56 protein-coding genes and 2 pseudogenes (1 of these 58 cut by a window edge) are annotated in these 56,709 nt (G+C 69.9%); 39 read left to right on the forward strand and 19 right to left on the reverse strand.

All coding sequences use genetic code 11. The features are described from left to right. Window positions 1-16, forward strand: partial view of a cell division protein PerM gene (locus FHR32_RS19815; RefSeq protein WP_184755652.1) — the 3' portion only. Its footprint begins 1,643 nt before the window's first position; only the last 16 of its 1,659 coding nucleotides appear in the window; the start codon falls outside the window, past its left edge; the stop codon is at window positions 14-16. Between the two features lie 22 nt (window positions 17-38). On the opposite strand, the gene FHR32_RS19820 is transcribed toward FHR32_RS19815, so the two are convergent. Continuing rightward, on the reverse strand, window positions 39-449 hold the full coding sequence (locus FHR32_RS19820; protein WP_184755653.1) for a hypothetical protein: 411 nt from the start codon (window positions 447-449) through the stop codon (window positions 39-41). Between the two features lie 79 nt (window positions 450-528). On the opposite strand from FHR32_RS19820, the gene purN reads away from it, so the two are divergent. The 4 genes from purN to FHR32_RS19840 all read left to right on the forward strand — a co-directional run bounded on the left by purN (window position 529) and on the right by FHR32_RS19840 (window position 3,935). Further along, the gene (gene purN, locus FHR32_RS19825; RefSeq protein WP_184755654.1) at window positions 529-1,149 is read left to right on the forward strand and encodes a phosphoribosylglycinamide formyltransferase; all 621 of its coding nucleotides are present in this window, start codon (window positions 529-531) and stop codon (window positions 1,147-1,149) included. 46 nt (window positions 1,150-1,195) lie between these two features. Beyond that, window positions 1,196-2,740: a bifunctional phosphoribosylaminoimidazolecarboxamide formyltransferase/IMP cyclohydrolase gene (purH, locus tag FHR32_RS19830; RefSeq protein WP_184755655.1), complete on the forward strand. Its 1,545-nt coding sequence runs from the start codon at window positions 1,196-1,198 to the stop codon at window positions 2,738-2,740. Between the two features lie 151 nt (window positions 2,741-2,891). After that, window positions 2,892-3,065 carry a hypothetical protein gene (locus FHR32_RS19835; RefSeq protein ID WP_184755656.1) on the forward strand — a complete coding sequence of 58 codons (174 nt, stop codon included), beginning with the start codon at window positions 2,892-2,894 and terminating at the stop codon, window positions 3,063-3,065. A gap of 21 nt (window positions 3,066-3,086) precedes the next feature. Continuing rightward, window positions 3,087-3,935: a bifunctional methylenetetrahydrofolate dehydrogenase/methenyltetrahydrofolate cyclohydrolase gene (locus tag FHR32_RS19840; RefSeq protein ID WP_184755657.1), complete on the forward strand. Its 849-nt coding sequence runs from the start codon at window positions 3,087-3,089 to the stop codon at window positions 3,933-3,935. A gap of 3 nt (window positions 3,936-3,938) precedes the next feature. Here the strand turns inward: FHR32_RS19840 and FHR32_RS19845 are convergent, their stop codons facing one another. Next, window positions 3,939-4,592 (reverse strand): FHA domain-containing protein, encoded by a 654-nt coding sequence (locus tag FHR32_RS19845; RefSeq protein WP_184755658.1) that lies wholly within the window; start codon window positions 4,590-4,592, stop codon window positions 3,939-3,941. Window positions 4,593-4,773: 181 nt separating this feature from the next. Between FHR32_RS19845 and FHR32_RS19850 the strand changes: the two genes are divergently transcribed. The 3 genes from FHR32_RS19850 to FHR32_RS19860 all read left to right on the forward strand — a co-directional run bounded on the left by FHR32_RS19850 (window position 4,774) and on the right by FHR32_RS19860 (window position 7,541). After that, window positions 4,774-5,898 (forward strand): citrate/2-methylcitrate synthase, encoded by a 1,125-nt coding sequence (locus FHR32_RS19850; protein ID WP_184755659.1) that lies wholly within the window; start codon window positions 4,774-4,776, stop codon window positions 5,896-5,898. A 51-nt stretch (window positions 5,899-5,949) separates the two neighbouring features. Further along, window positions 5,950-6,213, forward strand: a complete 264-nt coding sequence (locus FHR32_RS19855; RefSeq protein ID WP_246467137.1) for a DUF3017 domain-containing protein — start codon at window positions 5,950-5,952, stop codon at window positions 6,211-6,213. A 113-nt stretch (window positions 6,214-6,326) separates the two neighbouring features. Further along, window positions 6,327-7,541, forward strand: a complete 1,215-nt coding sequence (locus tag FHR32_RS19860) for an NADP-dependent isocitrate dehydrogenase (RefSeq protein ID WP_184755661.1) — start codon at window positions 6,327-6,329, stop codon at window positions 7,539-7,541. A gap of 84 nt (window positions 7,542-7,625) precedes the next feature. Here FHR32_RS19860 and FHR32_RS19865 read toward each other — a convergent pair whose 3' ends face one another. Beyond that, window positions 7,626-9,170 (reverse strand): hypothetical protein, encoded by a 1,545-nt coding sequence (locus tag FHR32_RS19865; protein WP_184755662.1) that lies wholly within the window; start codon window positions 9,168-9,170, stop codon window positions 7,626-7,628. A 229-nt stretch (window positions 9,171-9,399) separates the two neighbouring features. Between FHR32_RS19865 and FHR32_RS19870 the strand changes: the two genes are divergently transcribed. After that, a complete protein-coding gene (locus FHR32_RS19870; protein ID WP_184755663.1) occupies window positions 9,400-11,400 on the forward strand; it encodes a bifunctional serine/threonine-protein kinase/glutamate ABC transporter substrate-binding protein in 2,001 nt (666 codons plus the stop codon). Here the strand turns inward: FHR32_RS19870 and FHR32_RS19875 are convergent. Continuing rightward, complete coding sequence (locus FHR32_RS19875; protein ID WP_184755664.1) at window positions 11,387-11,935, reverse strand: PadR family transcriptional regulator; 549 nt, start codon at window positions 11,933-11,935, stop codon at window positions 11,387-11,389. The two genes, FHR32_RS19870 and FHR32_RS19875, sit on opposite strands and share 14 nt — an antisense overlap. 55 nt (window positions 11,936-11,990) lie before the next feature. Between FHR32_RS19875 and FHR32_RS19880 the strand changes: the two genes are divergently transcribed. The 3 genes from FHR32_RS19880 (at window position 11,991) to FHR32_RS19890 (ending at window position 15,543) form a co-directional block, all read left to right on the forward strand. Continuing rightward, window positions 11,991-13,448, forward strand: a complete 1,458-nt coding sequence (locus FHR32_RS19880) for an MDR family MFS transporter (RefSeq protein ID WP_184755665.1) — start codon at window positions 11,991-11,993, stop codon at window positions 13,446-13,448. A gap of 41 nt (window positions 13,449-13,489) precedes the next feature. Then, complete coding sequence (locus tag FHR32_RS19885) at window positions 13,490-14,467, forward strand: malate dehydrogenase (protein WP_184755666.1); 978 nt, start codon at window positions 13,490-13,492, stop codon at window positions 14,465-14,467. A 200-nt stretch (window positions 14,468-14,667) separates the two neighbouring features. Next, window positions 14,668-15,543 (forward strand): DUF11 domain-containing protein, encoded by an 876-nt coding sequence (locus tag FHR32_RS19890; protein WP_184755667.1) that lies wholly within the window; start codon window positions 14,668-14,670, stop codon window positions 15,541-15,543. Here FHR32_RS19890 and galE read toward each other — a convergent pair. Further along, window positions 15,530-16,495, reverse strand: coding sequence for a UDP-glucose 4-epimerase GalE (gene galE, locus FHR32_RS19895; RefSeq protein ID WP_184755668.1), 966 nt, complete (start codon window positions 16,493-16,495; stop codon window positions 15,530-15,532). The genes FHR32_RS19890 and galE overlap by 14 nt on opposite strands. Window positions 16,496-16,617: 122 nt before the next feature. Between galE and FHR32_RS19900 the strand changes: the two genes are divergently transcribed. From FHR32_RS19900 to FHR32_RS19910, 3 genes are all read left to right on the forward strand, one after another. After that, on the forward strand, window positions 16,618-18,051 hold the full coding sequence (locus tag FHR32_RS19900) for a hemolysin family protein (RefSeq protein WP_312882486.1): 1,434 nt from the start codon (window positions 16,618-16,620) through the stop codon (window positions 18,049-18,051). A gap of 14 nt (window positions 18,052-18,065) precedes the next feature. Beyond that, window positions 18,066-19,070, forward strand: coding sequence for a tryptophan--tRNA ligase (trpS, locus tag FHR32_RS19905; RefSeq protein ID WP_184755669.1), 1,005 nt, complete (start codon window positions 18,066-18,068; stop codon window positions 19,068-19,070). Between the two features lie 85 nt (window positions 19,071-19,155). After that, entirely contained in the window at window positions 19,156-20,088 is a 933-nt protein-coding gene (locus FHR32_RS19910; RefSeq protein WP_184755670.1) for a YihY/virulence factor BrkB family protein, read from the forward strand. A 115-nt stretch (window positions 20,089-20,203) separates the two neighbouring features. Here FHR32_RS19910 and FHR32_RS19915 read toward each other — a convergent pair whose 3' ends face one another. Then, window positions 20,204-21,298, reverse strand: a complete 1,095-nt coding sequence (locus tag FHR32_RS19915) for a D-alanyl-D-alanine carboxypeptidase family protein (protein ID WP_246466219.1) — start codon at window positions 21,296-21,298, stop codon at window positions 20,204-20,206. Between the two features lie 43 nt (window positions 21,299-21,341). Between FHR32_RS19915 and FHR32_RS19920 the strand changes: the two genes are divergently transcribed. After that, complete coding sequence (locus FHR32_RS19920) at window positions 21,342-21,629, forward strand: SCO4848 family membrane protein (protein WP_312882488.1); 288 nt, start codon at window positions 21,342-21,344, stop codon at window positions 21,627-21,629. Here FHR32_RS19920 and FHR32_RS19925 read toward each other — a convergent pair. Further along, complete coding sequence (locus tag FHR32_RS19925) at window positions 21,588-22,931, reverse strand: peptide ligase PGM1-related protein (RefSeq protein WP_312882489.1); 1,344 nt, start codon at window positions 22,929-22,931, stop codon at window positions 21,588-21,590. The genes FHR32_RS19920 and FHR32_RS19925 overlap by 42 nt on opposite strands. Window positions 22,932-23,638: 707 nt before the next feature. On the opposite strand from FHR32_RS19925, the gene FHR32_RS19930 reads away from it, so the two are divergent. The 7 genes from FHR32_RS19930 (at window position 23,639) to FHR32_RS19960 (ending at window position 32,079) form a co-directional block, all read left to right on the forward strand. Beyond that, on the forward strand, window positions 23,639-24,877 hold the full coding sequence (locus tag FHR32_RS19930) for an amidohydrolase (protein WP_184755673.1): 1,239 nt from the start codon (window positions 23,639-23,641) through the stop codon (window positions 24,875-24,877). Window positions 24,878-25,133: 256 nt separating this feature from the next. Then, complete coding sequence (locus tag FHR32_RS19935) at window positions 25,134-26,210, forward strand: BMP family lipoprotein (protein ID WP_221465477.1); 1,077 nt, start codon at window positions 25,134-25,136, stop codon at window positions 26,208-26,210. Between the two features lie 102 nt (window positions 26,211-26,312). Further along, complete coding sequence (locus FHR32_RS19940; RefSeq protein ID WP_184756604.1) at window positions 26,313-27,836, forward strand: ABC transporter ATP-binding protein; 1,524 nt, start codon at window positions 26,313-26,315, stop codon at window positions 27,834-27,836. 76 nt (window positions 27,837-27,912) lie between these two features. Then, window positions 27,913-29,064: an ABC transporter permease gene (locus tag FHR32_RS19945; RefSeq protein WP_184755674.1), complete on the forward strand. Its 1,152-nt coding sequence runs from the start codon at window positions 27,913-27,915 to the stop codon at window positions 29,062-29,064. After that, on the forward strand, window positions 29,061-30,338 hold the full coding sequence (locus FHR32_RS19950; protein ID WP_184755675.1) for an ABC transporter permease: 1,278 nt from the start codon (window positions 29,061-29,063) through the stop codon (window positions 30,336-30,338). The genes FHR32_RS19945 and FHR32_RS19950 overlap by 4 nt, the downstream gene beginning before the upstream one ends. A 61-nt stretch (window positions 30,339-30,399) precedes the next feature. Next, window positions 30,400-30,795: a cytidine deaminase gene (locus FHR32_RS19955; RefSeq protein WP_184755676.1), complete on the forward strand. Its 396-nt coding sequence runs from the start codon at window positions 30,400-30,402 to the stop codon at window positions 30,793-30,795. A 3-nt stretch (window positions 30,796-30,798) separates the two neighbouring features. After that, window positions 30,799-32,079 (forward strand): thymidine phosphorylase, encoded by a 1,281-nt coding sequence (locus FHR32_RS19960; protein ID WP_184755677.1) that lies wholly within the window; start codon window positions 30,799-30,801, stop codon window positions 32,077-32,079. A 12-nt stretch (window positions 32,080-32,091) separates the two neighbouring features. Here FHR32_RS19960 and FHR32_RS19965 read toward each other — a convergent pair whose 3' ends face one another. Beyond that, complete coding sequence (locus tag FHR32_RS19965) at window positions 32,092-32,349, reverse strand: hypothetical protein (RefSeq protein ID WP_184755678.1); 258 nt, start codon at window positions 32,347-32,349, stop codon at window positions 32,092-32,094. A 200-nt stretch (window positions 32,350-32,549) separates the two neighbouring features. Next, a complete protein-coding gene (locus FHR32_RS19970) occupies window positions 32,550-32,960 on the reverse strand; it encodes a MarR family winged helix-turn-helix transcriptional regulator (RefSeq protein WP_184755679.1) in 411 nt (136 codons plus the stop codon). 87 nt (window positions 32,961-33,047) lie between these two features. Between FHR32_RS19970 and FHR32_RS19975 the strand changes: the two genes are divergently transcribed. From FHR32_RS19975 to FHR32_RS19995, 5 genes are all read left to right on the forward strand, one after another. Then, entirely contained in the window at window positions 33,048-34,469 is a 1,422-nt protein-coding gene (locus tag FHR32_RS19975) for an MFS transporter (protein WP_246466221.1), read from the forward strand. Between the two features lie 229 nt (window positions 34,470-34,698). Beyond that, a complete protein-coding gene (locus FHR32_RS19980) occupies window positions 34,699-35,301 on the forward strand; it encodes an AMIN-like domain-containing (lipo)protein (RefSeq protein ID WP_184755681.1) in 603 nt (200 codons plus the stop codon). A 21-nt stretch (window positions 35,302-35,322) separates the two neighbouring features. Further along, window positions 35,323-35,676, forward strand: coding sequence for a cupin domain-containing protein (locus FHR32_RS19985; RefSeq protein ID WP_184755682.1), 354 nt, complete (start codon window positions 35,323-35,325; stop codon window positions 35,674-35,676). 126 nt (window positions 35,677-35,802) lie between these two features. Beyond that, a complete protein-coding gene (locus FHR32_RS19990; protein WP_184755683.1) occupies window positions 35,803-36,882 on the forward strand; it encodes an adenosine deaminase in 1,080 nt (359 codons plus the stop codon). 28 nt (window positions 36,883-36,910) lie between these two features. Next, window positions 36,911-37,588, forward strand: a complete 678-nt coding sequence (locus FHR32_RS19995; protein WP_184755684.1) for a PH domain-containing protein — start codon at window positions 36,911-36,913, stop codon at window positions 37,586-37,588. Between the two features lie 124 nt (window positions 37,589-37,712). Here the strand turns inward: FHR32_RS19995 and FHR32_RS20000 are convergent, their stop codons facing one another. From FHR32_RS20000 to FHR32_RS20010, 3 genes are all read right to left on the reverse strand, one after another. Beyond that, window positions 37,713-39,356, reverse strand: a complete 1,644-nt coding sequence (locus FHR32_RS20000; protein WP_184755685.1) for a phospho-sugar mutase — start codon at window positions 39,354-39,356, stop codon at window positions 37,713-37,715. A 40-nt stretch (window positions 39,357-39,396) separates the two neighbouring features. Continuing rightward, entirely contained in the window at window positions 39,397-40,200 is an 804-nt protein-coding gene (locus FHR32_RS20005) for a purine-nucleoside phosphorylase (RefSeq protein WP_184755686.1), read from the reverse strand. A 95-nt stretch (window positions 40,201-40,295) separates the two neighbouring features. Beyond that, entirely contained in the window at window positions 40,296-40,748 is a 453-nt protein-coding gene (locus FHR32_RS20010) for a gamma-glutamylcyclotransferase family protein (RefSeq protein WP_184755687.1), read from the reverse strand. 143 nt (window positions 40,749-40,891) lie between these two features. Between FHR32_RS20010 and FHR32_RS20015 the strand changes: the two genes are divergently transcribed. From FHR32_RS20015 to FHR32_RS44570, 4 genes are all read left to right on the forward strand, one after another. Further along, window positions 40,892-42,286 (forward strand): NAD(P)H-quinone dehydrogenase, encoded by a 1,395-nt coding sequence (locus FHR32_RS20015; protein WP_184755688.1) that lies wholly within the window; start codon window positions 40,892-40,894, stop codon window positions 42,284-42,286. A gap of 580 nt (window positions 42,287-42,866) precedes the next feature. After that, window positions 42,867-43,535, forward strand: a complete 669-nt coding sequence (locus FHR32_RS20020) for a fibronectin type III-like domain-contianing protein (RefSeq protein ID WP_312882492.1) — start codon at window positions 42,867-42,869, stop codon at window positions 43,533-43,535. Between the two features lie 121 nt (window positions 43,536-43,656). Further along, window positions 43,657-43,959 (forward strand): hypothetical protein, encoded by a 303-nt coding sequence (locus FHR32_RS20025; protein ID WP_184755689.1) that lies wholly within the window; start codon window positions 43,657-43,659, stop codon window positions 43,957-43,959. Next, a complete protein-coding gene (locus FHR32_RS44570) occupies window positions 43,956-44,252 on the forward strand; it encodes a type II toxin-antitoxin system RelE family toxin (protein ID WP_184755690.1) in 297 nt (98 codons plus the stop codon). Before FHR32_RS20025 ends, FHR32_RS44570 begins: the two co-directional genes overlap by 4 nt. 132 nt (window positions 44,253-44,384) lie before the next feature. Here the strand turns inward: FHR32_RS44570 and FHR32_RS20035 are convergent, their stop codons facing one another. From FHR32_RS20035 to FHR32_RS44575, 5 genes and pseudogenes are all read right to left on the reverse strand, one after another. After that, complete coding sequence (locus tag FHR32_RS20035; protein ID WP_184755691.1) at window positions 44,385-45,296, reverse strand: hypothetical protein; 912 nt, start codon at window positions 45,294-45,296, stop codon at window positions 44,385-44,387. After that, window positions 45,293-45,844 carry an RNA polymerase sigma factor gene (locus FHR32_RS20040; protein ID WP_312882493.1) on the reverse strand — a complete coding sequence of 184 codons (552 nt, stop codon included), beginning with the start codon at window positions 45,842-45,844 and terminating at the stop codon, window positions 45,293-45,295. Before FHR32_RS20040 ends, FHR32_RS20035 begins: the two co-directional genes overlap by 4 nt. Before the next feature lie 179 nt (window positions 45,845-46,023). Beyond that, a complete protein-coding gene (locus FHR32_RS20045) occupies window positions 46,024-46,581 on the reverse strand; it encodes a carbohydrate ABC transporter permease (RefSeq protein WP_246467150.1) in 558 nt (185 codons plus the stop codon). A 177-nt stretch (window positions 46,582-46,758) separates the two neighbouring features. Next, a pseudogene (locus FHR32_RS20050) lies at window positions 46,759-47,472 on the reverse strand (ABC transporter permease subunit); the annotation flags it as partial. Window positions 47,473-47,503: 31 nt separating this feature from the next. Further along, entirely contained in the window at window positions 47,504-47,980 is a 477-nt protein-coding gene (locus FHR32_RS44575) for a hypothetical protein (RefSeq protein ID WP_246466223.1), read from the reverse strand. 371 nt (window positions 47,981-48,351) lie between these two features. Here FHR32_RS44575 and FHR32_RS46050 point away from each other — a divergent pair, with 371 nt between their 5' ends. The 7 genes and pseudogenes from FHR32_RS46050 (at window position 48,352) to FHR32_RS20080 (ending at window position 54,483) form a co-directional block, all read left to right on the forward strand. After that, window positions 48,352-48,474, forward strand: coding sequence for a hypothetical protein (locus FHR32_RS46050; RefSeq protein WP_281390878.1), 123 nt, complete (start codon window positions 48,352-48,354; stop codon window positions 48,472-48,474). A 403-nt stretch (window positions 48,475-48,877) separates the two neighbouring features. Further along, a complete protein-coding gene (locus tag FHR32_RS20060) occupies window positions 48,878-50,101 on the forward strand; it encodes an ROK family transcriptional regulator (RefSeq protein ID WP_312882495.1) in 1,224 nt (407 codons plus the stop codon). A gap of 161 nt (window positions 50,102-50,262) precedes the next feature. Beyond that, a pseudogene (locus FHR32_RS20065) lies at window positions 50,263-52,512 on the forward strand (glycoside hydrolase family 3 C-terminal domain-containing protein); the annotation flags it as partial. A 76-nt stretch (window positions 52,513-52,588) separates the two neighbouring features. Continuing rightward, window positions 52,589-53,050, forward strand: coding sequence for a carbohydrate-binding protein (locus tag FHR32_RS46740; RefSeq protein WP_312882666.1), 462 nt, complete (start codon window positions 52,589-52,591; stop codon window positions 53,048-53,050). Beyond that, on the forward strand, window positions 53,047-54,051 hold the full coding sequence (locus tag FHR32_RS20070) for a LacI family DNA-binding transcriptional regulator (RefSeq protein ID WP_184755693.1): 1,005 nt from the start codon (window positions 53,047-53,049) through the stop codon (window positions 54,049-54,051). Before FHR32_RS46740 ends, FHR32_RS20070 begins: the two co-directional genes overlap by 4 nt. A 63-nt stretch (window positions 54,052-54,114) precedes the next feature. Next, window positions 54,115-54,267: a hypothetical protein gene (locus FHR32_RS20075; protein ID WP_184755694.1), complete on the forward strand. Its 153-nt coding sequence runs from the start codon at window positions 54,115-54,117 to the stop codon at window positions 54,265-54,267. Between the two features lie 33 nt (window positions 54,268-54,300). Next, entirely contained in the window at window positions 54,301-54,483 is a 183-nt protein-coding gene (locus tag FHR32_RS20080; protein ID WP_184755695.1) for a hypothetical protein, read from the forward strand. On the opposite strand, the gene FHR32_RS20085 is transcribed toward FHR32_RS20080, so the two are convergent. Both FHR32_RS20085 and FHR32_RS20090 read right to left on the reverse strand, forming a co-directional pair. Further along, entirely contained in the window at window positions 54,468-54,884 is a 417-nt protein-coding gene (locus FHR32_RS20085; protein WP_184755696.1) for a hypothetical protein, read from the reverse strand. The genes FHR32_RS20080 and FHR32_RS20085 overlap by 16 nt on opposite strands. A 211-nt stretch (window positions 54,885-55,095) precedes the next feature. Next, window positions 55,096-56,457: a hypothetical protein gene (locus FHR32_RS20090; protein ID WP_184755697.1), complete on the reverse strand. Its 1,362-nt coding sequence runs from the start codon at window positions 56,455-56,457 to the stop codon at window positions 55,096-55,098. Window positions 56,458-56,709: the final 252 nt, after the last annotated feature.

The raw sequence follows: 56,709 nt of genomic DNA on the forward strand, positions 1-56,709 counted from the left end.
CTGGGACCGCGACTAGCGGACCCAGGCGGCCGGCGGACTCAGGGAGCGAACGGGAACTGCAGCTCACCGGGCCGGATGAAGGGCATCTTCTTCTCCATCGCCCGTTCGAGATGCTCCGTGCACTCGTTCTGGGCGGTGACGGTGCCCGCCCCCTTGCCGCACTCGGCGTAGGCGTTCAGCTCGTCACTGAAGTAGAACTGCGTGGCGGTCACCCCCAGGGAGATCAGCAGCACCAGCGACGACATGACGATGCCGACGACCGCCGGGGCCGTCGACCTGACCGCCGACCGCAGGGCCCGGACCGCGCGGATCGAGGCGACGAGGGCGACGAGCGACATCATGATCCCCGCAAGGGGGAGCATGAGCGTCAGCGCCATCGAGGCGAACGCGAGCCACAATGCCCGCCGTCCCGCACCCTCCGTCGGCCGTGCCTGGACGGGAGTCGTCACCTGACCTCCTTGCATCGCGTGAGTGGACAGGCAGATACCCTTGCAGCGGCGTGAGTCCCCGTCCGAATGGAGTGCGTCGGTGTCATCCCAGGCCGCTCGGCTTGTGGTCCTCGTGTCCGGTTCTGGAACCAACCTACAGGCCCTTTTGGACGCTGTGGCAGATGAGTCTTACGGTGCCCGCATCGTGGCTGTGGGCGCCGACCGCGACGGCATCGAGGGGCTGGCCCGCGCGGAAGGCGCCGGCGTCCCCACCTTCGTCGAGAGGCTGGCCGACCATCCGGAACGGGCCGCCTGGGACCGGGCCGTCGCCGCGCGGATCGCCGAACACCGTCCGGACCTGGTCGTCTGCGCGGGATTCATGAAGATCCTCGGTGAGCCGACGCTGGCCACCTTCCCCGTCCTCAACACCCATCCCGCGCTGTTGCCCTCCTTCCCGGGCGCGCACGGGGTCCGTGACGCGCTCGCGCACGGCGTGCGGATCACCGGCTGCACCGTGATGCTCGCCGACGCGGGAGTCGACACCGGCCCGATCATCGCCCAGGAGGCCGTGCCCGTGCTGGACGGCGACGACGAGGCGGCCCTGCACGAGCGCATCAAGACCGTCGAGCGGAGCCTGCTCGTCGAGACCGTCGGCAGGATGGCCCGTGAGGGCTGGACCGTGACCGGCAGGACCTTTCGTTTCGGACGACCCGGCAGATGAGCCGGGCGTCCCGGATGACACCGGAACCAAATAGAAGGAGCACGAAGTGACCCGCATCGCCATCCGGCGCGCGTTGATCGCGGTGTATGACAAGAGCGGGCTGGAGGAGCTGGCCCGCGGGCTCGACGCCGCGGGCGTGGAGATCGTCTCCACCGGCGGCACCGCCGCGAAGATCGCTTCGTTCGGTGTCCCCGTCACTCCCGTCGAGGCGCTGACCGGGTTCCCCGAGTGTCTCGACGGCCGCGTCAAGACCCTGCACCCGCGCGTGCACGCCGGCCTGCTGGCCGACAGCGGCAATCCCACCCACGTCAAGCAGCTCGAAGAGCTGGAGATCGACCCCTTCGAGCTGGTGGTGGTCAACCTCTACCCGTTCCAGGAGACCGTGGCCTCGGGCGCCTCCGACCGCGACTGCGTGGAGCAGATCGACATCGGCGGCCCCGCGATGATCCGGGCCGCGGCCAAGAACCACGGCACGGCCGCGATCGTGGTCGACCCCGGCGCCTACGGGGACGTGCTCGCGGCGGTGGCCGAGGGCGGCTTCACCGTCGCCGAGCGGCGACGGCTCGCCGCGGCCGCGTACGCCCACACCGCCGCCTACGACACGGCGGTGGCCTCCTGGTTCGCGAGCGGCTACGCCGCCGAGGAAGGGGCCTGGCCGCACTACATGGGTGCCGCGTGGACGCTCAGGTCGCCGCTGCGCTACGGCGAGAACCCGCACCAGGGGGCGGCGCTCTACTCCGGCCAGCGGGACGGGCTGGCCAATGCCGAGCAGTTGCACGGCAAGGAGATGTCCTACAACAACTACCTCGACGCCGACGCCGCCTGGCGGGCCGCCTGGGACTTCGCCGAGCCCGCCGTGGCGATCATCAAGCACCAGAACCCGTGCGGCATCGCGGTCGGCGCCGACGTCGCCGAGGCGCACCGCAAGGCCAACGCCTGTGACCCGGTCTCCGCCTACGGCGGTGTGATCGCGGTCAACGGCGAGGTCACCGAGGCGATGGCCCGGCAGGTCGCCGAGGTGTTCACCGAGGTCGTGGTGGCTCCGGCCTTCAGCGCCGAGGCCCTGGCCGTGCTCACCCGGAAGAAGAACATCCGGCTGCTGGCCTGTCCGAAGGGGCCGGACAACCCGGCGGAGTTCCGCCGGATCGACGGCGGCCTGCTGGTGCAGACCACCGACCGGGTCAACGCCCCCGGCGACGACCCGTCCGCCTGGGAGCTCAAGGCCGGCCCCGCGGTCTCCGCCGAGGTCCTCGCCGACCTGGCCTTCGCCTGGAAGGCCTGCCGCTCGGTGAAGTCCAACGCGATCCTGCTCGCCGCGGACGGCGCGAGCGTCGGCGTCGGCATGGGCCAGGTCAACCGGGTCGACTCGGCGCAGCTCGCGGTCTCCCGTGCCGGTGACCGCGCCCGGGGCTCCGTGGCGGCCTCCGACGCGTTCTTCCCGTTCGCAGACGGTCCCACGGTGCTCATCGACGCGGGTGTGAAGGCCATCGTGGAGCCCGGCGGCTCCATCAGGGACGAGGAGGTGATCGCCGCGGCCGAAGCCGCCGGGGTCACCCTCTACTTCACCGGCGCCCGCCACTTCTTCCACTGATCTCCACGCTGGTGTACGGCTGCCGCACCGGTGTGGCAGCCGTACACCAGAGGTAGAAAAGTGGCGGACCGGACAGAATCTTCTGGTCGGAAAAGGTTTAAACCCCGGTTAACCTGAAGCATCCCCTCCGTCACCTCCGTGGAGATCCCTCATGCCTTTGATGGACGTCGCCCTGAACGCCTTTGTGATCATGAGCGGATTCTGGGAGAGTCCCTGGTTGCTCCTCATCTTCGCCGCCGGCGCCGCCTACCTCGGAGCCAAGGCCGTGGAGGTCATTCCCTTCACGCGCAGGATCATCGAGCGGAGGGAAGCGGAGCGCGGATGATCTCTTGGAAGGACTGAACCTGTGAGCGCCCAGACTCTGGACGGCAAGGCCACCGCGGCGAAGATCAAGGCAGACCTCGCGGCACGGGTCGCCGTGCTGAAAGGGCGGGGCATCACCCCCGGGCTCGGCACCGTCCTGGTCGGTGACGACCCGGGCAGCCAGATCTACGTGGCGGGCAAACACCGCGACTGCGCCGAGGTCGGCATCGCCTCCATCCGCAGGGATCTGCCGGCGACCGCCACCCAGGCCGAGGTCGAGGCGGTCATCGACGAGCTCAACGCGGCCGAGGAGTGCACCGGCTACATCGTCCAGCTCCCGCTGCCCCGCCACCTCGACACCATGGCGCTGATCGAGCGGATGGACCCGGCGAAGGACGCCGACGGCCTGCACCCGGTCAACCTGGGCCGTCTGGTCCACATGGTCGACGCGCCGCTGCCCTGCACCCCGCACGGCATCGTCCTGCTCCTGCAGGAGTACGGCGTGCCGATCAAGGGGGCCGAGGTCGTCGTGGTCGGCCGGGGCATCACCGTGGGCCGCTCACTCGGCCTGCTGCTGACCCGCCGCTCGGAGAACGCCACCGTCACCCTCTGCCACACCGGGACCGAGGACCTGGCGGCCCACACCCGTCGCGCCGACGTCATCGTCGCCGCGGCGGGCGTGCCTCACCTGATCACGGCCGACATGGTCAAGCCCGGAGCCGCCGTGCTCGACGTCGGGGTCTCCCGGGTCGAGGGCAAGATCGCCGGTGATGTCGCCCCCGGCGTCAAGGACGTCGCGGGGTTCCTCACCCCCAACCCCGGTGGCGTGGGCCCGATGACCAGGGCCCTGCTGCTGACCAACGTGGTCGAGGCCGCCGAGAAGGTCGCCTAGGCGTCAGGACGCCCGGCGGCCGGCGGTGGTCGCCGGCGCCGAGGGCTCCGGGGTGCCGGCCGCTCGCTGCGGCGGCACCACCGGGGTGGGCCTGACCAGACCCAGGGCGACGACCTCGTTGGCCAGCCGGGTGCGCCGGTTGGTCCCCTCTGGAATCCTGAACTTCTGGTAGAGGCGGAGCAGGTGCTGCTTGACAGCGGCCTCCGTCACCACCAGATCGTCGGCGATCTCCCGCGCGGTGGCGGGTGCGACGAACGCCTCGTCCGACAGTGCCGGGCGGCACAGCGACGTGAGCACGTCCACCTCCCGCCGGGTCAGCTCCGGAGCCGCCGCCCGCCGGAGCTCGACCTCGGGGGCGAAGTCCTCGCGCGGGACTCCGCCGATCCTGCCTCGCGCGGCGCCGAAGGAGACGACGTCGCCGTCGTCGAGCACCCTCCGGGCGATCGGCCTGCCGTTCACCCGTGTGCCGTTGCGGGACAGGCCCAGATCAACGACATACAGGTAGGGCCCGCGCCGGACGAATTCCGCGTGCAGCCGGGAAACACTTGGATCGGTGAGCCGGATGTCAACTCCCCGGCCACGCCCGATCGTCGTGATCTCGGGGCGCAACGGGACCACCTCGCCAGTGTCCTCGATGCGTATGAACGGCCCCTCCACGGCAGTTCCTCCCCAGGTAGCCCGCCGTAACTATTCCTACAGCTCCGGCTTACCCAAACGAGGTGATGGGGAATCGCCTTTGCCAGAAGGAGAATCATTCGTGAAATTGGTCTGGACCTCTCGGGGGGGTTTCCCCTGCTCACGGGTAGACTTCGGGCGAAGATAAGCGGAGGAAACACTCATGGCGGACAAGCCCACCAAAGGCCTCGCCGATGTCGTAGCCGCGTCCACAGCGCTCAGTGACATCGACGGTCAGGCCGGTCTCCTTTTCTATCGTGGCTACGACATCCACGATCTGGCCGGCCGCACCACTTTCGAAGAGACCGCCCATCTGCTGCAGCGCGGCAACCTTCCCACCGGGGAACAGTTGGCCGCCTACGGAGCGCAGCTCGCCGGAGGACGTGAGCTCGGCGCTCTCGCCGAGGCGGACATTCCGGAGATCGCGGGGAAGCAGGCGCCCATGGAGGCGCTGCGCACGCTGGTCTCGCTGGCCAGCGCCGACGACGCGGACAAGGACTCCAACAGCCCTGAGGCCAACCTGCGCAAGGCCGCCCGGCTGACCGCGCAGCAGCCGCTCCTCGTCGCCCGCTACCACGCCGCCAGGACGGGCGCCACGATCCCGGAGCCGGACCCGGAGCTGAGCATCGCGGCCAACTTCCTGCTCCAGATCACCGGCCGTACCCCCGACCGGCACGAGGTGGAGATCTTCGACACCTGCCTGGTGCTCCACGCCGACCACACGATGAACGCCTCGACGTTCGCCGCCCGCGTGTGCGCCGCGACCCTGTCGGACATGCACTCGGCCATCGTGGCGGCCATCGGCACGCTCAAGGGGCCGCTCCACGGCGGCGCCAACGAGCAGGTCATGCGCACCCTGGAGTCGCTCGACCCGTCCACCGTCGGGCAGGCCGTACGCGACAAACTCGCCGCCGGCGAGAAGATCATGGGCTTCGGGCACCGGGTCTACAAGACCGAGGACCCGCGAGCCACCCACCTGCGCAAAATGTCGCAGGACCTCGCGGACGCCTCCGGCGACGACACGTACTACCGGATGTCCAAGGAGATGGAGGAGGTCGTCTTCGAGACGAAGGGCCTCTATCCCAACGTGGACTTCTACGCCGCGACCGTCTATCACTACCTCGGCATCCCGACAGACCTGTTCACTCCGGTCTTCTCGGTCAGTCGCATGGCAGGATGGACCGCACATGTCATCGAGCAGCACGCCGACAACCGCCTGATCCGCCCGGACAGCGAGTACGTCGGTGAGCGCGACCAGAAGTGGAAGCCGCTCGCGGAGCGCGGGTGATGAGCCGATGAGTGCCCGAACGGACGGCGGTCACAGGTGGGAACGGTGAGCATGACTCGAGAGCGCTGGGGACCGTATCCGCTGGTTCTGGTGGGCGCGGTCCTCGCGGTGACCTTCGGTGTCCTGCTCGACCCCGAGTGGGGAGGATTCTCCCTCGGCGCGGTCATGGCGCTGGGCGCCGTGTTCCGGCTGGCCGGAGGCGGGCTGCTCGCCGTACGCGCCAAGGCGACCGACACCCTCACACTGGGCGCCTTCGGCGTCGCGCTGATGGCCGGATCGCTGGTGCTGGAGTATCCGGAGCTCATGCCGCTGTAAGCCGGATGACCGGGTGGGCCGTGAAGCGCTCATACCGGTCCGATAACCTCAACGGCCAGTGAGCCTCAAAAGGACTGTCTGGCCAGTGTTAGTTCAGAAGGGGAACCACACGCATGCCCAAGATCAAGGTAGCGGGTCCGGTCGTCGAGCTTGACGGCGACGAGATGACCCGGATCATCTGGCAGTTCATCAAGGACCAGCTGATCCTTCCCTACCTCGACGTCGACCTGAAGTACTACGACCTCGGGATCGAGTACCGCGACGCCACCGACGACCAGGTCACGATCGACGCCGCCAACGCGATCAAGCAGTACGGCGTCGGCGTCAAGTGCGCCACGATCACCCCGGACGAGGCGCGGGTCGAGGAGTTCGGCCTGAAGAAGATGTGGAAGTCCCCGAACGGGACGATCCGTAACATCCTCGGCGGTGTCATCTTCCGCGAGCCGATCATCATGTCCAACGTGCCGAGGCTCGTCCCCGGCTGGACCAAGCCGATCGTCGTCGGCCGTCACGCGTTCGGCGACCAGTACCGCGCCACCGACCTGAGGATTCCGGGCGAGGGCAAGCTGACCCTCACCTACACGCCGAAGGACGGCTCGGAGCCGATCGAGCTCGACGTCTACGACTTCCCGAGCAGCGGCGTCGCGATGGCGATGTACAACCTGGACGACTCGATCCGTGACTTCGCCCGCGCCTCCATGCGCTACGGCCTGTCCCGGGGGTACCCCGTCTACCTCTCCACGAAGAACACGATCCTGAAGGCCTACGACGGCCGCTTCAAGGACATCTTCGCCGAGGTCTTCGAGGACGAGTTCAAGGCCGACTTCCAGGCCGCCGGGATCACCTACGAGCACCGTCTGATCGACGACATGGTCGCCGCGGCGATGAAGTGGGAGGGTGGCTACGTCTGGGCCGCCAAGAACTACGACGGCGACGTCCAGTCCGACACCGTCGCGCAGGGCTTCGGCTCGCTCGGCCTGATGACCTCGGTCCTGATGACCCCCGACGGCCGGACCGTCGAGGCCGAGGCCGCCCACGGCACCGTGACCCGTCACTACCGTGAGTACCAGAAGGGCAACCCCACCTCCACCAACCCGATCGCCTCGATCTTCGCGTGGACCCGTGGCCTCCAGCACCGCGGCAAGCTCGACAACACCCCCGCGGTGACCGACTTCGCCCAGAAGCTTGAGCAGGTCTGCATCGAGACCGTCGAGGGCGGTCAGATGACCAAGGACCTCGCCATGCTCGTCGGCGGCGACGCCCAGTGGCTGACCACCCAGGACTTCCTGGCCGCCCTGGACGAGAACCTGAAGAAGAAGATGGCCTAGTCACCTCCGCCGTCTCCGCGTGAAGGGCCGCCCACCGGGCGGCCCTTTCCGTTCCGCGGCCCGTCCCGCCCCGGGAGCGTGCCGTCAGGACGCCGTCACGGCGCCGAGCACGATCAGGTTGTCGTCGGCGAGGCCGGTGACGCGATGCGTCTGGCCGGTTACGGTGTCCACCCGGAAGAACGTGGTGGGGTGATCGCCCGCCCCGCCGGTCATCTTCACGACGACCTCGCGGGCGTTCAGCCAGCCGACGACCTCCGCCTTGGTGGCACCCTTCATGGAGGGGAGGGGCAGGCGCCTGGACACCTGCCGTGACCGGGCGTCGACGATGTGAAGGCCGTCGGCCTCGGCGCCCTTGGCCCCGACCGCCGCCACATGCCTGCCGCTGGGGGAGTCCCGCCAGGCGCGGTAGGTCTCGCGCAGCCATCCGGCCGCCTTCTCCGCCGCCGTGGCGCGCCCGGCGGGCAGGGGCGTCATGGTCCCGGTGGCGAAATCGGTCCGGAACCGGCGCGTACCGAGCTGGACGGTGAAGTGGCGGCCGTTGGGGGAGACGCTCACCCGGGTGCCGCTCTCGGTGTCGGAGGGGACCAGCACGGGCGACAGATACCGCTTCATGCCGCTGTGCAGGTCGTGGGCGACGTATCTTCCCTCCGCCGCACTCAGATAGGCGATGCGGTGTCCGTCGGAGCTGACGGCCGGACTCAGCGGCCAGGAGCTCCGTCCGTCGCCGTGCGCCAGCCGCTCCGCCGCGTCGGGAACGCTCACCGTGGACGGGCAGGGGGCAGGGCCCTCACAGTCCGCGGAACCGCGCTCGGAGCCGCCTCCGGCCAGCGTCAGCGTCCAGCCGGCGCAGACGACCTTCCCCGCCTGCGTGGATCCGCCACCTGCCGGGGCGGCGTCGCCGGAACATCCCTCGGGGACCGCGTAGCGGATGGCGAGGGAGGTGCGCGGAGCCCGCCACGGCTGGATGCCGGGGGCCGGCTCCGGGCTGGAGAGCACCCGCGCGGCCTCCGGTGAGCTCGTCGGAGGGGACGGGTTCCGCTCGCCCAGTGCCGAGTTCCACACATGTCCCTGCGGGAGCAGGGCGAAGGCGGCGATGATCCCGATCGGGACGAGGGCCGCGATCGTGGTCAGGAAGGCTCCGCGGTTGCGGCGGCGCCGTAGCGTGCCCATGGCCCGCGCGGTGAGGTCGGGGACCGAGGCCTCGCCCGCCGCCGTGGCCATCCTCGTCTTCAGACGGTCCACGTTGCCCTTGGTGAGGGTGGCCACCGCCTCGGTGATCTCCGATTCCACGGTCTCCACGGGGATGCCGAGGACGGTCGCCATCTCGCCGTGGCTCCTGCCGTCGTGGAGGCAGGCGACGACGAGGAGGCGTGGCCGGGGCGGAATCCGTACCAGCGCGGTGGCTCCGGCGGCGGTCGGTTTGCGGAGGAAACGGCGGTAAAGAGCGATGTGGGCGTGCGTGGTGGAGTCTTCCCAGGGAGGCGGGGGCCAGCTGAGACCGACCGTGCGCAAGGACCACAGGGTCAGGCGGATGGCCTGCTCGTGGCTGCCGGTGAGGAGGAGGGCCGTGCCGACGAGGGAACGCTGATCGCGCTGGATGAATTCGCGATAACCGATATATCGGCGCATGAGGGATTTGCTCCGGCTTGCGTGAGGGACGGTCAACGGTAGCGATCTAAGCGGCTGGAGCGCCAGCTTGGGGCGAATGTCGGTAATTAAGGGGGATCGGTGTGTCCGTCGTATCCCCTGCCGACACGGCGGGTGACCGGGTGACACGGGCTACTTCGGGGTAACGCGGCGGGCGGGCGAGTCATGGCATCGTAAAGTTTGGCTGGGAATTTACTCGACCATAAGGACGATGATGCCGGAGATCGCGCCACTGGAAGCGGGGGAACCGCGCCAACTGGGGCCGTTCCGCGTCGTCGGCCGGATCGGTGAGGGCGGGCAGGGCATCGTCTACCTGGGCGTGGACGAGTCGGGGGAGCGGGCGGCGATCAAGTTGCTGCACGTAAAATTCTCCGGCGACGCGATCGCCAGATCCCGGTTCGCCCGGGAGGCGCGGGCCGCCCAGCGAGTCGCCTCGTTCTGTACGGCGGGCGTGGTGGGCGTCGACCTCGAAGGCGACACCCCCTACATCGCCAGCGAATACATCGAGGGCAGGTCGCTGCAGGAGGCCGTGCAGGCCGACGGACCGCTCCGGGGCACAGCCCTGCAACGGCTGGCGATCGGCACGGCCACCGCCCTCACCGCGATCCACCACGCCGCGATCGTGCACCGTGACTTCAAGCCGGACAACGTGCTCATCGCCGCGGACGGCCCCCGCGTGGTGGACTTCGGCATCGCCCGCATCATCGACTCCACCGGCACGATAACCAGCCGGGCCATCGGCACCCCGGCCTACATGGCGCCCGAGCAGATCTCCGGCGCCGACGTCGGACCGCACACCGACGTGTTCGCCTGGGGGGCGACGATCGCGTTCGCCGCGACCGGCGAGATCGCCTTCGCCGGAAACTCGATAGCGGTGGTGCTGAACCGCATCCTCAACCACGAGGTGGACGTCGACGCCATGCCGGAGCCGCTGCGCGGCGTGGTCCGCTCAGCCCTGTCCAAGTCGGCCGCCGCACGGCCCTCGGCCGACCAGATCCTGCTCCGGCTGCTCGGCCATCCCGAGTCCGTGGACGCCTCGCCCGCCGTCCTCAACGAGGGAGCGCAGGTCGCCGGCCCGGATCCGGACGAGGCCACCAGCCTCATACGCATGCCCGCACGACCGCCGGCCCGGCCCGGTCCGAGCGGTCATCCCCCTCCGTCCACGGGTTTCCGCATCCAGCCTCCCGGCCACGGCGAGCCCCCGACGCCTCCGGGGTACGGCGAGGGCGGTCCCCTCCCCGGCCACGGCGGGCGTCCGGCGGCCGTCCCGCCGCCGATCTGGCAGACCACGGTCCCGGACCGGATCTCGGATCCCGCTCCGCCCAGGCGCTCGCGCAGAGGGCGCTGGATCGCCGCCGCCGTGGCCGTCGCCCTGCTGGCCGCCGGCACGGCCGCCGTGGCCGTCACCGGCTGGCCGCCGCACTTCGGCGCCGCAGGCCTGCCCACCGAGCCCGCTCCGGCGACATACGCCTCGGTGGCGGACAAGGCGGCGAAGACCGGCAGGCTGACCATCGGCATGCGCGACTTCCTGCCGGGCATCGCGCTGAACAACGGCGGCAGATGGAGCGGCTTCGAGGTGGAGCTCGCCACCGAGATCGCCCACGCACTGGGGGTGCCCGCGAGCGGCATCACCTTCAGATCGACCAGCAAGGAGGAGCGCCCGAAGTTGCTGGCCACCGGCGACCTCGACCTGGTCGTCTCGACCTACTCGATCAACGAGGGCGACGACGTCACGTTCGCCGGGCCGTACTATCTCGCCCACGTCGACGTGCTCGTCAAGGACGGCTCCCCGATCCTGTCCGCCGCCGACCTGGAGGGCAGGCCGGTCTGCCAGCCCGCGGGGAGCGGCTCCGTCCGCGTCCTGCAGGGCCGGGTGAACCAGTTGAAGCTGGTCCCGGCCACCACCTATACCGACTGCATGAACAAGCTGCTGTCCGGCGAGGTCGACGCGGTCCCCGGCGACGACCTGGTGCTGGCCGGGTTCGGCAACCGGGAGAGCGTCGGCTACAAGGTGCTCGGCCTGAAACTGACCGACGAGCGCTACGCGGTGGCCATGAAGAAGGGCGACGGGCGCACCTGCAAGGCCGTGCAGGGCGCGATCGCCGACCTCTACCGGAGCGGCGTGATGAGGAAGCTGCTCGACCGGCACTTCTCCAAGGTCGACTTCGCCACCCGCGAGGATGATCCCCCGGCCATGGCTAGCTGCGGATAGAGCTCTCGATCTCGGCGGCGGTCTCCTCGGCCCACTCGCTCATCACCCGTGCCTGGCGGATGCCCAGGTCCAGCGCGTACTTCCCGAATCGCGCGCTCACGTCCGCCGGGTCTTGTGCGCCATGGTGTGCGGTCTTGCGCTCGCGGAGCGCCTCCAGCTTGGCGAGCCTGGCACCGTAGACCTCGGCCTCCGTGCGGAGCAGCGCCACGGCCTCGTGCGGTTCCAGGGTGGGCAGCAGGAACGCGCGCAGCGCCCCCTCGCTGCGGACCAGCCGGGACGGCGTCTTCCCGATCAGCCACTCGCGCAGCTCCCGCGCGCCCTCGCCGGTGATCGTGTAGGTCTTCCGGCCGCGGGGCCCCTCCTCCTCGACGGTGACCAGGCCGTCGGCGGCCATCTTGTTCAGCTCCGGATAGATCTGGCTGTGCTTGGCCTGCCAGGCGTGGTTGATCGAGCTCTCGAAGAGTTTCGTGAGGTCGTAACCGCTGGCGGGACCGGAGGAGGTCAGCAGGCCGAGGAGCGCCATCCGAAGGGACATGCCCTCATCATACTCACGGATTGACATGTAAGAAGTGACATGTAAACATCGACATGTGTCTACTGACGTATCGATCCCCCCCGTGGAGGCCCGGCCCAAGCACGGGCTGCTCCTGCTCGCCGTCCTCGGCGGGATGTTCCTCGCGATGCTCGACCAGACGATCGTGGGCACCGCGCTGCCCCGGATCGTCCAGGAGTTCGGCGGCTCCGGCCTCTACACCTGGGTCGTGACGGCCTACCTGCTGACCTCCACGATCACCGTCCCGCTGTACGGCAGGCTGTCGGACACCTACGGGCGCAAGCCGCTGCTGCTGACCGGCGTCGTGGTGTTCCTGCTCGGCTCGGTCCTGTGCGGCCTCGCCCAGGACATGGGCCAGCTCATCGCCTTCCGCGCGCTGCAGGGCCTGGGGGCGGGCGCGCTGCTGCCGCTCTCCCTGGCGCTGGTCGCCGACCTGTTCCCGCCGGGCAGGAGCGGCCGGGTCCAGGGGGCGCTGGGCGGGGTGATGGCGCTGAGCTACATCGCCGGGCCGTTCCTCGGCGGCGTCTTCACCGACCAGGCGAGCTGGCGCTGGGCCTTCATGGTCAACCTCCCCATCGGCCTGGTCCTCGTCGCGATCATCATGACGCGGCTGCCGCACGTGGCCGGTCAAGGGCGCGGCGTCCGCCCCGACCACCTCGGCATCGCCGTTTTCAGCGCGGCGATCGGCCTGCTGCTCCTCGGCCTGACCGAGAAGGGGCTGGACGGCCACACCTGGACCAGCGGGCCCGTGCTGTGGCCCGTCGTGGCATCCGCCCTGCTCCTGGCGCTGTTCGTCCTGATCGAGCGCGGGGCGGCGCACCCGATCATCCCCCTGGAGCTGTTCCGCAACCGGACCTACACGCTGGCCAACGTCGCCTCGTTCTTCTCCGCGTTCTGCCTCTACGCCGGGGTGGTGTTCCTGCCGCGTTACTTCCAGGAGGCCATGGGGCTCAGCGCCACCGACTCGGGGCTGCACATCTATCCGCTCATGCTCGGGATGGTGACCGGCAGCATGATCACCGGCGCCCTCATCTCCCGGACCCAGCGCTACCGGCCGTGGCTGATCGCCGGGCCGTTCCTCATCGCGCTCGGTGCCCTGCTCTGCGCCGGGCTCACCACCGAGACCTCCGGGCTCGCCCTCGCCGGTTGGATGGCACTGCTCGGCCTCGGCGTGGGCCCGATGCTGTCCGGCCTGACCGTGGCGGTCCAGTCCGCGGTCCCGCCGCGGTTCATCGGCACCGCCAGCGCCAACCTGACCTTCTTCCGGCAGATCGGCGGCTCGGTCGCGCTGGCTCTCGCCGGCACCCTCTACGCCTCCGTGGTCAGGGACGAGGCGCCCGCCCACGGGCTGAACGCGGCCCACGCCGCCGCCACCGCGACCGTCGTCCCCTGGCTCGCCGCCGGCGGGGCGGTCGTCGCGCTCGCCGCGCTGGTCGCACTGCCCGGAGGGCGGATCAAGGCACTCGCCGCAGGACCGGCGGCGCTGGACGGGTAACATCCGAGCGTCAGAATTCATCCTTCGAGTGGGGGAAGGTCATGGCCCAGACTCCCGTAAAGGTCACCGTCACCGGCGCCGCCGGTCAGATCGGCTACGCGCTGCTGTTCCGCATCGCGTCGGGCCAGTTGCTGGGCGCCGACGTCCCGGTCAAGCTGAGCCTGCTGGAGATCCCGCAGGCGGTCAAGGCAGCCGAGGGCACCGCGATGGAGCTCGACGACTGCGCGTTCCCGCTGCTGAGCGGCATCGAGATCACCGACGATGCCGACAAGGCTTTCGACGGCGCCAACGTCGCGCTGCTGGTCGGCGCAATGCCCCGCAAGGCGGGCATGGAGCGCGGCGACCTGCTCCAGGCCAACGGCGGCATCTTCGGCCCGCAGGGCAAGGCCATCAACGACAACGCGGCCGGCGACATCCGCGTCCTGGTCGTGGGCAACCCGGCGAACACCAACGCGCTGATCGCCCAGCAGCACGCCCCGGACGTCCCGGCGGAGCGTTTCACCGCGATGACCCGTCTGGACCACAACCGCGCGCTGTCGCAGCTCGCCGCCAAGCTCCAGGTCCCGGTCACCGAGGTCAAGAAGATGACCATCTGGGGCAACCACTCCGCCACGCAGTACCCCGACCTGTTCCACGCCGAGGTCGGCGGCAAGGTCGCCGCCGAGCAGGTGGACGAGACCTGGCTGCGCGACACCTTCATCCCGACCGTCGCCAAGCGCGGTGCCGCGATCATCGAGGCCAGGGGCGCGTCCTCGGCCGCCTCCGCGGCCAACGCCGCGATCGACCACGTCTTCGACTGGGTCAACGGCACCGAGTGGACCTCCGCCGCGATCCCCTCCGACGGTTCGTACGGCGTGCCCGAGGGGCTCATCTCCTCCTTCCCCGTCGCCTCGCGCAACGGCAAATGGGAGATCATCCAGGGGCTGGAGATCGACGCCTTCTCCCGCGAGCGCATCGACGCCTCGGTCCGCGAGCTCGAGGAGGAGCGCGCCGCCGTCCGCGAGCTCGGCCTCATCTGATCTCTTCGATCAGCCCGTGAAAAGGGGTCCCGGTCCGCCGGGGCCCCTTTCCGCGTCCCGGTGCCCCGGCCGCTCCGACTCCGGCCGGGGGCGCCCTGCTCCCCAGAAGATCCCTCTATGGCGGATCGGCGGCGTGTCGATCGTGTGGCGAAACGGCGCTCGGCGTTAAATGATCATTGAGGGTCGGGGGATCGGTGTTCATGGCGCATGGTGCGGCGCGGGTCGTCGCGGGAATCATCAGTCTTGCTCTCGTCGGAGCACCGGGGACGGTGCCGGCGGAGCCCGGGGACGACAGTCCGATGGGCGCGGACCTGTCGGTGCGGATGGACACCTTGCCGAAGGTCGCGCAGCCCGGGCAGCCGCTGCTCTACCGCGCCGAGGTGCGGAACACCGGACCCGAGGACGCCGTGCTGCCCCTGCTCACCATCCGGCTGCCCGAGGGAGTGGAGATCCTCCGCGTCAACGTCGCGGAATGTCGTCCGGGCAGCACGGCCAACGAGGTGGTCTGTCCCTCCGAGCATGACGTGGTGGCCGGTGGCATCGGGGGAGTGACGATCAGCGGTCTGGTCCGTCCGGGCGCGCGCGGCCCGCTGGAGGCGACCGCGACGCTCTCCTCGGAGATCGTGGACGAGAACGAGGCGAACAACTCCTCCCGGACACTGACCGATGTGGACCAGGGCGCGGACCTGGCGGTCCGGCTGTCGCGCAGGGCGCGCGCAGGCCGGCTGATCACGATGGGTGCGGTGGTCCGCAACCGGGGGCCGCAGGCCGTCCGCGACGCCGCGCTGTTCTTCCACACCCGCAGGGCGCGCTTCCTGTCGGCGATGGGGGCGCGGTGTCGTTCGTATCCCGGCCTCGTCGGCTGCAGGCTGCACGCGATCCGCTCCGGCAACCGGGTCCGCCTGCGGCTCGCCTTCCGCGCCCACCGGCGCGCGCTGCGGGCCAAGGCGACGGTCTACTCCATTCATGTGGGAGACCGCCACCCCGCGAACAACATGGCCCGCCTGACCTCCATACGGCCGAAGTCAGATGAATCCGGGGGTCTTCGCCCAAAGGTTCCGATCAACCTGCGTTAGGCAGGACCGTCCAGGCGTCGGAGACGATGTCCCGGACGGACGGGTGCTCCGGCTTCCATCCGAGCTCTCGCTGGATCTTCTCGGAAGAGGCGACCAGCACCGCCGGGTCTCCGGCGCGGCGCTCGCACACCACCTCGGGGATCTCGTGCCCGGTCACCTCACGGCAGACCGACAGGACCTCCCGTACCGAGAAGCCCGTGCCGCTGCCCAGGTTGTAGATCTTGTGCTCCCCCGCCGAGCAGGCCTCCAGCGCCAGCAGGTGAGCCCTGGCCAGATCGGCCACATGGATGTAGTCGCGGACGCATGTCCCGTCCGGAGTGGGGTAGTCCGTGCCGAACACGCTGACCGACTCGCGCCCGCCGAGTGCGACGGCGAGGACGTTAGGGATCAGGTGGGTCTCCACGGTGTGGCGTTCGCGGTAGACCCGTCCGTCTCCGCCGGTGTGGGAACCGCCGACGTTGAAGTAGCGCAGGCTGACCGCGGCCAGGCCGTACAGCCCGGCGAACGTGGTCAGCGCGGTGTCGACCGCCAGCTTGGACGCGCCGTAGGGGTTGGTCGGGCGGGTGGGGTCGCCCTCCTGGACCGGGGAGCGCTCCGGCTCGCCGTACGTGGCGGCGGTGGAGGAGAACACGATCCGGCCGACCCCGGCGGTGCGCATGGCGTCGAGCAGGGCGAGGGTGCCGCCGAGGTTGTGCGTCCAGTAGAGAGCCGGCCTCTCCACCGATTCGCCGACCAGGGACTTCGCCGCGAAGTGAAGCACGCCGTCCATTCCCGGCAGCACGTCCGCGGCCTCGGTGATCGACCCCTCGACGAAGCGCGCGCCCGCCGGCACCGCGTCCGCGTGGCCGGTGGAGAGGTCGTCCAGCACGGTGACCTGATGACCCGCCTCGACGAGCTGCGCCGCGACGACGCTACCGATGTATCCAGCGCCTCCGGTGACCAGCAGCTTCACGGAGCCTCCTGTTTGATGTTGTTGGAATCTGTTTATTTTTGTAAGGCTACTGCCAGCATATGCTGGCACATCGAATATCGGCCACTGTCGGAACGGGCGACGGCCATGACGGAGACAGTCTCGTGAACAGCGTCCTGGCGAACGCCGCCCTGGTCATGCTTTTCGTGGTGATCGGGGGGTTCTTCGCCGCCGCGGAAATGGCCATGGTCTCCCTCCGGGAGAGCCAGGTGCGCAGGCTCGACACCCGGGGCCGCAGAGGAGCACGGGCGGCCAAGCTCGCCCGCGACCCCAACCGCTTCCTGTCCGCGGTGCAGATCGGCGTCACCGTGGCGACCATGCTGTCGGCGGCGTTCGGCGCCGACACCCTGGCCCGGGACCTCCTCCCGATCGTGGGCGGGTGGGGCGTGCCACCGGCCGTCGCGGCCCCGCTCTCCCTCGTGCTGGTGACTCTGGCGATCTCCTATGCCTCTCTGGTGCTGGGTGAGCTCGCGCCCAAGCGGATCGCCAGGCAGCGCGCCGAGGGGATCTCGCTGCTGGTCGCGCCGTTCCTGGACCGGATGGCCGCGCTGTCACGGCCGATCATCTGGGCGCTCTCCAAATCCACCGACGGTGTGGTCAAGCTCCTCGGCGGCGACCCCGAGGCGGACCGGGAGGAGATCTCCACCGAGGAGCTCCGTGACATGGTGGTGGGTCACCATGAGCTCGCCCCGGACGAGCGGCACCTGATCGCGGAGGTCTTCGCGGCGGGTAAGCGGCAGCTCCGCGAGGTGATGCTGCCCCGCACGGAGGTGGAGTTCATGGCCGTCGACACCCCGCTGGCCGAGGCCGCCGTGCTGGCCGCGGCCATGCCGCACTCCCGTTTCCCCATCTACCGTGACTCCTACGACGACATCATCGGCTTCATCCACATCAGGGACCTGCTCGATCCGGTGCTGACCGGGTCCATCGAGCCGATCAGCGAGCTGGTGCCGATCCGCCCGGTCAAGCTGGTCCCCACGACCAAGCGGGTGCTGGCCACCCTGTCGGAGATGCGCGACGAGGGACACCACCTGGCGATCGTGGTGGACGAGTACGGTGGCACCGCCGGCATCGTCACCATGGAGGACCTGGTGGAGGAGCTCGTCGGCGACATCCGCGACGAGCACGACATCGAGGACAAGCAGGTGGTGCTGCCCGCCGGGGAGGTCGAGCTGGACGGGCTGGCCAACCTCGACGAGGTGGCGACCGAGACCGGGATCCGGCTGGCCGAGGGCCCCTACGAGACCCTGGGCGGGTTCGTCATGGCGGCTCTGGGGCATCTGCCGACGCTCGGGGAGCGGGTGGAGATCCCCGGGTTCGAGATGTCGGTCACCGACATGGACGGCCGCAGGGTCTCGCGGGTCCGCATCAAACACCGCGTCTCCCCGCCGGACACGTCGGCCTCCCCGGGGCCGGACGAGCCCGGCTCCGCCGGGCCGGACACGCCGGCGGCCCCCCCGCCGGAGACTCCCGGCTCCAGCGGGAAGGGAAAACCGGCCTCGGCCGAGCCGGGGGCGCCGACCACTCCCGACACCTGACACAATTACCTGCTATGGCCAGTCCTCGTGTCCTGTCCGGCATCCAGCCCACCGCCGACTCCTTCCACCTGGGCAACTACCTCGGTGCCGTGCGGCAGTACGTCGCCATGCAGGAGGGGTATGACGCGTTCTACTGCGTCGTCGACCTGCACGCGATCACGGTGGACTACCAGCCGGAGACGTTGCGCAGACGCTCCAGAATCGCCGCGGCCCAGCTCTTCGCCGCCGGACTCGACCCGGAGCGCTCCACGGTCTTCGTGCAGAGTCACGTGCGCGAGCACACCGAGCTGGCCTGGGTGCTGATCTGTCTCACCGGCATGGGCGAGGCCGGCCGGATGACCCAGTTCAAGGACAAGTCGGCGAAGTCCGGTGAGAGCTCGGCCAGCGTCGGCCTGTTCACCTACCCGATCCTGCAGGCCGCCGACATCCTGCTCTACCAGGCCGACAAGGTCCCGGTCGGAGCCGACCAGAAGCAGCACCTGGAGCTCACCCGCGACCTCGCGCAGCGCTTCAACCATCGCTTCGGCGAGACCTTCACGCTGCCCAAGCCGCACATCGTCGAGGGCGTCGAGAAGATCACCGATCTGCAGGACCCCACGGCCAAGATGTCCAAGTCGTCATCCTCGCCGGGCGGCATCCTGGACCTGCTGGAGCAGCCGGGGCCGCTCCGCAAGAAGGTCATGCGCGCGGTCACCGACACGGGCTCCGAGGTCCTCGCCGACGATGAGAACAAGCCCGGCATCACCAACCTGCTGCGCATCCAGTCCGCGCTGACCGGAACGCCGATCCCCGAGCTTGAGGCCCGCTACGCCGGACAGGGGTACGGCACCTTCAAGAAGGACGTGGCCGAGGCCGTCACGGAGACCTTCACGCCGATCCGGGAGCGCACCGAGAAGCTGCTGGCCGACGAGGCCGAGCTCGACAGGATGCTCGCCGCCGGCGCCACGCGGGCCCGTGCCGTGGCCGCCGAGACCATGGCCAAGGTCCGCGACCGGGTGGGCTTCCTGCCGGCCCCCTGATCCGCGGCAGGTGGGATCCGGAGATCGTCCGCGGGACATGGCCGTCTTTACGCACGACGGGGCCGTGACGGGGTAGGTGACCCGGGTGGCAGGCGTGCAGGAACGCATCGTGGCGGTCCGTGAGTGGGGCCGGTCGAAACTCGGCTCCGCCAGGGTCCGGTGGCCCTGGTTCGACCATCTGGTCAGGACCGTGCAGCGCTACCAGATCCAGTCCGGTGACCGGCTGGCCGGAGCGGTGACCTACTTCGCGTTCCTGTCGTTCTTCCCGATCATCGCGCTGGCGTTCGCGGTCTTCGGCTTCTTCCTGTCCGTCAATCATGACGCCGTCAAGACCCTGCAGAAGGCCATCAACCAGTATCTGCCCGGGCTGGCCGACCAGCTCCCGATCCAGCAGATCGCCGACTCGCGGGCCAGCGCCGGGATCATCGGCCTGGTCGGCCTGCTCTATGCCGGGCTCGGCGCGATCGACGCACTGCGGGACGCGCTCCGCGAGATGTCCATGACCGCCGAGGCGCCCCTCAACTTCTTCCTGGCCAAGCTCCGCAACCTGGCCGCCCTGGTCCTGATCGGCATCACGGCGGTCGCCTCGGTGCTGGTGGGAGGCTTCGCCACCCAGGCCAGCGGGACAGTGGCCTCCTGGCTGGGGCTGTCGCGGTCGGTGATCGGCAGCGGCTCGGTCTGGCTCGCCGGCCTGGCGGTCAGCGTGCTGGCCGACATCGCCCTCTTCATGATCATTCTGCGCTGGATGGGCCAGTCGAGGCAGCCGTTCCGGGTGATATTCCGCGGCGCGCTGCTGGGCGCCCTGGCCTACGGGCTCCTCAAGCAGCTCGCCGCGCTGATTCTCAGCAGTACGCTGAACAACCCCATCTACGGGGTGTTCGCGGTGATGGTCGGGTTACTGATCTGGATCAACCTGTCGGTCCGGGTCATCCTCTACTCGGCGGCCTGGACGGAGACCGCGTCGCTCGGCCCCCCGCCCGCGCCCACCCCGATCCCCGGCGGCAACGCCCCCGTGTAGGCGCCCCGGCGGCCTCAGTGCAATTTTGAGAGGCTTTAATGCCTTTTATGTCCCTTTGTGTCATCGGGGTGGCCCCATGGCTCCTGGGGCCGCTTGCGGGCCGCCGGGCCGGTACCTAGCGGGGTCGCCTGCGCAAGCCGTACACCAGCCAGATCGTGCCGCCGATCAGGACGGTGCCCAGCAGGGCGATGCTCACGTGGAGGACCGTCTGTGAACCGCGCTCGGCTCCGAGCGTCGCGGTGGGAAGGGGGTTCGGCGATGTCCTCGACACGTTCGGTGCGGCCGGGAGGGTCGGCAGGGGCGCGGCGTCGGGGACCGGGTCCACCAGCCGGCCGACCGGGGCGACCTTGCCGCGGTTGGCGAAACCCCAGTCGAGCAGGCCGGCGACCTCGTCCCAGAAGTAGCCGTCGTGCCGCATGATCGACACGATGATCGTGTGACCGTTGCGCCTGGCCGCGCCGACGAAGCTGCCCAGTGCTTTGGACGTCCAGCCGTTCTTGACGCCGATCATGCCCTTGTAACGCCAGAGCAGCTTGTTGTGGTTGCCGATCTCGTAGTAGCCCTTGGGGGCCGGAAACTTGTCAGTCTTCATGCTGATATATCGCTGAAAATCGTGGTTGGCCAGCCCGGCCCGGGCGATCAACGCCAGGTCGTAGGCCGAGCTGCTCTGGCCGGGCTTGTCCAGCCCGTTCGGCGTCTTGGCCACGGTGTCGAAGGCCTGGATCCGCTTGGCCTCGGAGTTCATGTCCTGCAGCGTCTTGGCCAGGCCGCCGTTGGCCTCGGCCAGCGCCATCGCCGCGTCGTTGCCCGAGACCAGCAACATCGCCTTGAACAGGTCCTCAACGGTGTAGATGGGCTTGGAGACCAGGCCGACGGCGCTGCCCTCCTCGTTCACGGCGCGGTTGCTCGGCCTGACCTTCCGATCCTTGTCGAGCTTCGGGATGAGGGTGAGCGCGGTCAGCGCCTTGAGCGTGCTCGCGGGCAGAAAGCGCCCGTGGGGATCCTTTGCGGCCAGCACCTCTCCGGTGTCGGCGTCCGCGATCACGTAGGACCGGGCGGCCGTCTTCGGGGGTGCCTTCACTCCCTGCGAGACGATGAGGCCGCGCTCGCCGAGGTGGGTGCCGCCGACAGGCTCTGTCTCGGCATGTGCGGGACCGCCCAGAAAGACGGTCGCCGCAAGCAGCACCACGACGGGTGCGACATGTTTCATCCCCATAGTGATCTCAGGGTAGCTTCGTGCAGATTCGCATGAGGTGACCCACACGCTGACCAGGGAACAGAGCTGGCAACGGAATACTGATGTCATGCAAATATCGCGAAAGATCGCTGGATTTCTGATCGCCGTCGCGGCTTTCATGATCTTTGAATGGATCAATCTCGCCTTCAACCTCGCGGACGGCCATCCGACGGCCTTCTACGTGGTGCACGGCATCCTGGTCGCCGTGAACATCGTCGTGGGGATCGTGCTCGGTGTGATCGGCCTGCGCGGACTGACCGGCCTACGTGGACGGGCAGAGCGCGAGCAGGGTCCTCCGATGTAGCTCGGCGGCCTCCTCGGCCGAGTTGCCGATGCTGGTGAAGCCGAGCTTGCCGTACTCCGGAACCGCACCGAGCAGGTGCAGGACGTTGCCCGTCCGGGACTCGTGGTCGAAGCCGAGACCCCTGTCCTGGACCAGCTTGACGACCTCTCCGGGTGTACGGCCTCGCAGCCCGGCCGAGGTGCAGTTGTCGGTCGCCATGTAGTACTTGGGCTGGCCGTCGTGCATGAGCGTGCCGGCATCGGGATCGTAGGCGGCGCCGGTGGTCAGCAGCGCGGCGCCGAACGGGTGGGTGGTCCCGCCGATGCGCAGGTTGATCTCGCACAGCAGGGGCCGGTAGCCGGCGTCGGTCTTGACGGCGAAGAAGTCCATGCCGAACAGACCCACCACACCCCGTCTGGCGAGGACCCGGGCGATCTGCTCGGCGCACTCGCCGACCTGGGTGCGGTAGGCCGACCGCGCGGGGAAGGAGCACCCCTGGTAGACGTCGCCGTTCGGGCCGCCGAGAATCTGCTCGTGCGTGGCGACCACGTCATAGACGCCGCCGGGAGTGATCCTGGCCAGGGCACTGGGGGAGCGCAGCGACAGGTCGTCGACGAACTCCTCGATCACCGCACCCCGCTCGGCGATCTTCTCGGCGAACGTCGTCCAGGTCTCGTGCGCCGCGGAGAAGCTGGTGGGACAGGCGGTGAGCGGCCGCTCATCCTTGATCACGATGGCGTTGCCCAGCCCGGAGTAGCTGTTGTTGAGCTTCACCATCAGCTTGGACGTGGGACTCAGCGCGCGGGCCGCGTGCTCCACCTCGGTCAGCGACCGCAGGTCGGCGAAGCCGCGGGGCATGGGCACCCCGGCCTCCTCGCCGATCACGCGCCCACCGCTCTTGGACCCCAGGTGGGCCAGCGAGGTGGCCGGGCCGTAGATCGGCAGGCCCAGGACCTCGGCGAGCCGCTCCTCATGCTCGCTGACCACGAACGGCACCATCCACGCGCCCGTCGCGCGGCCGAGCGGCGAGCGGATCCGCGCGAGGACATCCGGGCGGCGCAGCAGCGACACGGTGAGGGGGTTGGTGTGCGGATCACCCAAACTGATCATTTGCAGGCGGGTGCGGGCCTCGTCGGGGTCGTCGAGGAAGCTCAGGTAGTAGTCCACGATCGCGGTGTCCACCGGCATCGAGGAGAGGTAGATGACCTCCACGTCCGGTTGCCTGAGCGTGAGCAGGAGAAACAGCAGCCGTTCCTCATAGCACAGGGCGCCGGTGATCCTCCGTAGCTCGTCTTGGGGGAGCGACAGCGACGGGATGACCACCAGGGTCCCCTCGTTCGGTTCGAAGAGGCTTAACTTTGCATGCTTCTCCGCGAATGGGATGTTAGTGATCATATGCGGAGTGAAGCACGCATTCTTCTCGTTTGCATCACTCCCTCGGGTGCGATGACCGGCACCTGAGGTCACGTAAATTGCCAGGTCGTCGATGTTTCAACAGGGCCGCTACCGGCCACTGCCGTGATGGCACCACCCGGTACGGCTACCACCCCTAGCCCATCCGGGCCATCAGGCCTGGTCCGAGTGGGCCAGGAGTCACGGAAGCAGGGGGTGGGACGGCAAAACATTTGGCGTAGATGTCGGCGGGCTGTCGCTGAGGAGGGATAAAGTCGATGTCATCGCCAGCACGCCGGTGGCCTCACACCGGTCTGTCGCTTGCGTGATCGGCAACGCCCTCGCCGCCGGGCTGGCGGAGAGGTGAAACGCCTGTGGAGCTGGTGTAAGACCTCAACGGAGATCCTTCCGGGCGGGCGACCGGCGGTGAAGCAGGAAGCCTCACGGGTGACCGTGGGAATCCCCTCCCTCCGGGGAGGGGAGGATGTCAACAGTCGTACTGGTGTGGCCCGCGGCATCTACCCCGGCCCATCGACACGACGATCATTTTTTCGGACTGCTTCATGGATCCCGTGATTCTGGGCAGTGGCACGGTGCGTCGACGATTCAGACTGCTGGCGCGGATGGGATGGTGACCAATGCGGGGGCGTAATTTTCGGGGAGAACTCGACACGTTCCTCGCCGGGCGTGAGCAGGAACTGATCGACTTCCGTCGTGACCTGCACATGCATCCCGAGCTCGCGTTCGCTGAATACCGTACGACACAGCGTATCGCCGACCGCCTGATCGCGGCCGGCCTCGTCCCCTCGGTTCTCCCGCGCGGCACCGGCCTGATCTGTGAGGTCGGCAGCGGTGACGGGCCGACCGTGGCGCTGCGGGCCGACATCGACGCACTGCCCGTGCCGGACGAGAAGGACGTTCCCTACAGCTCCACCGTCCCCGGCGTGTGCCACGCCTGCGGCCACGACGTGCACACCACGATCCTGCTCGGCACAGCCCTTTTCCTGGCTCAGCAGTCGGCGGCCGGGCTGCTGCCCGGCAGGGTCCGGCTGATCTTCCAGCCCGCCGAGGAGCTCCCCGGCGGGGCGCTGGAGGTCATGGCCTCGGGCGGCATCAGCGGTGTCGACCGGATCTTCGGTCTGCACTGCGACCCCCGGGTGGACGTCGGCAAGGTCGGCCTCAAGGCCGGTCCGATCACCTCCGCCTGCGACAAGGTCGCGATCCGGGTGAGTGGTCCCGGCGGGCACACCGCCCGGCCGCACCTCACCGCCGACCTGGTCTTCGCCCTCGCCAAGATCCTTACGGAGCTGCCCGCGGGGCTGTCCCGCCGGGTGGACCCCCGCTCGTCGCTGAGCCTGGTCTGGGGCCGGGTCGAAGCGGGCTCGGTGGCCAACGCGATCCCGGACGACGGCGTCGCCGAGGGCACCGTGCGCTGCCTGGACGAGGACGCCTGGCACGCCGCTCCCGACCTGATCAAGGCGCTGCTCGACTCGGTCGCCGGCGCCTACGGCGTCGAGGCCCGGATGGACTACGTCCGTGGCGTGCCACCGGTGGTCAACGACGAGGTCAGCGTGCAGATGCTGACCGAGGCTGCGGCGGGCGTCCTCGGGGAGGGCGCCGCGGTGCCGACGCAGCAGAGCCTGGGCGGCGAGGACTTCGGCTGGTATCTCGAGTCCATCCCCGGCGCCTTCGCCCGGCTGGGCACCCGTAAGCCGGGTTCGCTCCAGATGGGGGACATCCACCAGGGCACCTTCGACGTGGACGAGGCCTGCATCGGCACCGGCGTGCGATTCCTGGCGGCGACCGCGCTGACCGCACTCTGGGAGGGGCAGCGCCCCGGTTCGCACGAGCCCGTCGCGGGCATCGCGATGGCCTGAAGGGGAAGCGTCGACCTGCCGGGAGACACCGGTGACAGCGGAATGGCCCCACCGTGACGGGGCCGTGAAGACGGCCTGACGCTACCCGCCGGTAGCGTCAGGCCGTCTCCGTGTGTCACAGGGCGGCCTGAGCTGCATAACAGACGTATTGCGGACTCGTGTGCTGGTTTGGTCAATGCTGGTCAACCAACTATCTTCCGTGCAGGGTTGCCGTGCGTCTCTTCGCGCGTGCACTGAAACGCGAAGGGAGTCCATCTTGCTTCAGAACCGATTCGGCAAGCTGGCAGCGACCACACTGGTGGGCACCATGCTCATGGGAGCTGCCGCGTGTGGTGGAAGCGACGAGCCGGCCACCTCGGCCAAACCGGCCGACGGCGCCAGCGGCGCCCCGGCCGCAGCGGGCGGGAAGGTCGGCTTGGCCTATGACATCGGCGGCCGTGGCGACCAGTCGTTCAACGACGCCGCCGCCGCAGGTCTGGACAAGGCCAAGTCCGAGCTCGGTCTCGCGGAGACCAAGGAGCTCGAAGCCGGCAACGGCGAGACCGAGGCGGCCAAGGAGGAACGGCTGCGGCTGCTCGCCTCCGGCGGCTACAACCCGATCATCGCCATCGGTTTCGCCTACTCGGGACCGCTGAAGAAGGTCGCCGCCGAGTTCCCGGACGTCAAGTTCGCCATCGTGGACGACGCCGACGCGACCGGTGCCAACATCTCCAACCTGCTCTTCGCCGAGCACGAGGGGTCCTTCCTCGTCGGTGCCGCCGCGGCGCTGACCAGCAAGAAGAACCACGTGGGCTTCGTCGGCGGCGTCCGGGTGCCGCTGATCGAGAAGTTCGAGGCGGGCTTCGCCGCCGGCGCCAAGGCGGTCAAGGCCGACATCAAGATCGACAGCAAGTACCTGACCGAGCCGCCGGACTTCGGTGGCTTCGCCGACCCGGCCAAGGGCAAGACCGCGGCCGAAGGCATGTTCGACGCGGGAGCCGACGTGGTCTACCAGGCCGCGGGTGGGTCCGGTAGCGGCGTGTTCGAGGCCGCCAAGGCGGCCAACGGCCTGGCCATCGGCGTCGACTCCGACCAGGCCAAGACCGCGGCCCCCGAGGTGCAGGGTGTCATCATGACCTCCATGCTCAAGAAGGTCGACGTCGCAGTCTTCGACTTCCTGAAGGGCTACACCACCAACTCGGTGAAGTCCGGCTCGACGGTCTACGACCTCAAGGCCGGCGGCGTCGACTACTCCACCACCGGCGGCCAGGTCGACAAGATCAAGTCGAAGCTCGACGAGTACAAGCAGAAGATCATCTCCGGCGAGATCACCGTGCCGGACAAGAACTCCTGACCTGGTACTAATAAAGGGCCCGGCGGACAATTCCCCCGGGCCCTTTGGCCGATCGTCACCATCACGTTCCGTCACAGGGCCATCCGTGCGGAGGAGGCCGTCATCAGCACCTCGACCCCGGCCGTCGAACTCGAGGGAATCACAAAACGATTCCCCGGCGTCGTGGCCAACCGCGACATCTCCCTATCTGTACAGCAGGGTCATGTGCATGCCGTCGTCGGCGAGAACGGCGCGGGCAAGTCCACCCTCATGAAGATCTTGTACGGCATGCAGCGCCCCGACGAGGGTGAGATCCGTGTCAACGGGACGGCCACAAGCTTCCGTTCCCCGGCGGACGCGATCGCGGTGGGCGTCGGCATGGTCCACCAGCACTTCATGCTGGCCGACAACCTGACCGTGCTGGAGAACGTGATCCTCGGCAGTGAACCCCGCAGCGGCGGGGTCGCGATCGACTTCGGCGCCGCCCGCAAGAAGATCAGGCAGATCTCCGAGTCCTACGGCCTCGGCGTCGATCCCGACGCCACGGTGGAGGACCTGGGTGTCGGCGCCCGGCAGCGGGTGGAGATCCTCAAGGTTCTCTACCGCGGTGCCCGGATCCTCATCCTCGACGAGCCGACCGCCGTGCTCGTGCCGCAGGAGGTCGACGAGCTCTTCGACAACCTGCGCGAACTGGTCCGTGAGGGCCTCACGATCATCTTCATCTCGCACAAGCTGGACGAGGTGCTCTCGGTCGCCGACGCCATCACCGTCATCCGGCGCGGCACCACCGTGGCCAGCGTGTCTCCCAAGGGCGTGACCGCCAGGCAGCTGGCCGAGCTCATGGTCGGCAGCGAACTGCCCAGCCCGGAGACCCGCGAGTCCACCGTCACCGACGTGGTCGCCCTGTCGGTGCGGAACCTGACCGTCCGCTCGGCGGATGACCGCCGTGTCGTGGACGGCGTCGACTTCGACATCCGCAAGGGCGAGGTGCTCGGCATCGCCGGCGTCGAGGGCAACGGCCAGGCCGAGCTCGTCGAGGCCATCATGGGCATGCGCGACGCCGAAGGCGGGATCCGGCTCGGCGAGGAGGACATCTCCGCCTGGTCGACGCTACGCCGTCGCGAGGCCGGCATCGGCTACATCCCCGAGGACCGGCACCGGCACGGTCTGCTGCTGGAGGCTCCGCTCTGGGAGAACCGGATCCTCGGTCACCAGACGCGGCGACCCAATGTCAAGGGTCCCTGGATCGACCGCGCGGGCGCACGCAAGGACACCCAGCGCATCGTGGAGGAGTACGACGTCCGTACCCCGGGAATCGACGTGGACGCCGCCGCCCTGTCCGGCGGCAACCAGCAGAAGCTGATCGTCGGTCGGGAGATGAGCGGCGAGCCGGTCTTCCTGATCGCGTCCCACCCGACCCGTGGTGTCGACGTCGGTGCCCAGGCCGCGATCTGGGACCACCTGCGCGCCGCCCGTGCCGCAGGTCTGGCCGTACTGCTGATCTCAGCGGATCTGGACGAGCTCATCGGCCTGTCGGACACGCTGAAGGTGATTCTGCGCGGCCGTATCGTCGCGGACGTGGATCCGCGGACGGTGACGCCCGAGCAGCTCGGGTCTGCCATGACCGGTGCTGGAGAGGCGGCATGAACATCTACGCAACGCAGGTGGCGAGTGCGTTCCGCGCACCTGCGGAAGGCACGCACAGGGCGGCCGGGGTGATCGCATGAGCCCCGCGGAGTCGAGCTTCACCGACCGGTTGCTCGGCCGGGTCCGGCTCGGCGGCCTGCTGTCGCTCGCCGCGCCGATCCTCGCCATCGTCTTCGCCGGCCTGATCACCTCGATCGTCCTGCTGATCACAGGCGACCCGCCCCTGGAGACGCTGGGCATCATGGTCGACTACGGCGTGCAGCCGCGCTCGATCGTGCTGACCCTGAACTCCGCGACGACCTACTACCTGTCCGCGCTCGCGGTGGCGATCGGGTTCAGGATGAACCTGTTCAACATCGGCGTCGACGGCCAGTACCGCCTCGCCGCGCTCACCGCGGCGGCCGTGGGCGGCGCGGTCGTCCTGCCCGCCCCGCTGCACATCGCCCTCATCATCTTCGTCGCCATGCTGGTCGGCGCGGGATGGGCGTCGATCGCGGGCCTGCTCAAAGTCAGGCGCGGCGTCAGCGAGGTCATCTCCACGATCATGCTGAACGCCATCGCCACCGCGCTCGGCTCCTGGCTCCTCAACAAGGACCGCCTCGCGGTCTCGGTCGCGGGCAGCAACAACATCGGCACCAAGCCGATCGGCCCGTCCGGCCAGGTGCCCGGCATGGCGATCATCCCCGGCACCGAGACCAAGGTGTTCGGCCTCGTCATCCTGGCGATCGTCATGGGGATCCTCTACCACGTGCTGCTCAACCGGACCCGCTTCGGCTTCGACCTGCGCGCCACCGGCCGATCCGAGTCGGCCGCGGTGGCCAGCGGCGTCAACGTCAAGAAGATGATCCTCGTCGCGATGATCCTGTCCGGCGCGGTGGCGGGCCTGGTCGGCATGCCCCAGCTGCTCGGCGCGTCCTACAGCTACAGCCTGGACTTCCCCACGGGACTGGGCTTCACCGGCATCGCGATCGCGCTGCTCGGCCGTAACAATCCGATCGGCATCGCCTTCGGCGCGTTGCTGTGGGCCTTCCTCGACACCTCGTCGGGCATCCTGCAGCTGCACGAGATCTCCCCGGAGATCGTCCAGATCATGCAGGGCACGATCGTGCTCTCGGTGATCATCGCCTACGAGCTGGTCCACCGCTACCAGATCTCGGCCGGGCAGCGCCGGGTGAGCAAGGAACTGGCGAGCGGGACCCCCACCCAGGCTGAAGGAGCGTCGGCATGAGCGAGGGCGCCACGACCCTGGCGGAGGCTCCGCTGGAGGAGTCGAGAAAACCCGTCAAGTTCAAGCTCACCTGGCAGGTCCTCCTGCTCGCCCTCGGCGGGCTCATCCTCCTGCTGTCGTTCACCCGGGCCGTCACCGGCGCCGTCGACCTCACCTCGGCCGGAGCGATCAACGCGGCAGTCGCGCTGGCCGTGCCGATCGGCCTGGCCGGTCTCGGCGGTCTGTGGTCGGAGCGGGCCGGCGTGGTCAACATCGGCCTTGAGGGCATGATGATCCTGGGCACCTGGGCCGGTGCCTGGGGGGCGATCCACTTCGCCAACCCCTGGGCGGGCATCGTCGCCGGTGCGATCGGCGGGGCCCTCGGCGGCCTGCTGCACGCGATCGCCACCGTGACGTTCGGGGTGGACCACATCATCTCCGGCGTCGCGATCAACATCCTGGGGCTGGGCGTCACCCAGTTCCTGTCCAAGGTGACCTTCGCCGAGATGCCGGGCGGCGGTGACTCCCAGTCGCCTCCCGTTCCCAAGCCGGGCATCGTGAGCCTGCCGTGGGTCGGGGATCCGCTGGCCACGCTGGAGGCCAAGCAGTGGTTCCTGCTGTCCGACGTGGCAGGCATCCTGCGAGGGCTGACGACGAACGTCTCGCTCTTCACCCTCCTGGCGATCCTGCTGATCCCGCTGACGTTCTATGTGCTCTGGCGCACGGCGTTCGGCCTGCGGCTGCGCTCCTGCGGCGAGCGGCCGGTGGCGGCGGAGTCGCTGGGTGTCAACGTCTACTACTACAAGTACGTCGCGGTGGTCGTCTCCGGCGCCCTCGCGGGTCTCGGTGGCGCGTTCCTGTCACTGGTGGCCTCCAGCGCCTACCGCGAGGGGCAGACCGGCGGCCGCGGCTTCATCGGCCTCGCCGCCATGATCTTCGGTAACTGGCGTCCCGGCGGTCTGGCGGCCGGCGCGACGCTGTTCGGCTACACCGACGCGCTCCAGCTCCGCCGGGGCGGCGAGTCGGTGCACGCCCTGCTCCTGATGGTAGCGATCATGATCGCCGGTGTGGCGGTCTACCAGCTCGTCAGGCAGAACCGCACCAGGGCGGCCTTGATCACCGGTGCCGCGGCGATCGTGGTGTTCGTCGTGTTCACCCTGACCGACACCATCCCGCCCCAGTTCACCTCCGTCACCCCGCACATCACCACCCTGCTGGTGCTGTCGCTGGCGGCCCAGCGGCTCCGGCCTCCGGCTGCCGACGGGGTGCCGTACCGCAGGGGGCAGGCGAAGTGACCACATCGAGCGAGACGAGGGGCACGCCGTCCGCGGCGTGCCCGCGAGCGGAGCAAGCCGGATGACCATCGACTGGGCCGCGCTGAAGGCGGAGGCCGCAACGGCAATGGCGAACGCCTACGCCCCCTACTCCAAGTTCCCCGTCGGCGCCGCCGCGCTGGTGGACGACGGCCGCATCGTGTCCGGCTGCAACGTGGAGAACGCCTCCTACGGCATCGGGCTGTGCGCGGAGTGCGGGCTGGTGTCGGCGCTCCAGGCAACGGGGGGTGGCCGGCTGGTCGCGTTCACCTGCGTGGACGGGCACGAGGAACTGCTCATGCCGTGCGGGCGCTGCCGCCAGCTACTGTTCGAGTTCGGCGGCGCCGAGCTGCTGGTGGAGACCGTGGACGGCCCCAAGACGATGGCGGAGATCCTGCCGTACGCCTTCGGGCCCGACAATCTGAGCCGGGGGGCCTAGAGCATGGACGCGATCGACGTCATCGTCACCAAGCGGGACGGGCGGGAGCTGTCCGCCGAGCAGATCGACTGGGTGATCGACGCCTACACCAGAGGGGTCGTCGCCGATGAGCAGATGTCCTCTCTGGCGATGGCGATCCTGCTCAACGGCATGAACCGGCGGGAGATCGCCGGGTGGACCCAGGCCATGATCCGCTCCGGGGCCCGGATGGACTGGTCGGCGCTGCCCGGCCGTACCACCGACAAGCACTCCACCGGCGGCGTCGGAGACAAGATCACGCTGCCGCTGGCCCCGCTGGTCGCCGCGTGCGGCGGCTACGTGCCCCAGCTGTCGGGCCGGGGGCTCGGCCACACCGGCGGCACCCTGGACAAGCTGGAGTCCATCCGGGGCTGGCGGGCCTCCCTGTCCAACGGCGAGATGCTTGACGTGCTCGGCAAGGCCGGCGCGGTCATCTGCGCGGCGGGTGACGGGCTGGCCCCGGCCGACAAGAAGCTCTACGCGCTGCGCGACGTCACCGGCACCGTCGAGTCGATCCCGCTGATCGCCTCCTCGATCATGTCGAAGAAGATCGCCGAAGGCACCGGGGCGCTGGTGCTGGACGTCAAGGTCGGCTCGGGCGCCTTCATGAAGACCGTGGACCAGGCCCGCGAGCTGGCCACCACCATGGTCGAGCTGGGCACCGACGCCGGGGTCACCACCGTCGCGCTGCTCACCGCCATGGACCGGCCGCTCGGCCGGGCCGTGGGCAACGCCCTGGAGGTCGCCGAGTCCGTCGAGGTGCTCGCCGGCGGCGGTCCCGCCGATGTCGTCGAGCTGACCGTACGGCTGGCCCGTGAGATGCTTTCGGCCGCCGGCCTGTCCGGGGGCAAGGATCCCGAGCAGGCGCTGAAGGACGGTTCGGCGATGGACGCCTGGCGCCGGATGATCAGTGCCCAGGGCGGCGACCCGGACGCGCTGCTGCCCAGGGCCGCCGAGACCCTGCAGATCACCGCGCCCTCTTCCGGCGTGCTGTCCCGGCTCGACGCGTACGGCGTGGGCCTGGCCGCCTGGCGGCTCGGCGCGGGCCGTGAGCGCAAGGAGGACCCGGTGTCCTTCGGCGCGGGCGTCACCCTGCACGCCAGGCCGGGCGACCTGGTCCGTGAGGGCCAGCCGCTGATGACCCTGCACGCCGACGAGACGTCCCGCTTCGAGCGCGCGCTCGGCGCGTTGGAGGGCGCCTACACCATCGGCGAGACCGCCGACCCCGACCTGCTCCCCCTCGTCATCGACCGCATCACCGCCTGACCCTTTCCCTGTTCAGGGCCCGCCGGGCCCGCAAGTGTCTGGCGGGGGCGGCGCGTCCACGGCGGAGTCCTGCCGGTCGACAGCGGCGCGTTCGCAGCCGGTTTCGCATTCCCGGTTCGACACGGACACGGCCGACGCGATCACCGGTGTGCTCTCCAGGGAGCTCGGCGCGGAAGCGGTCGCCTGGATCTTCGCCGGCGTCAGGTCCGGCTGTGCTCGCAGCGGGCCGTCGGTGGATGCGACACCGCCGGCCAGGGCGGAGGTGAGCATCTGTCAATCTCCACCATCTGACAGCGTCGGCCCTTTTCCCAGCGGTACGGTCTCACCGTTTCTGCTGATCTCGCAGAGAGGTCGTTCGGCCGGCGGACGGTTCGGCGCGCGATCACCTCCCGGTGGGACGCGATCGTCGCCGTCCACCGGAACGCGAGAACGGTCCCAGCGGTGAGCGGGGTTGCCGCGGGTGGGGCGTGTCAGACCCGGGCCGGGGCGCAGGCCGGTTGGGCAGACGACTCGGGGCCGAAGACGTCGGTCAGCACGGCGCGATGGGTGGGCTGGGCCTCCGCGTGGCGTGCCCGGCCCTCGTCGGTGATCAGGACGAAGACGCCCCGCCGGTCGGACTCGCACATTCCCCGGCAGACCAGGCCTGATTTCTCCAGGCGGGCGATCAGTCGCGAGCAGGCGCTCTGGCTCAGGTGGACCGCGTCGGCCACCTCCTGGACGCGGTATTTCTTCTGGCCGCCCTCGACCATGCGCTCCAGAACCTCGAATTCGCTCATGCCGAGCTCGTGTCTCTCGGAGAGCTCGCGCTCCAACACGCAGGCGGCCAGCGCGTGTTTGGCCAGCACATCTCGCCACGCGCGGACCACGTACTCCTCGCTCATGCCGCGGATCATAGCATGCGCGAACATCTAATGCACAAGAATTAAATTCGCTTGCATTAGATGCATCTGCATGTATTGTTGGCCGACATGAATCCCTCCCACGACGGGCGCTGGGATGCGCGCCTCTGGGCCGCGCTCACGGTGCTCTGCGCTGTCGTTTTCCTCGACGCACTCGATGTCTCGATGGTGGGCGTCGCCCTGCCTTCCATCCAGGCCGACCTCGGCCTGTCCACGTCCTCCCTGCAGTGGGTGGTCAGTGGTTACGTGCTCGGATACGGCGGCCTGCTCCTGCTCGGCGGGCGCACCGCCGACCTGCTCGGGCGGCGCAGGGTCTTCCTGGTCGCGCTGGCACTCTTCGCCGTGGCCTCCCTGCTGGGCGGGCTGGTCAACGACGGCACGCTGTTGATCGTCGCCCGGTTCATCAAGGGGATCAGCGCCGCCTTCACCGCCCCCGCCGCACTGTCCATCATCACCACGACCTTCGCCGAGGGCCCGGCCCGCAACAGGGCTCTCAGCATCTTCACCGCCTCCGGCGCCAGCGGCTTCTCCCTGGGCCTGGTCATCTCCGGCTTCCTGACCGAACTCGGCTGGCGCTGGACCTTCCTGATGCCGGTCCCCGTCGCGATCATCGCGCTGGTGGCGGCCCTCAAGTTCCTGCCCAAGAACCACGAGGACAGGGCCGAAGGGGGCCATGACCTCATCGGTGCGGCGACCATCACCGCCTCGATGCTGCTGCTGGTCTTCGGCGTGGTGGAGGCACCCTCGGCCGGTTGGGGATCGGTCCGCACCATCGCGACCCTGGGGGCCGCCGCGGTCATGCTGGGGGTGTTCGTACTGACCGAACTGAAGGTCAAGCACCCGCTGGTACGGCTCGGCATCCTGCGGTCGGGACCGATCGTCCGGGCCAACCTCGGCCTGGTGATCCTGTTCGGCTCCTATGTCGGCTTCCAGTTCGTGGCCATGCAGTACTTCCAGAACTTCCTGCACTGGTCGGCCCTGGAGACCGCGATGGCGTTCCTGCCCGCCGGGCTTCTCGTGGCCGTGACGTCCACCAAGATGGGCAACCTGGCCGACCGGTTCGGCACCGCCAAGCTCATCGTGATCGGCGCGGCCGCGCTGACCGCCGGCTATGCCTTCTTCCTGCAGGTGGACGGTCATCCCAGCCTGGCCGCGCTCATCATCCCCGGCATGGTCCTGCTGGGCATCGCCTTCGCCCTGTCCTTCCCCTCGCTGAACATCCAGGCCACCAACGGTGTCGCGGACGACGAGCAGGGACTTGCCTCCGGGCTGCTCAACACCTCCGGGCAGGTCGGCGGCGCGGTGATGCTCGCCATCGTGACGGCGGTGCTCACCTCCAACACGAGCGCCGACCCGATCGACGGCTTCCGTGCCGCGATCACGGTCTCCGCGATCCTCGGAGCGGTCGGCCTGGTGATCGCCCTCACCGGTCTCCGCCGCCCTCGTACGGCTCTCGCCGTCGAGGACGAGAGGGTCCTCGAAACCGTCTGAGAAGCCTTCCGAGACCGCTCGCGTGCCGTACGGAAAAGACGTCCTGCGTACGGCACGCGAGCCGGCCGCCGCCGGGGACGGGGGTCCCGGCGGCGGTTTCGCCGTTCATCTGAGGGATCGGTCTCCGACTTCCGGCTTGACGCCCTGTCATGATCTGGACGCAGCGGATCTCACCCACGGGGTGAACCACTCCCGGGTCCGGGGCATCTAACGAGCCAGGAGGCACACTATGAAGCGCACTCGCGTCGCCCTCGCCCTCATCCCCCTCGCCCTGTTCGCCGCCGGATGCGGCGGATCCACCGCATCGCCTGACGCCTCGTCCGCGTCCGCGTCCGGCGTCACGGCCGCGCCGAGTCCGCCGATCTCCTCACCCTCCGCCACCTCCGCGGCCGGCCCGAAGCCTCCGACCAGCACCAAGGAGGTCGAGGTCAAACGGGCCGTCGACAGGCCGCCGACCGTCACCGGGGCCCGTTTCGCCGAGCACGACGGGTTCGACCGGGTGGTGATCGACCTGAAGGGGGATCTGCCGGGATACAGCGTGCGATGGGTCTCCGAACTGGTCCAGGACGGATCGGGAGACCCGATCGACGCCAAGGGAGGGACCTACCTCCAGGTGTCGATGAACCCCGCCGTCGCGCACAGTGATTCGGGCAGTCCCACCTGGGTGGGCGGGCCGATCTTCCAGGCCGAACTGGGCAACGTGCAGAACGTCGTCAAGACCGGTGACTTCGAGGCCGTGGTGGGCGTGGGCATCGTCCTCGACCACAAGGCGGCGTTCCGGGTGACGGAGCAGAAGGCCCCGAACCGGCTGATCATCGACGTCGCCCACTGAAACCAGTGACAAACTGGCCTTATGGTACGCAGAATCGACAGCGCCACACGGATCCCGGTCCCGGGCGGCAAGACGATCGACGAATACGTCGGCAGGGTCAACAGCGGCGACAGCGGGATCTCGATCGCGCACATGAAGGCCCCGGCCGGGTGGGACGAGCCCGCCCAGACGCCGGAGTTCGGTGAGTACACCCTGGTGCTCAGGGGCACGGTCGTGGTGGAGCACGCGGAGGGCACGACCGAGGTCAACGCCGGGCAGGCGTTCGTGAGCGAGCCCGGGGAGAAGATCCGCTACAGCTGCGGTCCCGAGGGCGCCGAGTATGTCGCCGTCTGCCTGCCCGCCTTCTCGCCGGAGTCGGTCAACCGGGAGGAGTAGCCCCCTCCGGGTCTCCCGGGGCCGTCGCCGGTGGGGCGGAACACCGCTCCGAACACCGTGGACCCCGAGTGTGACCGTCCGTATTTCCAAGATCACCGATTAGGCGTCCGAAGGTAAGATGATGCAATGAGTCAGCTACCCACCCTTGAGGAGATCCGCCGGGCTCCGAAGGTGTTGCTCCACGATCACCTCGACGGTGGTCTGCGGCCCGAGACCATTGTCGAGCTGGCCCGCGAGTCGGGCTACGACAGGCTGCCCACCACCGATGCGGCCGGTCTGCAGGCCTGGTTCCGGGAGGCCGCCGATTCCGGTTCGCTGGAGCGCTACCTGGAGACCTTCGACCACACGGTCGGCGTCATGCAGACACGCGAGTCCCTGATACGGGTCGCCGCCGAGTGCGCCGAGGACCTGGCGGCCGACGGCGTGGTCTACGCCGAGGTGCGTTACGCCCCGGAGCAGCACACCTCCGCCGGGATGAGTCTCGAAGAGGTGATCGAGGCCGTGCAGGAGGGGTTCAGGATCGGTTCCGAGGGGCGTGGCATCCGGGTGGGCACGCTGCTCACCGCGATGCGCCACCAGGCCAGGTCCATGGAGATCGCCGAGCTCGCGGTCCGTTACCGCGACGTCGGCGTGGTGGGCTTCGACATCGCCGGAGCCGAGGCGGGCTACCCTCCCACCCGCCACCTCGACGCCTTCGAATACCTGCAGCGCGAGAACGCCCATTTCACCATCCACGCCGGTGAGGCGTTCGGCCTGCCGTCGATCTGGCAGGCGATCCAGTGGTGCGGTGCCGACCGGCTCGGTCACGGTGTCCGGATCATCGACGACATCGCGGTGTCCGGCGACGGCGAGGCCAAGCTCGGCCGCCTGGCGGCCTACGTCCGTGACAAGCGCATCCCGCTGGAGATGTGTCCCACCTCCAACCTGCAGACCGGTGCCGCGACCTCCATCGCCGATCACCCGATCGGGCTGCTCCGCCGGCTGAACTTCCGGGTCACCGTCAACACCGACAACCGGCTGATGAGCGGGACCTCCGTCTCGGAGGAGTTCGCCAAGCTGTCCGAGGCGTTCGGCTACGGATGGGACGACATGCAGTGGTTCACGATCAACGCCATGAAGTCGGCGTTCCTGCCGTTCGACGAGCGCCTGGCGCTCATCAACGGTGTCATCAAGCCCGGGTTCGCGCGGCTCAAGTGGCAGGCGTGAGCGGGCCGGTACGAGTGGAGTCGGCGAGATGAAACAGGTGTTCCGGTCGAGGACCGCGCTGGCCCTGGGCTGGATCTGGATGGCGTTCGCCGCGGCCAACGCGGTGGATCTGATCGTCCGCTACAGCGGGCCGTCGTCACTGACCGCCGCCGCGGTGCTGGGGGTGATGACCGCGCTGGTCTTCATCACCTGCCTGCGCCCGGCGATCATCCTGACCGGGGACGGCGTGCTGGTCCGCAACCCGATCAGGAACACCTACGTTCCCTGGGAGGCGGTGGACGAGGTCGCGGTCTCCCACTCGATCAAGATCACCTCTGGTGACGGGAGTGTCCGCTGCTGGGCGCCGCAGACCTCGGCCCGGGAGCGGGCGGCGGCCGTACGGCGGGGCAACCCGGTACGCACCGGCGGTCGTTTCCGGACCGAGCCGGCGCGTTCGAAGGGGGAGCAGGCCGCGGCCGAGGCGCTGGCGGGCAAGACCCACGCCGACTGGGTGGCCGAGCAGATCACCGAGCGGGCCGAGTCGGCGAAACGGGCGGCCGCCATGACCGTCCCCCCGCCGGCTGCCGAGCATGCCGACGGCCCGGGCGTGCGGTCCGCGGAGCCTCCTGCCGCCGGAGCCGGGGCGATGAAGGTCACCTGGGCGCCGAGCGCACTGGCCGCCCTGCTGGCCGCCGTCATCCTGGTGGTCGCCGCCTTCCTCGCTTGACCCCGACGTTCAGAGGCCGGGTTCGGCCCCGCCCGCCGGGGCCGAACTCCACGCGCCCGGCGGAGCGCACGGCCGGGATGAAAGGCGGCTCCGCGCCGCCACCGGTGTCCCCTGATCGGCCGGGTTACAGCCCCAGGGCCGCCGACAGGTCGGCCTTCAGGGCGTCGAGGTCGCGTACGGCCTGCGCACGGGCGTCGGCGATCTCGCCCGTGACGGGGACGACGACCTCCAGGTAGCACTTGAGCTTGGGCTCGGTGCCCGACGGGCGGACGACGACGCGGGCGCCGCCGGACAGCCGGTAGCGCAGGCCGTCGGTGGGCGGGAGGCCGGCGGAGCCCTCGCTGAGGTCGTCGGCGGACTCGACCTCGCGGCCGCCGAGCTTCACCGGCGGGGTGGCGCGCAGCCGGGCCATCGCGCCGGTGATCAGGGACAGGTCGTCCACCCGGACCGAGAGCTGCGAGGTGGCGTGCAGGCCGTGGCGGCGGGCCTGGTCGTCGAGGAGGTCGAGGAGTGTACGGCCGTCGAGCCTGGCCTGGGCGGCCAGCCCGGCGACGGTCAGCGCGGCACCGATGCCGTCCTTGTCGTGGACGGGCAGTCCGGCGTCGGAACCGACGCTGTAGCCCAGGGCCTCCTCGTAGCCGAAGACCAGCCCGTCCCCGGCCTTCATGATCCACTTGAAGCCGGTGAGGGTCTCGGCGTAGCGCACGCCGTACCCGGCGGCGATCTTGCCGAGCAGGGAGGACGAGACGATGGTGGTGGCCACCAGACGCCCGTCTCCGGAGGTCTGCCTGATCACGTGCTCGCCGAGGAGGGCGCCCACCTCGTCACCGGTCAGCATCCGGTAGCCGCCGTCCGGCAGCGGGACGCCCACCGCGCAGCGGTCCGCGTCGGGGTCGTTGGCCAGCACGATGTCGGCGCCGATGTCCCGGGCGAGCTCCAGCGCGAGGTCCATCGCGCCCGGCTCCTCCGGATTGGGGAACGCGACGGTCGGGAAGTCCGGGTCCGGGGCGGCCTGGGCCGGGGCTGTCGCGGGGGCGTCGAAGCCCGCGGCCTCGAAGGCTCCGGCCAGCGTCGCGCCACCCACGCCGTGCAGCGGGGTGTAGGCCACCCGCAGGTCACGGGCGTCGCCGAGCGGGAGCGCGGTCACCGCCTTCAGATAGGCGGCCACGATGCCGTCGTCCAACGCGGTCCAGGCGGGGTCGCCGGGGGAACCGAGGGGCAGGCCGGAGACCTGCCCGACGGCGTCGATGGCCGCGGAGATCTCCGCGTCGACCGGCGGCACGATCTGGGAGCCGTCGCTCCAGTAGACCTTGTAGCCGTTGTCCCGGGGCGGGTTGTGGCTGGCGGTGACGGTCACGCCCGCGTCGGCGCCGAGGTGACGGACGGCGAAGGCCAGCACCGGGGTGGGCAGCGGCCCGGGCAGGACGGAGGCGCGCAGCCCGGCACCGGTGAGCACGGCGGCGGTGTCGCGGGCGAAGACGTCGGACTTGTGCCGGGCGTCGTAGCCGATCACGACGTGCCGTCCCGGGCCGAGGACCCGCGCGAGACCGGCGGCGGCGCGCATCACGGTGACGCGGTTCATCCGGTTGGGGCCCGCGCCCAGCTCACCGCGGAGGCCGGCGGTGCCGAACTCCAGCTTGGCGCCGAACCGGTCGCGGAGCGCGTCCTGGTCGCCGTCCTCCAGCAACGCGGTGAGTTCGGCCCGGGTCTCCGGGTCAGGGTCCTGGGACAGCCAGGACTGTGCAAGCCGTACGAGATCGCTGCTCATCGTCACCTCATGTTCCGGGCGCTCGCCGTCCGGGCCCGTCCTACAGTTTGCCGACGACCTTGGCGAGCAGGCCGCCCATGCGCGCGGCGGTGGCGCGGCCCACCTCCAGGACTTCCTCGTGGTTCAGCGGCTCGCCCACCAGCCCGGCGCCCGGGTTGGTGACCAGGGAGATGCCGAGCACGTCGGCGCCGCCCTCGCGGGCCGCGACGGCCTCCAGCGCGGTGGACATGCCGACCATGTCGCCGCCGAGGATCCTGCACATGCGGACCTCGGCCGGGGTCTCGTAGGTCGGCCCGCGGAAGGCCACGTAGACGCCCTCGGCCATCGACGGCTCGATCTCGCGGACCAGCTCGCGCAGGCGCGGGGTGTAGACGTCGGTGAGGTCGACGAAGGTGGCCCCGGTGATCGGGTTGGCGCCGGTCAGGTTGATGTGGTCACTGATCAGCACCGCCTCGCCGACCTCCTGGGTCTCCGGCCGCAGGCCCCCGGCGGCGTTGGTCAGCACGACCGTGCGGGCACCGGCCCTGATCGCGGTCCGGACCCCGTGCACGACCGGGTCGACGCCCCGGCCCTCGTAGAGGTGGGTCCGGCCCAGGAAGATCAGCGCGGTCTTTCCCGAATCGGTGCGCACCGCGCGGATCCTGCCCGCGTGGCCGGCGACGGCGGGCGGTGCGAAACCCGGAAGGTCGGTCACGGGGATCTCGGCGATCGTCTCGCCGATCGCGTCGGCGGCCGGCACCCAGCCCGAACCCATCACCAGGGCGACGTCGAACGACTCGACTCCCGTGGCGCTCTTCAGCGCGGTCGCGGCTTCCGTGGCGAGTGCATAAGGGTCATTGCTCACGTTGCAGAGCGTACTCGTCGTTCTTCCCCGATCCAGCCTGCCGGCATGGCCGTGACGTTCTCGCGGGTCGGACGGTCCGGTCGCATGGGACCGGGTCAGCCGCCGAGGGACGTGCAGGGGCGGTTGCGCAGCTCCTTGACGTAGTCGTCGGGGGCGCCGGCACGCTCGGCGGCCTCGGCCAGGATGCCGAGGTAACGCGCGGAGGGCAGGCCGCCTTCGTAGCCGTCGAGCACGTAGAACCAGGCCACGATCTCGCCCTCCAGGGTCTGCACCCGGAGTCTGACCTTGTGGTAGAGGCCGCGGAGCGCGCCCTCCCACTGGTCGAGGGAGGTCTCGTCGAGCTCGGGGACGTCGTAGAGGACGACGAAGACGTGGTCATCGGGGTCTTCGACGATGGAGGCGAGTGCGCCCTCCCAGCCAAGGTCGTTACCGCCGAACGTCAGGCGCCAGCCCTGAAGCCAGCCCGACCCCCGCATGGGAGAGTGCGGGGCCCGCTGGGCCATCTGATCAGGGTCCATGTTGCTGCCGTAGGCGGCGTAGACAGGCACGGCACACAACACTAATCGAAGAACGCCCATCTACTCACTCCGCCTCGGCGTCCCGTGGATTTTCTCCGTGTTCCCCATCGATTCCGTGGCCGGAGAGGGGGACCGGAGAGATGGTTGGTCCGGGGATGCGGGAGAATGGGGTAGTGACAAGGATCGTGATCATCGGTGGCGGGCCCGGCGGATACGAGGCGGCGCTGGTGGCCGCGCAACTCGGAGCACAGGTCACGGTGGTCGAGCAGGACGGTCCCGGCGGGGCCTGTGTGCTGACGGACTGCGTGCCGTCCAAGACGCTGATCGCCACCTCCGTGCGTAAACAGGCACTTCTCGACGCCAGCATGCTCGGCGTGCACTACACCGGCGGCTCCGACGGCGACGCCGGTGTAGTGCACGCCGACATGCCGCTGGTCAACACGCGGGTGAAGGAGCTGGCCCAGGCGCAGTCGGCCGACATCGCCGCACGGCTGGCCGCCGAGGGGGTCGAGGTGGTCAGGGCTCCCGGGCGGCTGGTCGATCCGCAGGTGGTCAGGGCCGGTGACCGGACGATCCGGGCCGACGTCGTGATCGTGGCGACCGGCGCGACCCCGCGCATTCTGAACGGCGCCGAGCCCGACGGGGAGCGCATCCTCACCTGGCGGCAGATGTACGACCTGGAGGAGCTGCCCGAGCACCTCATCGTGGTCGGCTCCGGCGTCACCGGTGCGGAGTTCGCGGGCGCCTACCGCTCGCTCGGCTCGGAGGTCACGCTCGTGTCCTCGCGCGATCGGATGATGCCCAACGAGGACGCGGACGCCGCGGAGGTCCTCGAAGAGGTCTACCGGCGCCGCGGGATGAACGTCATGGGCCGTTCCCGGGCGGAGTCCGTCAAGCGCACCCCCGACGGCGTGGTCGTCACGCTGGAGGACGGCAGGACCGCCGAGGGCACCCACTGCCTCATGACGGTCGGCATGGTCCCCAACACCGCCGGCATCGGGCTGGAAGAGGCCGGGGTCACCCTCGACCGGGGTGGCTTCATCCAGGTGGACAAGGTCTCCCGCACCTCGGCGCCCGGCGTCTACGCGGCCGGTGACTGCACCGGGGTGCTGATGCTCGCCTCGGTGGCCGCCATGCAGGGCCGGATCGCGGTCTGGCACGCGCTCGGCGAGGCCGTGCAGCCACTCCGCCTGGCCACCGTCGCCTCCAACATCTTCACCGACCCCGAGATCGCCGCCGTGGGAGTCGCGCAGAAGGCGATCGAGGCCGGTGAGATCGAGGCCAACGTGGTCAAGCTGCCGCTGGCCACCAACGCGCGGGCCAAGATGCAGGGCTTCAACGACGGCTTCGTGAAGCTGTTCTGCCGCCCGCACACCGGCATCATCCTCGGCGGGGTCGTGGTCGCCCCCCGCGCCTCCGAGCTCATCCTGGCGGTCTCGGTGGCCGTCCAGCAGCGGCTCACCGTGGACCAGCTCGCCCACACCTTCGCGGTCTACCCCTCGCTGTCCGGCTCCATCACCGAGGCGGCCCGCCGTCTGATGCAGCCCATGACGCCCAGCGGGATCTGACCAGCGGCTGCTCCAGGGCGCTCCGCCTGCTCCGCCGGGTGCCGATGCCCCAGACGGCCAGGGTGAGCGCCAGGCCGACCGCGCTGAACGCGACCATGAAGAGCCCGACGGACGGAGCGCGCCCGGTGCCGATCGGCTTGGCGCCTCCCGGCCGGTTCTCCCTGCCCCGCGTCCCTGCCCCGCGTCCCGGGCCCGGTGTCGCGGGAGGGCCGGACGGGCTGACGGCCGACGTCCGCCGGGAGGCCCCAGGCTCCGGTCAGGTCGGCGCAGCGCAGGTCGAGGGGGAGGCGGGCCTCCCCGGTGAAATCCATGCCCCGCAGATCGAGCCCCTGGCCGGGCGGGCATGGCCCGGCCAGGGCCTGGACGGGAGAGAGTCCCGTCCCCGACAGCGCGAAGATCGCGGTGATGAGTGTCAGGGGGGACGGAACGTCGCACGGGAACCTCCTCGGAAGCGATCCCGATCGTCTCAGGGGATCACCGTGTCCCGCTGGCCACCCGCCTGCATTTTCCGTACTTTCTGTACGGCATGGCTGCCGGAGGGTAGCCGCAGGCCGCCCGGGATCGGCTGCTCATCGTCGCCGTGGTTGATCGCGAACAGCCATCCGCCACGCCGTATCAGCTCTACACCCACCAGCACAAGTCCCGGGTGAAGCAGCCGGTCAAGCAGCTCCGAGGCTTCCAGCGGGTCCACCTCGCACCGGGCGAGTCGAAGGTCGTGAAGCTCCCGCTCAAGACCGCCGACCTGGCCCTGTGGGACGTGACCCGGGGACGTTTCACGGTGGAGCCGTCCACCCACGACGTGCTCGTGGGCCCGTCGTCGGACAGCGTCCGCCAGCGGGCCACGGTCCAGGTGACAGGCGAGCGCATCCCCGCCCGCGACCTCACCAGGGTCACCCGCGCGGCCGACTTCGACGACTACGCCGGGGTCGAACTGGTCGACGAGACCAAGGTCCGCGGCGACGCGGTCGGCGCCTCGGCGGGCGGGTGGATCGCCTTCAGGGACGCGGACCTCGGCAAGGGCGTCACCGGCGTCAAGCTCGGCGTCGCGGCCACCGCGGCCTCCTCCGTCGAGGTCCGCCTCGGCTCCCCGGCCGGAAAACTCCTCGGCACCGTCCCGGTGACCGCCACCGGCGGGGTCTACCAGTGTGCCACGGCCACCGCCCCGCTCCCGGGCGCGCGCGGCAAGGGCGACCTCTACCTGGTCTTCAGGGGCGACCTGCGCATCAAGGACCTCGTCCTGACCCGCTGACCCATCCGGTACGGCTCGCATCTCGCTGCCCATGAGGCGCGAGCCGTACCGAACCATGGAGAACTGGGCTTTTGAGGTCGAGATCCCTCTCGACCAGCCGTTTGACGCGTACGCTGTCGTTATGAGCGACGCAGCATTCGAGATCGCCCTGGAGGAACTTCACGCCCACCCGGAGCGCTGGGATGAGGCCGTCGCCTCTGCGGCCCGGGGCAAGGTGATCGCACTCACCGACAGGGGAGAGCGGCTTGCGGCCGTCGTGTCCGCCGACCAGATCGGGCTGGTGGAACGTCTGCAGGAGACCGTCGAGGTGCTTTCCGACACCGAGGCGGTCATGGCGATCGTCGAGTCGCGAAACTCGATCGCGGCCGGTGAGAGCGTGTACGGGTCTGAGGCGATCCGCGCGCTCCTTGACCACCGTCGGTGAGTGAGTACGAGCGCCCGCCTTTTGAACCGGTTCTGGGCGCTGCGGCCAGGCGGGCCATCTCGGACAAGCTCCCGCCCGATGTTGCGACAGGGGCGGTTGACTTCATCACGGGCGCGCTCCTGGCGAACCCTTACCGAGTCGGGAAAGAACTCAACGAGCCGCTCGCGGGCATCTACAGTGCCCGGCTGATGCGTGACTGGCGCATTCTGTACGAGATCCATGATGAACAGGAACCGCGAGAGATTCACGTTCTCGACATCCGGCATCGTGCAGACGCCTATCAGCGTCGTTGATCTTCCGAATCACCCCGCTCGACGGCATCAAGGACCTCGTCCTGACCCGCTGACCCATCCGGTACGGCGTGCGCCTTCCCTCTGAGGGGGGCGCACGCCGTACCGGGTTCGGCGCCGCCTGTCTGTCCAACGTCACTCGGTGAGGTCGTACCACTGGGGAGTGGCGGCCTTCAGCGGGTCGGGGGCGGGGCCGGCCTCGGGGCCGGGGACGACGTAGAGGTCGACGGCGTCGGAGCTGTGGTAGCGGGAGCCGTCGACGATCCAGCCGTCCTCGACCCGGTCCGCGGGGACGGTCTGGTCGAAGAAGCTGGTCTGACCGGTGGGGCCATCGTTGGGGAGGATCCAGAGCAGGCGGTAGCCGACCTTCAGCCCCCGCCGGTGCAGCTCGGCGCGGACGGCCGCGACCGTCTTGCCGTGAACCGGGTAGCCGTCCAAGGCCTCCTCCTCCGAGGGGTCGTAGGCGGGGCCCTCGGTGTAGGGCTCGCCCGGTTTGGCGGGGCGGCCGACCCCGAAGACGACCCGGCCGGGGAAGTCCGCGGGCATCCAGACCTTGCCGCAGAACGCCGACGCGCAGTGCTCCAGGCGCTGTACGCCTATGCTCCCGTGCCATTTGAAGCCCTCGGGGACGATGGGGCCGATCAGCGTGCCCACCTCGTCCGGCGCCACCGGGATGACCTTCACCGTGACGTTCAGCCCGACCGCGCGGAATGCCTCCTCGAAGCGCCGGTGGTCGGCCGCGGGGTCGGTGATGGTGACGCTGAAGGAGTCGTCGGTCTTCTTGATGGAGACGGCCGCGTTGGCGTACTCGGTCGCCGGTCCGCCGAAGGGCAGCCCGATCGCGACGGCGACGGCCAGGGCGGTGGCCGTGGCGAGCAGGACGGGCAGCCGGGCCCGTCCCGGCCGGGGGAGCCAGGACGGCCGACGGCGCGCAGGCGGGGTCGCCATGATCTCCTCAAGCAGGTCGTGGACCCCCTGGCTCAGGGCGGGCTCGGTGGATCCGGCGGCGGGGTCGATGGCGGACACCATCCGGTCGATCTTGCTCATCGGTGCTCTCCCCTCAGTACGGCCGTCACGTGGACCTCGTCTGTCGTGTCGAGCAGCCGGGCCAGTCGCCTGCGGGCCCGGTGCAGGCGGAGCCGGGCGGCGGTGCCGCTGCAGCCCAGCACCTTGGCGATCTGCGGCCCGGTCAGCCCCTCCCAGCAGGCCAGCGCGAGCACCTCCCGGTCCGCCGGAGCCAAAGTCGCGAAGGCGGATCGGACGGCGTCGGCCCGTGGGTCGGCGGACGCCGTCTCCTGGCCGGTGGCCAGTTCGTCGCGGAGCCGCGAGGCCAGCGCGGTGCGGCGGGCGTCCCCGCGCCGATGATTGGCCAGGACGCGGCGGGCGGTGCCGTACAGCCACAGCAGAGTGGCGTCCCCCTCGGGCACGTCGTCCAGCCGCCGCCACGCGATGAGGAAGGTCTCCGCGATCACATCGGCGACGTCGTCGGCCGAGTCGGTCCGGCGCAGCGCGTAGCGGTGCATCGCCGGATAGCAGGCGAGGTAGAGCGCCTCGAAACGATCGCGCGCGCCGGGGGGCACGCGTGGATCCTGCACAGGTGTCTCCTAACCGAGAAGGTGCCGAACACCCGATGAGGTGTCCGGCACCTCCGGAAGTGTTTCACCCGCTGGTCAGACGTGCCGCCGGTGACGCCGGAGGACCGTCCGCCGGGAGGCGCACGCCGTACTGCGAGACCGGGGTGTGGCATTTCCCGGCAGACGATCCGGGTGCGCGCTCAGCCCTTGACGGCGCCGATGATCACTCCCTTGGTGAAGTGCCGCTGGACGAACGGGTAGACGAACAGCACCGGGAGCAGTGCGACGACGACGATCGCCATCTGGAGGGCGAGGCTGGGGGGCAGGGTCTGGCCGGCGACCGTGGCGTCGCCGGTCTGGCCGGCGAACAGGGACTGGCCCTGGAGCACGTACTGCCGGAGCACGACCTGCAGGGGCAGCTTGGCGTTGTCGTTCAGGTAGAGGACGGCGTTGAAGAACGAGTTCCAGTAGCCCACCGCGTAGAACAGGCCGATGACGGCCGTGACGCCCTTCGACATGGGCAGCACGATCTTCCTCAGGATGTGGAACTCGCTCGCCCCGTCGATCCGCGCGCTGTCGCTCACCTCCGCGGGGATGTTCATGAAGAACGCCCGCATGACCACCAGGTTGAACGCGGTGACCGCGCCCGGCAGGATCAGCGACCAGTAGGTGTCGATGAGTCCCAGCGAGCTGACCAGCAGGTAGTTCGGGATGAGCCCGGGGCCGAACAGGAACGTCAGCAGGATGAGGAACAACATCGGCTTGTGCAGCAGGGAGCCCGGCCGGGACAGGCCGTAGGAGGCCAGCACCGTGACGGTCAGGCTGATGGCCGTGCCGACGAGGGTGACGCCGAGGCTGACCAGGACCGATCTGGTCACCACACCGCCGGAGAAGAGCTCGGCGTACGCGGCGAAGGAGAGCTCGCCGGGCACGGTGACCAGCCCGGCCGCCGAGCCGTGGCTCCACTCGCCGGTCAGCAGCGTGCGCCAGTAGACGAAGGTGTCCAGCACCTCGGCGGCGTCCCTGCCGACCGCGTCGCGTTGCAGGAAGAACTGCTCGAAACCGACGTTCAGTGCCTCGCCCAGGCGCAGGATCAGCAAAAGGATGATCACCGGGCGCAGGCCGGGCAGCGTGATGTGCCAGAGCCGCCGCCAGCGTGAGGCCCCGTCCACCGCCGCCGCCTCGTAGAGGTTCTGGTTGATGGCCGCCAGCGCGGCCAGGAAGATGATCGCCCCCAGCCCGCGTCCTTCCAGACCGTCTCCGCGGTGACCAGCGCGAGGAAGGTGTCCGGGTTGGTCATGATGTCGAAGCCGCTGTACCCATGGTCCCGCAGGGTCTGCGAGAGCAGTCCGGCACCGCCGAACATCTGCGAAGCGCTCGTCGAGCAGGAGCCACTGGAAGTTGGACAGGCCGACCCAGGGGCTGTCTCTGAAGCCGACGTAGGGCGAGTAGTCCTGGAAGGCGATGACGTTGCCGAGCAGCGGCACGTAGTGGAAGACGACCAGCAGGCCGATCGCGGGCAGCGCCATCAGCAGGAGCTGCCAGTCGCGTCTCAGCCGGGCCAGGAACGGCCCGCGGCGGCCATGGGTTGTCCTCGTGCCCCTTTTACCGTCATTCTTGGTGGTGCCGGTGCCGGCGGGTGAGGTCAGGTCACCCGCCGGCCCGGTGTTCACGGAGTCCCTAAGCACGGCCGTTGTCCCGCAGGACCTTCAGGTAGAAGTCCCGGGCCTCGTCGCCGCCGTCCCGCCGCCACTCGGTGGCGATCTGCTTGGCGTCGCTGACGGGGCGGCGACCGCGCATGATGTCGGTGAACTTGTCCTCGGTGGGGATCTGCAGGCCGGAGTACTTCGACGGCCGCTGGACCCGGATCCCGTCGAACGGGGTCTTCTCGATGTAGGGGAAGGTGGCGTTCTGCCACTCCACGTTGGCCTTGACCGCCTCGGGATAGACCCAGTCCACGTAGCGAGGGCGCCCGCCGAGGAAGGTGTAGGTCGGGGCGACCTCCTTGCGGCCGAGGTCGGTCGTCTGCGGGACGTTGTGCTCGTCGCGTTCGAAGTGCTTGCCCTCCACGCCGAAGGCCGACAGCTCCTTCTCGTTGGCGCCCTTGCTGCCGGCGACGCTCGGGTGGATCAGCTCCTCCTCGAAGAGCTTGCGCATGAACGCCAGCATCTGCTCGAACTCGGGGGTCTCGTACTTGTGGACGAGCTTTCCCCCCCTCGTAGCGCCACTCCTGCGGGACCCGGAAGATCGGCCAGACCATCTCGTGGATGTCGCCGAACGCCCAGCGCTTCGCCTTGGGGTCGGTGATCTCCTTGCCCAGCTTGTACAGCTCGTCGGCGTTCGTGGGGGTGGCGTTCCAGCCGTTCTTGTCGAACAGGTCCTTGCGGTAGAGCAGCCCGTAGGGGTACGGCTCGGTGGGGAACGGCACCGCCATCAGCTTGCCGTTCCAGACCGACCACTCCCACGCGGCGGTCGGCAGGTTGGCCAGCAGGGCGTACGGCTTGACCTTGTCACCCTGCAGGTAGGGGGTGAGATCCTCGAAGGCCTGGTCGACGGCGGTGTTGAAGTCCGCCATCTTGTCGATCTCCCAGCTCGGGATGACCATGATCTTCGGAATGCCCCCCGAGGCCAGCAGGGCGATCGCCTTGTAGGTGCCGCCCCTGCCCGCCTTCTGCGGCAGCGCGGCGGACGGGGCGGCGGGGTAGGTGGTGAAGTCGCCGCTGATGTCGGGCACCCCGGGCAGGGTGGAGACCGTGCCGGCCAGATCCGGCTTGACGCCGGGGAAGGCCGTGTAGGTGGGGGTCAGCGACGTCAGTTTCTCCGCGGCGGCTGGTCATCGCGTCTCCGGGGGGATGGTTCACGACGCGTTCCCTTCGTTGGTCAGGACGGATCAGGGGTGTCGGCGGAGGAGGCTCCGGGGTAGAATTAGTTCGTCTTGCGACCAAACAAATTAATCGAGGGTGACCTCCGCCACAAGGGACCGCCGATCGCGGACCGGTGGGCAGCGGTCACAGATTGGTGAACGATGGGGCATGATGGGGCCAGCCTGGCCGCGTGGGAACGGGACTGACCTTGATCACATCTACGACGGATCCGCAGCCGGCGGACTTCGCCGACGTCCGGGCCACCAACCTCGCCGTGGTGCTGAGGTTCGTGCGCGAGCACGCGCCCTGCTCTCGGGCGGACATCGCCGCCTCCACGGGGCTCAACAAGGCGACGGTGTCGAGCCTGGTCGCCGATCTGATCGACCGCCGCCTGGTGCGGGAGACGGGGCTGACCGAGAACCGGGTCGGCCGTCCGGCCACGATGCTCGTGCTCGACGGCTCGCCGTACGCCGCGATCGGCGTCGAGGTCAACGTCGACTACGTCACCGCCGTCGCGGTGGACCTGTCGGGGGAGCGGCTGCTGTCCTGGCGGCGTTCCTTCTCCGGCGCGGCCGTCACCAGCGCCCAGGCCGTGGCCACGGTCGCGGCGATCGTCCGCCGGGTGGGGAGCCGGATGGCCAAGGAGGAGCGCCAGGTCCTCGGCCTGACGGTGGGGGTTCCCGGTCTGGTCGGCACCGACGGCACCGTGCGCATCGCGCCCAACCTCGGCTGGCGTGACGCCGACCTGTGCGGCGACCTCACCAAGGCCCTGCGCGACCCCGGCTACCCCGTGCAGGTGGACAACGACGCCAACCTCGCGGCCCTTGCCGAGCACCGCTTCGGCCCCCGGGCCGGGACGGCCAACCTCGTCTACCTCACCGGTGAGATCGGCGTGGGCGCCGGAGTCATCCTCGACGGGCGGCTCCGCCGCGGCGGGCGAGGGTACGGCGGGGAGATCGGCCACATCCAGCTCGATCCCTTCGGCACCGAGTGCCGCTGCGGCCGGCTGGGGTGCCTGGAGGCCGTCGCGGGGATCGGCGCGGTCCTGGAGCACGCCGCCCTCTCGCCCGCGGAGGTGGAGATCGAGCTGGACGAGGTGGTACGGCTGGCCCACGCGGCCGACCTCCACACGCTCACCGTCCTGGCCGCCGTGGGACGCAATCTGGGCAAGGGCGTGGCGATGATCGCGAACCTGCTCAACCCCGAGGTGGTCATCCTGGGCGGCTACTACGTACCGCTCGCCCCCTGGCTGCTGCCCGCGGTGGAGGCCGAGATGCGCGGACGCACGATCGCGCCGGACGCCGGGGGCTGCGAGGTCGTGGCCTCCACGCTGGGGTACGGCGCGGCGGCGCTGGGCGGCGCCGCGCGGGTGCTCGACTCGGTGGATTCGGGTCGTCTGCCCCGTATGTCTTGACCTGAGCCTCACCGGCGTGCACCCTTCAGGGGAACTCCGTTCGAAACGCGCGTGTAACGGACGGAGTTTTCCCGGACCGAATATCGAAGCGCTTCGACAGAGGCGTCCTCCCCCGGCCCCATGTCGAAGCGCTTCGACGCTCTCAGAGGGATGGTCCCCCGATGAACCAACCGTTCCGTGACCCGACGCTCCCGCTCGCGCAGCGCATCGCGGACCTGCGCGACAGGCTCTCCCTTGAGGAGAAGCTGGGCCTGCTGCACCAGTACCACGCGCCGGTCGGGCGGCTCGGCCTGGGCGCCTTCCGCACCGGGACCGAGGCCCTGCACGGCCTGGCCTGGCTGGGACCGGCCACGGTCTTCCCCCAGGCGGTCGGGTTGGCCAGTAGCTGGGACCCCGAGCTGGTCAGGCGGGTCGGTGAGGCGACGGGCGACGAGGTCCTGGCCTTTCACCACAAGGACCCGGCCGGAGCGGGGCGCAACGTGTGGGCCCCGGTGGTCAACCCGCTCAGGGACCCGCGCTGGGGCCGCAACGAGGAAGGCTACTCCGAGGATCCGTGGCTGACCGGTGTCATGGCCACGGCGTACGCCTCCGGCCTTCGTGGGAGCGATCCCACCGTGTTGAAGACCGCGCCCACGCTCAAGCACTTCCTCGGCTACAACAACGAGACCGACCGCTGCGTCACCTCCAGCAACCTGCCGCCCCGGGTGCTGCACGAGTATGAGCTGCCCGCCTACCGGCCCGCCCTGGAGCACGGCGCCGCGGTCGCCGTGATGCCCTCCTACAATCTGGTCAACGGCCGCCCGGCCCACCTCAGCCCGCTGATCAACGAGGTGCTGCGCGGCTGGGCCTCCGACGACGTCCTGGTGGTCAGCGACGCCTACGCACCCGCCAACCTCGCCGGACTGCAGGCCTACCACGACGACCTCCCCGAGGCCTACGCCCACGCGATCAGGGCCGGGCTCGACAGCTTCACCCAGGACGACGACCGGACCGAGGCCACCCTCGGGCACATCCGCCGGGCGCTGGAGCGCGGCCTGCTCACCGAGGCGGACGTCGACGTGGCGGTGGGACACGCGCTGTCGATCCGCTTCCGGCTCGGCGAGTTCGACCCCGGCACGCCGTACGACCACATCACCGAGGAGGTCGTCAACTGCCCCGAACACCAGACGCTGGCCCGCGAGGCGGCCCGGCGCTCGATCGTGCTCCTGAGCAACGACGGCATCCTCCCGCTGGCCTCGGTCGGCAGGATCGCGGTCATCGGCCAGCTCGGCGACACGCTGATGGAGGACTGGTACTCCGGGACCCTCCCGTACGCCGTCACGGCCCGCGCCGGGCTGGCCGAACGGTGCGAGACCGTGTTCTGCGAGGCCGTGGACCGGGTGACGCTGGCGGTCGAGGGCGGCTCCGTCGTCGCCGGTCCCGATGGCGGGCCGCTCACGGTGGACGCCTCCGGCGCGGCATCCGCGGCCGGCCTGTTCGACCTCTTCGACTGGGGCGGCGGCTCTTACGCCCTGCGGGCCGTGGCGACCGGGCGCTATCTGTCGGTGGACGACGGAGGCGTGCTGATCAACGACCAGCCTGGCCCCAACGGCTGGGAGGTGCGCCAGACCTTCAGGACGGAGACCCGGCCGCGCGGGGCGCTGGCGCTCCGGCACATCTCCACCGGCTGCTACGTCACCCTGGACGGCGGGGTGTTCCGGCTGGCCGACGACGCCGACGCGGCGACCTGGCTGACCATGGAGCAGGTCGTCGACGGCGCCGCGGCGGCCGCCGCCCTCGCCGCGACGGCGGACGTGGCCGTGGTGGTGGTCGGCGACCATCCGCTGGTCAACGGGAGGGAGACCGAGGACCGCCTCAGCCTGGCGCTGCCCGCCGCGCAGCAGGCCGTGGTCAGGGCCGTGCGCGCGGCCAACCCGCGGACCGTCATGGTGATCAGCAGTGGCCACCCGGTGACCTGGGACGGGGAGGACCCGCCCGCGGTGCTGTGGTCCTCGCACGGCGGGCAGGAGTACGGTCATGCGCTGGCCGAGGTGCTGTTCGGCGACGCCGACCCCGAGGGACGGCTCACCCAGACGTGGTACCGGTCGGCGTGCGACCTGCCCGACCTGCTCGACTACGACATCATCGCCTCCGACGCCACCTACCAGTACTACCGCGGCACCCCGCTCCACCCCTTCGGCCACGGCCTCAGCTACACCACCTTCGGCTACGCGGGCCTGACCGTCTCGGTGGCGGACGGCCTGGTCACCGCCTCGGCCACCATCACCAACACCGGCCCCCGCGCCGGGGTCGAGGTCGTCCAGATCTACACCCACCAGCGGCGCTCCCGGGTCAAGCAGCCGCTGCGCCGCCTGCGCGGCTTCGCGAAGGTACGGCTCGCACCGGGGGAGAGCGAGACGGTCACCTGGAGCATGGACGTCCGCGACCTGGCCTTCTGGGACGTGACCCGGAACAGGCCCGTCGTGGAGGATGCCCCCCCACAAGATCATGATTGGCCGCTCCGCCCGGGACATCCGCCTGTGCGCCCCCTTCCACGTCGACGGCGAGCACATCCCGCCCCGTGCCGCGCTCGCGGGCCCGATCTCCGCCGTCGACCACGACGAGTACGACGCGGTGGCCTTCGTGGACGCGGCCAGGGTCTCCGGCGACGCCGTACGGTCCACCGCCGAGGGCGCGTGGATCCTGTTCCGCTCGGTCGACCTGGGGGCCGGGGTCGCGGCCTGCGCGGCCCGCGCGACCGGCGTGGAAGGCGGAGTGATCACCCTGCGGCTGGACGACCCCCTCTACGGCCCGGTCGCCGGCGCCCTGACCGTGTCCGCGGGCGGCCGCTACGACCTCGCCGAGGTCCGCGCGGGGCTTGCGGAGGCCGACGGAGTCCACGATCTTTATGTGGTGTTCGAGAACGCGGGAATCACCCTGGCGTCCCTCGCCTTCGAGGGGACCCCGTGAGAGGGCGGGCGGTGACGATCGCCGAGGTCGCCCGGCACGCGGGAGTGGCGGTGAGCACGGTGTCCTACGTGCTCAGCGGGAAACGCGCGATCTCCGCCGACACCCGGCGCCGGGTGCTCGACAGCGTGCGCGTGCTCGGATACCACCCCAACGCCGGGGCCAGGGCGCTGGCCAGCAAGCGGGCCAACGTCATCGCGCTGGTGCTGCCGCTCCGGGCCGGGATGCACGTCCCGGTGCTGATGCAGTTCGCCACCTCGGTGGTCACCGCGGCCCGGCAGTACGACCACGACGTGCTGCTGCTGACCGCCGACGAGGGAGCCGACGGGCTCCACAGGGCGGCGGCGAGCGCGCTGGTGGACGGCCTCGTGCTGATGGACGTGGAACTCGACGACAGCAGGGTGCCGCTGCTGCGGGAGCTCGCCGAGCCGAGCGTGCTGATCGGGTTCCCCGCCGACACGGCCGGGCTGACCTGCGTGGACCTGGACTTCGGCCGCGCGGGCGCGCTCTGCGTGGAGCATCTGGCCGAACGCGGGCACCGGGAGATCGCCCTGCTCGGCGCCCCCGCCGTGGTCTACGGACGGGGGACCGGCTTCGCCCGTCGCACCCGGGAGGGGTTCACCCGGGCCGTGGCCGAGCACGGCCTGACCGGGGTGGCCCTGCCGTGTGAGGACACCTTCGACCAGGTGTCCGCCGCGCTGGGAGAGCTGCTGGAGACCCGGCCCGGCCTGTCCGGGCTGGTCGTCCACAACGAGGCCGCGGTCAACCACGTGCTCGGGGCGCTGCGCCAGTACGGCAGGCGGGTGCCCGGCGAGGTCGCGGTGGTGGCGATCTGCCCCGACGACATCGCGGAACGGTCCAGTCCGGCACTCACCTCGGTGCTGATTCCGGCCGAGGAGGTCGCCCGGCAGGCGGTGCGGCTCCTGATGGACAAGCTCGCGGGCCGGGCCGTACCCGACGGCACGCTGCTGGAGCCCCGGCTGACCGCGCGCGGCAGTACCTGAGCGGGCCGCGCCGTACGTCGGCGGACGTGCCACTGGGCGATCTCGTGCAGGACGACCTCCTTGATGCCCGCCTCGTCGCCGAAGAAGACCGAGGTGGTGTCCGGCACGATACGGCTGCCGCCGATCCTGATGGTGTTGCCCGCTCCCCAGCTGGGCATCGCGATGGACACGCCCGCCTCGTGGGCCTTCTGTCTGCGGAACAGGTTGCCCAGCTGAGCCTGGCCCTCGGCCGGTGCGACCACGAACCCGGTGGGCACCGGGGCGTTCGGTGGGCCGTTGCGCCGCCAGAAGGCCACGTCCGCGGTGGTGGCCTCGGCGACGGCCGGCGCGATGCGCCTGGCGAGGGCGGTGTCCTGCGACCTGGCCAGCACGACGCTGGAGCCGGCCTTCACCACGGTGACGTCGGGCCAGATGTCCTATGGGCCGGGGTAGTACACGGTCGTGGAGCCCTCGCCGCTCGTGATCGGCGGGGGTGCGCCACCCACCTTGGTGACGACCAGGGGCGCGCCGGCCGAGGCCTTCTCGATGGTCCAGCGGTACCACTCCGATACCGGCCGGAGGTCGATGTCGGCGAAGCGGTGCACGAAGGCGACGTCCTGGGTGAACGTCACACCGCGCCCGAAGCTGTCCTCGGTGCGACCCGTGCGGCGCAGCGTCTCGTAGGACATCTGGGTCAGCGGCACCTTGCGCAGGTTGGCGAACAGTCTCGCCTGGCCGCGGACCAGGGCGGCGTTCTTCTGGTCGAAGATCGAGGTGAACGCCTTGGCGTCACCTGACGGCAGCGCCTCGCTGTGTGCCTTGAGCAGCGCGGTGATCTCCTCGTCGGTGACCACGACCGTATTGGGGTCGGCCGGTCCTGAATCGGTCGGCCCCGGGGCGGCCGATCAGCCAAGAGAGCATGCGGGGTCAGGGAAACGCTCCCTCCTTCACCACCGGCGTGCGGGCCGGGTGGGTGACGATCGGCTCGGTCGTCCACACCGTGTCGCGACATGACGACGGGCGCGCCTCCCGGAGGAGACGCGCCCGTCCGGCTGTCAGGGGCGACTACCAGTCGCCGCCGCCGAAGTCACCGCCGCCGAAGTCGCCTCCACCGCCGAAGTCACCCCAGCCACCGCCGCCGAAGTCGCCACCGCCGCCGAAGTCGCCTCCGCCGTCGGCCGCCGCGCCGTCGGCATAGCCGGCGCCGTAGCCGCCCATGCCCCAGCCGCCGCCCATCATGCTGCCGAGCATCGTGCCGACGAGCATGCCGGTCATGACATCGCCGAAACCGCCGTAGTAGCCGTAGGCGTAAGGCTGGTAGGCCGGGCCCGCGTCGTAGTAGGGGCGGCGCTGGCCGTTGACCATGACCTCACGCGTCTGCGGCTCGAAGCCGCGCTCGATGGCCTCGGCGTCGGCCGCACAGGCCGGCACGTCGCGCACCGCGCCACCGGGCGGGGCCCAGCGGACGTCACGGACCGAGGGGCCGTGCTGCGGGTTGAAGAAGCAGGGCGAGCGCCGCTCGGGGAGCGGCTGGTGGTTGACGCGCGCCTTCACACAGGCGAGGGCGTAGCGGCCCTCCTCCAGCGCCGTGGTCACGCCGCGCAGCTCGTCGGGGCGCTTGACCGCCACCAGTTCCACCTTGGCCCGCTCGTAGGAGTCGAGGGCGCGCTGCCAGTCCTGCTGGTGGTCGGCGCCGTCACCGAGCAGCTTGACGTCGGTGTCGAGGTCGGTGATCTCCTCACCGAACTTGGTGACGTCCTCGTCCACGGTCTGCTTGACCGCGGCCAGTTCGGCGGCCTCACGGGCCTCGCGCTGCTGCTTCTTCTTGCGGGAGTAGAAGAAGATGCCCGCCCCGCCGGCCAAGGCCAGCACCAGGATGCCGATCAGCACGCCGCCACCTCCACCTGAGGAACCGGAACCGGAACTGGAACTGGAACCGACACCCGCGCCGATGGCCGCGTCGTCCGCCAGCTTGACGAAGTTGACCACGTTGTCCGTCGGGTTGGTGGTCGTCTTGGCACGGCCCAGCAACTCGTCGACGTCGACGCCCTTGATGTTGGAGACGCCGAACGGGGTCTTGCCGCTCATCAGCAGCACGGTGGACTTGCCGCCGATGTCCTTGCGGATCGAGGTCAGCAGGGTTCTCGCCTGCGACTTGCTGGTCACCGCGCCCTCGGGCAGCAGCCCCACGTAGACCGAGGAGGTCTTCTCGGCGGCGCCGCGCATGGCGTCGGCGGCGTCGGCGGGGATCCCCGAGGCGGGGTCGGCGTAGAAGTGATCGCCGTCCTTCAGGCCCGCGGAGATCGTGCCGGGGTCGGGCGCCGCGGCACTGGCCGCCGGCGCGATCATGAAGATGGCCAGCAGCCCGGCGAGCAGCGCGACGATCGCGGCACCGAGACGACCTGGCGCGGATTTTGTGGTGATCACGGCAGAAAGCCTCCTTCGTCCTGAAGGACGAATGAGTGGACGTCAGAGTTCCCTACCATCCGACCGTATCCCCTCCGGGGCGGTACGGTGCGGAAAGATCGCCGTCATGTCCGTCGCGCTGGGCCTGTACGCCCGTTATACGGAAGGTCGACTCTCCTTCCCCACGCTGGGCGCAACGTCGGTGGATCTTCCGAATGTACCGACCACAGGTTGAGTACGCGCGGCCGAGAACCCGAGGTCGCTGGGGTGGCC

Source organism: Streptosporangium album (assembly GCF_014203795.1).
In the GTDB taxonomy this organism is placed as follows: Bacteria; Actinomycetota; Actinomycetes; order Streptosporangiales; family Streptosporangiaceae; genus Streptosporangium; species Streptosporangium album.

Coding starts and splice junctions, on each gene's coding strand:
- trpS (WP_184755669.1), top strand. CDS start 18,066: ATGGCCAGTCCTCGTGTCCTGTCCGGCATCCAGCCCACCGCCGACTCC.
- FHR32_RS19965 (WP_184755678.1), bottom strand. CDS start 32,349: ATGCTCACCTCCGCCCTGGCCGGCGGTGTCGCATCCACCGACGGCCCG.
- FHR32_RS19980 (WP_184755681.1), top strand. CDS start 34,699: ATGAAGCGCACTCGCGTCGCCCTCGCCCTCATCCCCCTCGCCCTGTTC.
- FHR32_RS19930 (WP_184755673.1), top strand. CDS start 23,639: ATGCGGGGGCGTAATTTTCGGGGAGAACTCGACACGTTCCTCGCCGGG.
- FHR32_RS19990 (WP_184755683.1), top strand. CDS start 35,803: ATGAGTCAGCTACCCACCCTTGAGGAGATCCGCCGGGCTCCGAAGGTG.
- FHR32_RS19870 (WP_184755663.1), top strand. CDS start 9,400: ATGATGCCGGAGATCGCGCCACTGGAAGCGGGGGAACCGCGCCAACTG.
- FHR32_RS20045 (WP_246467150.1), bottom strand. CDS start 46,581: ATGTTGTTCCTCATCCTGCTGACGTTCCTGTTCGGCCCCGGGCTCATC.
- FHR32_RS19960 (WP_184755677.1), top strand. CDS start 30,799: ATGGACGCGATCGACGTCATCGTCACCAAGCGGGACGGGCGGGAGCTG.
- FHR32_RS19995 (WP_184755684.1), top strand. CDS start 36,911: ATGAAACAGGTGTTCCGGTCGAGGACCGCGCTGGCCCTGGGCTGGATC.
- FHR32_RS20000 (WP_184755685.1), bottom strand. CDS start 39,356: ATGAGCAGCGATCTCGTACGGCTTGCACAGTCCTGGCTGTCCCAGGAC.
- FHR32_RS19915 (WP_246466219.1), bottom strand. CDS start 21,298: ATGAAACATGTCGCACCCGTCGTGGTGCTGCTTGCGGCGACCGTCTTT.
- FHR32_RS19875 (WP_184755664.1), bottom strand. CDS start 11,935: ATGTCCCTTCGGATGGCGCTCCTCGGCCTGCTGACCTCCTCCGGTCCC.
- FHR32_RS19975 (WP_246466221.1), top strand. CDS start 33,048: ATGAATCCCTCCCACGACGGGCGCTGGGATGCGCGCCTCTGGGCCGCG.
- FHR32_RS46740 (WP_312882666.1), top strand. CDS start 52,589: ATGATTGGCCGCTCCGCCCGGGACATCCGCCTGTGCGCCCCCTTCCAC.
- FHR32_RS19955 (WP_184755676.1), top strand. CDS start 30,400: ATGACCATCGACTGGGCCGCGCTGAAGGCGGAGGCCGCAACGGCAATG.
- FHR32_RS19835 (WP_184755656.1), top strand. CDS start 2,892: ATGCCTTTGATGGACGTCGCCCTGAACGCCTTTGTGATCATGAGCGGA.
- FHR32_RS44575 (WP_246466223.1), bottom strand. CDS start 47,980: ATGCGCAAGCTCTTCGAGGAGGAGCTGATCCACCCGAGCGTCGCCGGC.
- FHR32_RS19945 (WP_184755674.1), top strand. CDS start 27,913: ATGAGCCCCGCGGAGTCGAGCTTCACCGACCGGTTGCTCGGCCGGGTC.
- FHR32_RS19970 (WP_184755679.1), bottom strand. CDS start 32,960: ATGAGCGAGGAGTACGTGGTCCGCGCGTGGCGAGATGTGCTGGCCAAA.
- FHR32_RS19950 (WP_184755675.1), top strand. CDS start 29,061: ATGAGCGAGGGCGCCACGACCCTGGCGGAGGCTCCGCTGGAGGAGTCG.
- FHR32_RS19890 (WP_184755667.1), top strand. CDS start 14,668: ATGGCGCATGGTGCGGCGCGGGTCGTCGCGGGAATCATCAGTCTTGCT.
- FHR32_RS19865 (WP_184755662.1), bottom strand. CDS start 9,170: ATGCGCCGATATATCGGTTATCGCGAATTCATCCAGCGCGATCAGCGT.
- FHR32_RS19855 (WP_246467137.1), top strand. CDS start 5,950: ATGACTCGAGAGCGCTGGGGACCGTATCCGCTGGTTCTGGTGGGCGCG.
- FHR32_RS20025 (WP_184755689.1), top strand. CDS start 43,657: ATGAGCGACGCAGCATTCGAGATCGCCCTGGAGGAACTTCACGCCCAC.
- FHR32_RS20075 (WP_184755694.1), top strand. CDS start 54,115: ATGCCCGCCTCGTCGCCGAAGAAGACCGAGGTGGTGTCCGGCACGATA.
- FHR32_RS19860 (WP_184755661.1), top strand. CDS start 6,327: ATGCCCAAGATCAAGGTAGCGGGTCCGGTCGTCGAGCTTGACGGCGAC.
- FHR32_RS19985 (WP_184755682.1), top strand. CDS start 35,323: ATGGTACGCAGAATCGACAGCGCCACACGGATCCCGGTCCCGGGCGGC.
- FHR32_RS19885 (WP_184755666.1), top strand. CDS start 13,490: ATGGCCCAGACTCCCGTAAAGGTCACCGTCACCGGCGCCGCCGGTCAG.
- FHR32_RS20035 (WP_184755691.1), bottom strand. CDS start 45,296: ATGAGCAAGATCGACCGGATGGTGTCCGCCATCGACCCCGCCGCCGGA.
- FHR32_RS19850 (WP_184755659.1), top strand. CDS start 4,774: ATGGCGGACAAGCCCACCAAAGGCCTCGCCGATGTCGTAGCCGCGTCC.